Below are 53,812 nucleotides of genomic sequence, written 5' to 3' on the forward strand. Positions count from 1 at the left end.
GAACAGCGCCAGGACCGGCAGGATCACGACCATGGAGAGTTGCTCGGCAACGCGCGGGTCGTTGACGCGCGATGAGACCGTGATGCTGGCGTTCACCGCCCCGGGAGAAAAAGTTGCCATGGTCCCATTCAGCACCGGCGGCTTTCCGCTCGGGGTGCAAAAGTTCCACCGCCACAGGGTGCCCCTCTCCGTGAGCGAGCAGAGCTACGAGATCGACCTTGACCACGCCAGAAAAACCATCGCGGCGGAAAGCGTGCGGCTAACAATCCTCGGCGCCTCCTACATCCTCTTTCCCCACCCGGTCCGGGAGCTGCGCCAGTTCCTCAGCAGCGAGAACATCCCCTGCCTTCTGGGCTACGACGGCTCCCACATCTTGGGCCTGATTGCCTGCGGGGAATTTCAGGACCCGCTCCGGGAGGGCGCCGATGTCCTCTTCGGCAGCACCCACAAATCTCTCTACGGCCCCCAGGGTGGACTGATCCTGACCAGCTCCAGCGAGCACGAGCAGAGGCTCAGGAACTTCCTCGACATCGACCTGGAGACGGGCATCGGGCTGGTCGACAACCCCCACGTGAACAGGATCGCCGCCCTCGGGATCGCCCTCGAGGAGCTGCTGCGAGACAGGGGTTACGGCGGACGCGTAGTCAGGAACGCCAAGGCGCTGGGCCGAGCCCTCGACGAATCGGGAGTCCCGGTCCGGTTCCAGCAGCGGGACTACACCGAGAGCCACCAGATCCTGCTGGACCTCGACCCCGGGGCCGCGGAGGGGCTCTGCCGGAAACTGGAGGAGGTCAACGTCTTCATCGATGTCGCCGGGAGGCTGGGGGTCGCCGAGGTGACCCACCGCGGGATGGGCCCCTCCGAGATGTCCCACATAGCTGAGATAATTGCCGCAGTTCACCGGAAGGGGCCGTCACCGGCGCTGAAAAGGCGGGTGCGTCGGCTGGCAAAATGCTGAACCTTCTCCGTTTATTAACCCCTCCGAAGATAACAGTTGAGATAAAAGGTGACGCCGATGAGGGGCCGCTGGTTACCGCTGTCCGTGATGACGTTCGCCCACTTCTTCAACGACTTCTTCCAGTTCATCCTGCCGCTGTTCCTGCCCCTATTCATCCCCGAGTTCGGGCTGAGCTACTTCGAGAGTGGTGTGCTGCTGGGCGTCTACCTCGGCTCTGCGGTGGTCCTGAACGGGCTGCTGGGACACCTAGCCGACAAACATCACAAGCGGAAACCGCTGATGTGCTTCGGGCTGGCCCTCTACGGGATTTCAGTCTCGGCGCTGCAGTTTGCCCAGGATTACACCTCGCTGCTTATCCTCGCCGTAATCATGGGGATCGGCTTCAGCTCCTACCACCCTCAGGCCACCAAGATCATCACCTCGCTTTACCCGGACCACAAGGGCAGATTCATGGGAATCCACGGCGCCGGCGGGGCCATCGGCTTCTTCGCCTCACCGCTGCTGCTGACCCCCCTAGCCTACTCCATCGGCTGGAGGCCCACTGTCTCCCTCCTCTTCCTGCCCGCCTGCTTCGCCGCCCTACTGCTCTGGATGGTGGTGAAGGAGCCTGAGCCCGGGTCTAAGAGCAGCGGTGGTAAAATTCTCTGGTGGCCGATAATCCTGCTGGGCCTAGTCTACGGACTGAGCCTGTTCGTCTTCCGAGGGTTCACCAACTTCATGCCCGTGTACTTCTATTCAGTCCAAGGCAACACCGCGATCGAGATGGGTCTGCTGAGCAGCTTGGTCTGGGGCATGGGCGTGATCGCTGAACCTCTGGGCGGCACAATATCGGACTACATCGGTCGCAGAAACACCTTCACCATCTCGCTACTCCTACTGGCCTTTTCCCTGCTGTGCTTCATAAACACCTCTGGGCCGCTGGCCATCGTCTTCCTCATTCTCTTCGGCTTCTTCGGCCAGTCGACGCGCTGCGTGGGGCTGCTCTATTCCTCGGAGCTAGCACCTCCGGAGAGCACCGGGATGTTCGTGGGGCTGGTCTTCGGGATGTCACAGGGTCTGAGCCTGATCTCCACGGTGGCGGTGGGCTACGCGGCCGATCTCTTCGGTTTCCACTGGGCCTTCACGGGGCTGGTCGCCGTCGCCTTGGTAGCCACTGCGCTGTCGCTGCGGATGAGGGACTTTAAAACTAAGCAAAATCACTGAGGAGCTTTCTGATGGCTCCGGGTATCTGGAGATAGTCCTTAACCCGGTAGACCCTGCCCCGGCCCAGCTCGGCCAGCAAGGAGCAGGTGCCGGCGTCGGAATGCGGCGACTCAACCATGATCACGCAGAGCTTGGGAAAGCCTAGCGCGACCTTCTCAGGATGGAATCCCTCCGAACACTTGCCGTCGGTGATGATTATTCCCAGTCTCTCACCGGATGTGGCCCTCTCCAGCTGGCTCAACCCTGCCCTCAGGCCCTCCTCCATGTCGGTGTAGCCGAAGGCGTTGGTCTCCAGAAGGTCGGAGATGACCTGACGGACGTCCTTTCTCTGCCCCATCGCCTTGACGACCCGCGCCTGGGAGTTGAAGGTGACCACGGCGTAGCTGTCCTCCCTCAGCTCGATGGCCAGCATCGAGGCCCCGACGGCGGCCACGGCCAGCTTCTCCCCAGCCATGGAGAGGCTGGTGTCAACCATCAGCGCGCAGGCCAACTTCTTCTGCTCCCTCGTCTCCACCACGATGTCCTCGGCCCGGTAGTCCGGCTTCCCGATGATCCGCTCGCAGGTGGCCTCGAGGTCGATCTCGTCGGCGCCGAAGCGGTAGCTGTCCCGCCTCAGCTTGGCGGACCGCTTCGTCGGACCAAGGCTCCTCAGCGCCCGGCGCAGGATCGCCCTGACGGCTATTTTCCTGAGCTCCTCGCGCTGCCTCTCATCTAGTCTGTTTTTGACATCGGGATAGCTCCGCGCAATCAGCCAACCAACATCCCCGTCCTCCGCCCGATTCCCCGATTTCTCGGAAAAAATCACGGTGTAAACGGGGGGCTCAATCAAGTCTTTTTTTTTACTTCAGGCTGTACGTTGGCCTTCTCGAAGCCGGGAGTTCTTTTCATAACTGAATCGACTATCGCGTCGATGACCTCAGCGGGCTGCCTCTGGGCCTCCTCCCTCAGCTCAATCCTCGTGGGCAGGGCCAAGCGGCAGGCTTTCCTGACCGCCTCAGCGTTGCCACCCAGCTGGACGGCAAGCCGGGCCACGCTGATCGCGGCCCGGATCGAGGCCCCCCGCCTGATCTCGGGATGCTCGCGGGTCGCCCTGACTATCCGGACGACCAGCCGGGAGAAATCAACGTCGTCAATTCCTGTGTGTAGCCTTAGAATCTCGATCTCCTCGGGCTCAGGCTGGTAGCCTAGCGTCACCAGCTCAAAGCGGTCGCGCAGCGCCTCGGAGATGGGGCTGGTGGCGATGAACTCCCTAGGGTTCTGGGTGGCGATGATGACAAAGCCATCGGCGGCGGTGATGCTGCCGATCTTCGGTATCTCAATCTTGTACTCGTCCATCGCAGGCAGCAGCACATTCTGGACTGACTCCGGCATCCGGTTCAGCTCGTTGATGAAGAGCGCGCCACCGTTCTGCATCGCGAGAACCAGTGGCCCGGGGATGAAGGCCTCCTTAACGTAGCCTAGCTTCAGGACGATGGGCGGGTCGAACCACCCGGTGAGCTTCTGCTCGGTATACCTTTCGTCACCATCGACGCGGAAGACTTGCTTGTGCAGGTAGTTGGAAACGGCCAACGCGATGACGGTCTTGCCCACGCCGACCGGCCCCTCGATCAGGAGGTGCCGCCCTGCCCGGACCACCGCCAGGGCCTGCTCCAGCTCCCGCTCCCGGCCGATGATGCCGAACCTCCTCTGGATTTCCCTGACCTCCTCGAGCATCGCTACCCTGATAACCTAGCCGCGGAGGAATAAACGTTTTCCTAGATTTAGGGTGAAAATAGTTGCAATAGCAACCTTTATATCGACCGACCGTGCTCTTTGATGGAGGCTCGGCAATGGATGAACTCAAGTCAATCGGGCGGCTGATCTCCTACCTTCACCGGCTCAAAGGCAGTTACCTTCACGAAAGGCTGGGAAAATACGGCATCGGCAGCGGTCAGGTTCCCCTCCTGATGCGGCTCTACCGCGGCGATGGCATCAATCAGGACCACTTGGCCCACGAGGTCAACATTGACAAGGCCACCTGCACGCGGGCGATAGAGAAGCTGGAGCGGGTGGGTCTGGTGAGACGGCGGACGGACGAGGCCGACCGGAGGGCCTATCGGGTCTGCCTGACCAAAAAGGCGAAACGGCTCCGTCCCACTGTGGAAAGGACGCTCAAGGACTGGACCAAGCTGCTCCTGACCGGGTTCTCCGCGGAGGAAAGGGAGAAACTATTCGAGTTTCTGGAGAGGTTGATAGCCAACGCCTCGGCCAAGAAAAACAGTGGTGGGGAGGATGTCTGAAGAGCTGCCGGTCCCGGAGGAAGCCTACACCGAGGGGGTCAAGACCCTGCTCGGGGATCCCAAGAGGGCCATCGTCAAGCTCTCCCTGCCCATGATCATGGCGATGCTGATCCAGGCCACCTACAACCTCGCCGACGCCATCTGGGTGGCGGGCATCGGCGCCGACGCCCTGGCCGCCGTGGGCTTCGTGTTCCCCTTCTACTTCATCATGATGGCGATATCCACCGGGATTGGAATCGGGAGCAGCTCGGCCATCGCGCGCAGAATCGGGGCCCGGGATAAGGCCGGTGCCGACAGCGCTGCCACTAATTCGATCGTCCTCGTGGTAATCTCCGCGGTGATATTCACCGTGCCGCTGGTCATCTTCACCGAGCCCATCTTCGGGGCGATCGGAGCCGGTGGCACGCTCCGGATGACTGTGGACTACGCCCGGATAATCTCCGCCGGGGCCGTCTTCCTCTTTTTCAACAACGTCGGCAACGCCATCCTGAGGGGTGAGGGGGACGCCAAGCGGGCGATGTACGCCCTCGGGCTCGGCGCCGGTCTGAACATCATCTTGGACCCGATGTTCATCTACGTGCTCGGTTTCGGTGTTGCCGGGGCCGCGCTGGCCACCGTGCTCTCGATGTCCGTTTCCTCGGCCCTGCTGCTCTACTGGCTGGCGATCAAGAACGACACCTACGTCTCCATCCGCTTCCGGGGCTTCCGGTTCCACGGGGAAATCGTGAAGGACATCCTCCGGGTCGGCATCCCCTCGTCGATAGTCCAAGTCTCGATGTCACTCTCGATGCTGCTGATCAACTTCCTCATCGTCCTCATCTCGCAGGGAGGCACCGATGGCGTCGCCGTCTACTCCGCGGGCTGGAGGGTGGCCACCGTGGGCACCCTGCCGCTGAACGGGATCGCCACCGCGGTGGTCGCCGTCTGCGGCGCGGCCTTCGGCGAGAGGGCCTACGATAAGATCAGCGTCTCACACCTGCACGCGATCAAGATCGGCCTGCTCATCGAGGCGGTCGTGACCGGGATAACGTTCGTCTTTGCCCCGCAGATCGCCGCCGTGTTCACCTACTCCGAGGGCGCGGCCCGCATCGCCGGCGACCTGACGCTGTTCCTCCGGATCATCTGCCTCTTCTGGCCCTTCGTCTCCTTCGGGATGCAATCGTCGGCGCTGTTCCAGGCTGTGGGGCGTGGGGTCAGCTCCCTGATGGCGACGGTCTTCCGCGCGCTGGTGCTGACGCTGCTCTTCATCTTCATCCTGGCCTTCGTCCTCAACTACGGGCTGCTCGGTGTCTGGTGGGGCATCGTGCTGGCCAACATCATCGGCTCGCTGGTCGTCTTCAGCTGGGCCAGGCTCTTCGTGCGCGGGCTGATGCGAAGAGATGCGAAACGGCTTCTCAGATAATCCGGAAAACTCTTGCTGGGATGAGGGCCGGCTGCGCCCAACTATTCTCGCTTCTCGACGATGATGGTGCATTTGGTGACAAAGGCCGCGACGGCACCGAGGGCCGCCAGCCACGGCGCCAGCAACGCGCCGATGATGCCGGCCGTGACCGGGATTTCAATCAGGGTGCTGCCCTTTTCATCCTTGACGATGATCCGGGTTATATTGCCCTCGTGCACGAGCTCCTTGATTTTCTTCACCAGATCCTCCGCGGAAACGGAGAACTCCTCGGAAACTCCTGCCACCGGTTTTCCGCAGCGGAAGCAGTAACGGGCGTCCTCGGGCAGGTCGGCCCCGCAGCTTTTACATTTCGCCATTCGCTTCCCATTCCTTTTCTGACTCTATCATTTAAACAGTTGCTTAGCCATCATCTGTGTTTTACCCATTCAAACGGCATTACAGCTTGGGCCCCGGGTCTCGTATCAGCGGTGCCGTGGCACAGTGCGGCCCCCCGCCCGCCTTGATGAACTCGCTCATTTCCACCGCGATAACGTCCACCCCTTCCTTCTCCAGCCTCCGCCGGGTGAACTGAAAACCCGCCAGCATCACAATCTTGCCGGGCGCGAGGGCCAAAGTGTTACAGGCATAGTCCTTCGCCTCCTCGGGCGGGACCTCGATCAGGTTGATCTCCTTCTCCCTGAGATACTCCAAGAAATCGTAGGGGACCGCGGGCGGGTAAATCAGCGCCAGGCCATCACCAACGTATCCAAAAACACAGTCCAGGTGGGCGAAACCACCCGCAGGCCAGTCGGTGTTCTCCAACCATCCCGGAATGGGAACCACCTTAACCTCCTCAACCCCCACTGACTCCAGCACCCTCGAGACCTGATCTATCCCCTCTTGGTTCGTCCGGATGCTCCTCCCGATGCAGACGTGGGCCGGATCGAGCCAGACCACGTTCCCGCCCTCGAAGGTCCCCGACCCCCGAACGGTGTACAGGATGGGGCAACCCAGCTCCATAACCCGCTTCGCCCACCAGACCTCGCCACCCCTATCCCAGGGTAGCGACATGCGGTGGACGATGGCGCCTCCGTTGACCACGAAGCCAAAGTCCCTCGTCCCCCAGAGGCCCTGCAGCACCGCATACGGTCCCCGCGCCATCGGCGGGGCGTTCATCCCGTGGACCTTCACCCCCTCCTCTTTCATGATCTCAACGAAGCGGTCGTGCTGCTCCGCGGCCTTATCCGGATCCGGCGCAGCCTTCATGCCGAACCACGTCCAATCTCCCCTCGGCGGCGCAACCTCGGGACCGGGCCGCTGCACCAGCACCTCCCGGAGCTTTCCGATCTCGCTCTGGGCGCCCCACTTCTTGCCCCAGATATACTTCAGCTCGTCGTCATAGTTCAGTGGTATCGGTGTCGCGGGCTTGCTCTTATCAATCCTCTTAACGGCTTCCTCGACCTTATCCACCTCAACCCTCCCCAGTTAAACTCGGAGCTGCTTCTTAAATTGTTTCTTGTGTCTGAGGCCCAAACAACCTTTATTAATTCAAACGGGCAATTTAATTCGAAAAATCAAGGTGGGGGGTGGAGAAATGGCCAAGAAAAAGAAGGCGGTGAAGAAGAAGGAGAAACCTGCCGAAGAAAAACCCGCGGCAAGTTCGTGCTGCAGTGGTTAACCGCGCGCGCTGTTTTAAACTAACCTATAACTTGCATCATTTGCGATTTTGTTTGCTTCAGTTCGGCACCGTTTAAGCTACTTGTTTTTGTATTATCAACTTCGAGGATCGAGCACGCGCCCCAGGAAGAGAACCGCCCCCGTGCTGGTGTCATGAATCAGGAAGATAAAGGGGTGGTCTAGCGAGACGTTAATCGGCGGAGGCAAAGTGGCCGTAAGTTCCATGATCACCGCGGTCGCTGCCGCCGCCTCGGTGCCCCTCTCGTCGACGGAAACGAAGGACTTGTGCAGCACCTTGCTAATGAACAGCCTGTCGTCAGCCATGCCGGTGAAATCGGCCCGATCGGTGAACGCGGTGGGCATGCCCATCCCGGCGAGCGCGTTCGTCAGGTCGAGCGGAAACTCAAAGCGGAACTTCGGCATCCTCACTACCACATTCTGCCTCTCCAAACCGCCCACGATCTCGCGCAGACTTTCGACCGTCAGACCGGCCTCAAACTCCTCAAAACTTTCCGGCAGGATGACCAGCATCGCCACCGAGGTATCCCTGTAGGGCAGCTCGACGGCCTGGTAGCCCTCCCCCTTCGAGTAGCGGATGGATTCACTCTTGGGCCAGGACATCATCGGCACGGTGACCTGAGAGCCGTCGCGGAGGGTGAAGACGCCATCGGCAGTGAGGTTCTCGGAGAACGGATGTTGCCACATCGCGTTGAAGTAGATCGCGTTGGTCAGCACCAGCCGGGTGTAGGTGTCGATGGCACCTAGTGGAATCAGGTCCTTTATCTTCTCATTTGTCTGCTCGCCTACCCAGTCATTGATCCTGACCCGGGCTGCCTCGGGGTCCCCCTGGAAATCCAAGCCGCGTAATCCGGCCCCGTAGTTCACAGCCAGGACATCCAAGAACTCCCGCTTGAACTCAAAGCCGATCTGCCCCCAGATCGAGTTGGCGATGTTGAGCCGGAAGTTCTCGCTGTTCTGGGCCATGAGCGCTAAATCCAGTGCGTCGAAGGCCGGGTGCAGCCTTTCCTGCGGCAGGGTGAAGCGGAGCACCTCGGCCATCTCCTGGGCGGTGGGGCCGCGGGCGCCCGCGTAGGTCATCGCCAGCGCCAGGGAAATGCTGTAGGGGGAGAAGAACAGGTTGCCCTCAGAGGCCCTGACCCGCTGGTAGAGATCCAGGGCAAAACCGGTGTTGCCTGCTACCAGCTCCGCGAAATCCTCCCGGGTCACGTTGGGGCTGGTATCGCGGGAGAGTCCGGAATGATAGAATTCCACGCCCGGAGTTCCATAATTTCCCAGTAGGACCACACCCAATATGGTCAGAACAACGACGCCAGCGATCACCGCCGCCAGAATGCGGAGCGCAGAGTTACCGAGCTTCACGTTAAAACCGCTTACATCTTTAGCTTATCGCCTTATTAATTAAGTTTCATCAAAGCAACATTATCCTCCGGACGATTTACCGGCCAGGCTACTACTGACTCTCCTGCTCCGGCTTCTCCTTCTCCTCAGCGCCTTCAGCCTTCTCCTTCCCAAGCAGCAGCCCCAGCAGCTCCCTCTGGTCCACCTCGGCCATCGCCCGCCAGCCGAGGTAAAGCAAACCCTGTTCATCCTCGGAGAGGTAGCCCCGCCTGATGAAGCGGTCAATCGTCGCCTCCACCCGCCAGCGGGGGAACTTCTCCTGGAGGATGCGCTCGACCTCCTTCAGCGGTGCCTTGCCCCCGCGAGAGAGGATGTGGGCCAGCGCCACGGTGAGCATCGCCATGTCGTCCACCCGCCAGCCGAAGGTCCTAGCGTCGGAAAGCCTGGGATGCCCACGCAGGGTGATGAAGTAGCGGTCAGACTCCGAGCTCTCTCCCGCCTCGCTGACCCGCTTCACCGCCAGCCCCAGCTTCTCCAGCTCGGCATCCAGCAGCTTCAAGATCTGCTCGTAGTCGCGACCCAGCGCCCGCCTCAGCTCCCAGGCCTTGGCCCCGGGCTGCATGTGGTGCCTGAAGAAGAGCAGCTGGGCCGCCCGCGCCAGCTTCTCCCTGAGCTCAACCACGTCCGGGGCCTCAGGCACGCTTCTTCCTCCTCTTCAGCCACTCCTCGCGGCTGATGGCGATGGGCACGGAAAATGTCGCCACGTTCTCCAGCACCTGCGGCTTCGGCAGCGGCTTCAGGTTGATCTCCTCCTCGAGCGGGTCGATGTCCAGCGTGGCATAGCCGTAGCTCACCAGGAAGCTCACCAGCCAGGCCCGAAACACCGTCTCCTCGAAGGTCTTTCCCTGGATGAACCTCCAGTAGGAGATGAACTCCTTCTCCCCAACCGCCTCCTTCAGCTCCCTCCAGGTCCGGTCGAGCAGGGCGGTGAGGTCCTCGTCGCTGAGTATCCCCATCCTAGCCAGCTCCCGGCGCGCTATCTCCCCGGTCATGACCTCGGTGACCTCAAGCTCCTTGAACCTCTCGTCCAGCCCGGGAAGGTTGCGCCAGTAGTCGAGCCCCTCCCGGAGCGCGGGCAGGGAAAGGCTCTCGAGGTCGATGATCGGATGCCAGGCGCGGACGAGCACCTCGGCCAGATCCTGCGGCTGGAGCGCGTAGAGCTTGAGCGTGATCAGCAGCGGGTCCAAGTAGAGCAGGGAGGACTTGTGCTTGATCCATTCGCCCTGCTGGAAGATGACGTCGGCCAGCCCGAGCACCGCCTGAACGTCGAGGTAGAGCTCCTCGTTGGTCTTCAGCTTGGGCAGCAGCTCCCGGAGCCGGTCGAAGAACTCCCGGACCTCGACATCGAAGGGGTCCAGCCCGCTCTTCCTCACCGAGTCGCAGAGCTCCACGATGCGCTGCAGCAGCTCCTGTCGCTCCGTCATCTAGGCCGCCACCTTGACGCTGGACAGTCCAGCTATGTTCTGGACCGTGATCACATTCGGGACCCCTTCCACGTTCACCAGCCTGCCGGGGGTGATGATGATGTACTGCGCCTCCTCGTCCTTCATCGAGTTGAGGATTTCGGTCATCATCTGCTCGCGGTTTCTCGGGTCCATGTGCATCTCGAACTCGTCGATCGCCCGGATCGGTGACTTGATCCGCTGCTGCAGCGCCAGCAGGAAGCACATGATCGCCGTGGTGCGCTCGCCGCCGCTCTGCGTGTGCGGGTCCAGCACCTGGGGCTCGGCCCCCCTGAAGCCGACGAGCAGCTGCAGCCCCGCCTCGTCGATGTCGTCGGGATTTTCCAGCCTGACGTCGCCCGTGGCGTTGACCCGCTTCAGGATCTCCTGATACCTCACCCTGACCTCGCGGAGCAGCTTGTTGATTTCACCCTTCCACTTCTGCCGGCGCAGGTCCAGCTCCTCCAGCGCCCGCCTGCGGTTGGCCGCAGCGACCTCGGCCTTCGCCTGCAGCTCCTTCAGCGTGTTCTGGTAGCTGAGGTACATCCGCTCGACATCGGGGGAGACGTCGGCGAGGCTGGCCAGCTGGATGGTGGTCGCCTTCAGCTCGTCCGTGACCTCCTGTGGCTTCCTCTTGGTCTCGACCCTTGGCCCGATCTTGCTGGCCTCGGCTTCGGCCTCTTCGAGCTCCCGCCTCGCCTTTCTCAGCTCCGACCTAACCTCGGAGATCTCCTTCTCCAGCAGCTCGCGCTTGAGTTCGAGCACCGCCCCCCTGACCCGAGCGTTGATGTAGGATTCCTTCGCCCGCTCGCTCTCCTTCTTGACCGCGACCAGCCTAGACCGGGTCTCCTTCGTCCGCTCCAGGGCCTCCATCGCCGCCCGGTGGGCCCGCGTTAAATCCGACTCAAAACCGGCTAGGATTTCCCGGAACTCATCCCTGACCTTCTGAAAGCTCTTGCCCAGGCTCTCGAGAATCTTGCCGCGCGCCTCGGCCTCGGCATGCGCCCGCTCCTGCTCGATGAGCCGCTGGTAGGTGGCATCTATCTCGAAATCAAGCTCCTGCAGCCTCTTCTCCCAGTTCTGCTCCTCCCGATGGCTCCGAAGCCGGTCATCGGCAACCTCCTTCAGCTCACCCTCCAGCTCGTTCAGCCTCTGCTCCAGGCTGCTCACCGACTCCATCTGTCGGAAGAACTTCGACCAGGCCAGCTCGATCTCAAGCTCGCGCTTCCTTGACCCCAGCTCCTGCTTTTTCCGGAAGCGCTGGTATTCGCCCTCCCAGTAGCGCAGCGTCTCCTGGGCCTTCTCCAGCAGGCTCTTTATCGCCTCCTCCTCGCTGAGGCTGTGGGAAAGTTTCTCCCGCGCCTCCAAGATCATGTCCCGGTACTCCTTCAGCCCGACGACCTCCTCCACCACCTTCAGCCTCTCCTTGGCGTCGATGGCCCCGAAGACATCGATCATGCTCTGGTGCATGATGATGAGCATGTTGTCCGGGTTTATTGACAGCCGGCGCAGCAGGTGCATGACCTCGCCCTTGGTCGAGGCCCGGGAGTTAATCTCATGCCAGTAGTTCCCGTCCCGGCTCAGATATCGGGAGAGGACGATGGTGTCGGAGTTTATGCTCGCAATCGGCCTTTTCCCGTCCCGCGGCGAGTTGTCAAAAACAACGCTGACGCGGCCCAGATCCTTGCCCCTCCGGATAAGATCGCTGAGGCGGCGCGAGCGCTCGGTGTAGGTCTGCCCCAGCGCCACCGCCAGCCCGAGAAGTATCGAGGACTTCCCCGCGCCGTTGGGCCCGACGATGATGTTGAGCCCCGACTTGAGCGGGACCCTCGAGTACTCGTGGGACATGAAGTTCTCAAGTATGATCTCCCGGATCAGGGCCGCCATGGAAATCAGTTAAAACTTGGCAGTTCCTATATAAGACAACGTCTGCGTTTAAATCTTGGGGGGCAACGGCCATGGTCCTGGTGGCAAAGATCTTCGAGCTGAAGGAGCCGGTTGAGCTGGCCCTCGTCGCGCGCAAGCTCAGGTCCTTCCGTGAGGAGGAGCCCTACGGTTCGGGCAAGGAGACCAAGAAGCTGACCACCGAGATCCTCGAGCCCAAGCTTGAGGGCGACTCCTTCTCCGCGATCTTCAGCAAGGACTTCGTCATCAGCCGCTACTACAAGCGGGGCCTGGTCGAAACGGTGGTGACCGAGGAGGTCCCCTTCTGGATCAAGAGGTACAAGGGGCGTCTCTTCCTGATCGTGCTCGCGCCCTCGAAGGCCCGGGGGGTGAAGAAGCTGCTGACGAACTACGTGGCCAACCGACTGAGCGACATCATCTTCATTAAAACGGGTGCCATCGTCGAGACCAAGATCACCCACGAGACGCTGAAGGAGCTCCACGAATCCAACCCGCATGCGACGAAGCTGATCTGGTTCGACAACGTGGACATCCCGGGCGTGGGCAAGCTGGCCTTGGCGGGATCGGGTCTGGCGGACACCAATCTCTACCGCGAATATCTGGAGCACGGAAAGCTGTGGTATGTGGTCTGGGAGGTGGCCAAGCGGGGCCTGGTCGTGGGAGTCACCAGAAACGTTGTGGTCACCCTCTTCAGCAGGTCCACGGTCCAGGAGTTCATCGACTTCATCATGGCCGAGATACTCCCCATCATCGAGTGAAAACTATCGGCTCTTCGGCCGCGTGAAGCTGCGACAGTATTTTCCCAGAGGGCAGCTGACGCATTTCCTCCGCTTGCAGTATTCCAGATGGATCCTGATCAAGGCCGATTCAAACCGCTGGACCTGGTAACGGGTAAGCGCCAGGCTCTCGCCCAGCCGCAGGGCCACCGGAGATGGGCTGGGCTTCGCCTTGGGCCAGATTCCACGCAGCTCCCGCAGGAAGATGTTGCAGGCAACCGGGCCCACCCCCTTCAGCTCCTGAAGCCTCCGCTCCAGATCTCGCGCATTCTCGGCAGTCTGGTGCAGGCGTTCGAGGCCGCCCCGAGATTGGATTCTGCCCACGGTGTCGAGAATCGTCGAGGCCGTGGAAAAGTCGTAACGCACATAACCCGCCGCGTCCAGCACCTCAACCAGCCTGTCCCAGCCCGCGGCCAGAATCGCCTCCGGAGTCACCAGACCCTCGGCCTCAAACATTTGATAGGTCTTCTTGGCCACGTTTGCGGAAATCCTTTTGGCGAAGAGCAGCGAGGCCAGAAACCACTTGAAACGGTCCTCCGGTTTCCTGAGGTCCAGACCCAGCTCGCGCGAATAGCTCGGAATCTTGGACAACACCTGAAGGCCGCCGGACATCATTAATTTATTATCTGAGGGGATTATTAACCGATCTCTCGCGCGGCCCAGACCTTCTCGAAATCAGTCCCGTTGGGATGTTTTTCGTTGCTTCCTCAGATAGTCGTATATCTTTGATTCGGCCTCGCACAACCGGTAAACGCACTTTTCAATGCGTTCATAATCGTGGTCAAGTTCGTTGATGTGATCGTCTAGCCTCTTGATGATACGGTTTACCGCCTCGGTATTTCTCTCCAGCCTGTGGAAATGGACCAGGACCAACGCGATCACCAAAATTTCCACCGCCAAGACCACGACTTCAACGATAAACGTGAGGTCCATCGTGTCCCACAAAAAAATCAATTTTTTAACTTATATGTCTTCAGCGGTTTCCAAATGTGGTTTCAAACTCCAAGACGCCGCTCCTCCAACAGCTGACCCCGGGAAAACTGCTGTGGCCAAAAATGGGAAAAATGAGATGCTATCTGACGAATAGGTCGAAAATTTCTAACCGTCCAAGTTATAAACGTGCCGAAGAACATTGATTGGGATTGAAACGAAAGACTCATCCGCGCTATCAAAAATAAAAATCTACCCTGAAGCTCCTGCGTTACCCTTCGATGTCATCGGGCCCGTCCAAGCTAGGGTCCACGCCGCCACAGCCCTCTCACCGGAACCAACGCTGGACGAAGTGAACCAGAAGCTGAGGGAGAAGGCCCTGAAGATGGGGGCGAACGCCGTAATCAATGTGGAATACAAGCGACAGAAGCTCACGCTGACGGCCTGGAAGGTCCTCACCGCCAAGGGTCAAGCGGTAATCATCAAGGAGGGTGAAAAGAAGCCCGAGGCGGCGCTGATCCTCGCCATTTGTCCCGAGTGCCACGAAAGGATTCCGCTGGACTCTAAATTCTGCCCGGAATGCGGGACCCGCCTGAAGCCCAAGAAATAGCCGAGGGGAAACCCGCCTTGCCAAAATTTTATACCGCCGCAGGTGCCTTATAAAAAAGGAGATTTTAATGAAAAAAGTACTGGTCACCTTAATCTGTTTAACGCTCATCGCCGTGCTGGTGGGATCGACGGCGCCTCCCGTGGCGGCCGCCGAAGAGGGCCTGTCGCTCACCGCTGAGTACACGCTGCGGTACCAAATCCAGCTGCCTTACCAAGGAACCTACTATCCGGGCAGGACTTCCATCCGCGTGGAAATATACGACATCCCGATATCCTCCGACCGTCAGAAGGTCCAGGCGACGCTGGATCAGGGCAGCATCCAGACCATCAACGGCAGGGACGTCTGGGTCATCGAGACGACAACCATTTATACCAACAACATCTTCACCGGCACCTTCGTGGTCACCGTGGATCTGACAAACACCGCCGCCGTGCCGCACCAGCCCCTGCCGACCGCGGTGGACGAGGAGGTGGCGCAATACCTCCAGCCCGACGAATACGTCACCGTTTCCGCCGAGGTGGCCAACCAAGCGCTGCAGCTGGTGGGCGAGGCCGGCAACGATGTCCCGAAAATCATCGCCAAGTTCGTCGATTGGATCAAGAAAAATGTCACCTACGACGAGGCCAAGTGGGCGGCGAGGCTTTCCGGAGCCAAGATCTCCGACCTGACCGACAATGAAATGCTGATGGTTCGCTCCGGCGTCTGCACCGACTACGCCAACCTGTTCCTAGGCTTCTGCCGGGCTGTGGGCCTTCCGGCACGGAGTGTTTTGGGATATGGCTTGAGGAGTGAGGAAAAGGACCTCTACCAAGAGATCCAGAGCGCGACGAGCCACGCCTGGGTCGAGGTCTGGATTCCGAACTACGGATGGCTAACGGTGGACCCCACCTGGGGAGACATCGGCGACGTGCGCAAGATCATCACTGCCAAGACCCGTGAAGAGGGCTGGCACTACTGGTACCAGGATGTTCCACCTGGCTCCGGGATAACGGCCTCGGGCGTCAAGTACAGCATCGTCCTCACCGGCTGGGAAGTCGTCAACAAGGTCACCCCGGTAGCGCTGGCGCTGGGTGAAGCGGGCAACGAGCTGAACTTCAACCTCACCAACATCTCGCCCATACCCTTCTTGGACAACGTCCTCATCAGAAGTTGCCTCTGGCAGGACGGGACTTGGTCGGAATGGTCTGATGTCTCCAGTGAGATAATATTTCTCAACCCCCAGGAAACCTACACCTACCGCGCTGCCAAGGAGAGCGGCGTAGGCTACCACGTCTGGTCCAGGATGGCCGAGAACGGGCTGGTGAACTGGCAGTATCCCCAAACCACTACCACCTACACCACCACGCCGCAGGAAACCACCCCAACCGGACCCTCGATTCCCACGGAGCTGACGGAGATGCTGCCCTTCGTCGTGGTGATAGTAATCATGGCGATCTTGGGCGCGATAGCGTCGACCCGAAGAAGGAGAGCGCTACCTCGCCAGAAACCGACTGCAACTCCGGAGCCCGAACCAGAAGCTGCCACCGCGCCGGAGCCGACACGGGCGCTGGCAATCTGCCCCAAATGCAACGCGCGGGTTCCCGCAGAGGCAAAGTTCTGCACCGAATGCGGCGCCGACCTGAAGCCGAGAAAGCGCAGGACCTGAGACGATCCCGGCCGCCTATGGATTCCCCTGGCTTATCAGAGAAAACGACAAAGAGGTTCCGCTTACGTAGGATTGCTCGCAACCGATCGTGTTTCCGCCCAAGGTCGCCGTAAAGTTCCATGTGGACGTGCTACCGGTCTCTTCCACGTAGTATGAATAGGTGCCCTTGAGCGTGTTCCCATAAATTCTCCCGGAAACTGTCCCAGAACAGGAGGTGTAACCCGCAACTTCACCTGATGAATCCCAGCGCAGCTGAACGCCAGTTATGCTCACGGTTCCGGAGAAATAGCCGTCGCTGACGGACTTGATATCCCAAGTTAGCTCTCCGCCGTCATTGTAGCTCCACGGCGTGCGAGGATTTTTTCCGACCGAGGTGTAGGTCCCCGACCATGTCCCGGAGATATCGGGTGTCGGTGCATCCCTTGGGAAGAGCTCGTTGGCCTTGGCCAGCGCAGCCGCCAGCGTGGGCTTGGTCCGATAGGTGCCGATAACCGGGGCCGCCTCGAGGATGGCTTTCTTGATTTCCCAGCTTGACAGGTCCGGACGCTCCCCGGCCAACGCCGTGGCCAGGCAGGTGAACTGCGGAGCGGCGAAAGAGGTGCCGTTCAGGCCTGCGGGCATCTGGGCATAGATTATATCGTCCGGGTTCTCGCTGGTGTTAAAGGCCCGGATGCGCTCGTTATTGCCGTCCAAGCCACCAGCGATAATCACGTGGTCCCAAGCGTTGGGGTATTTTTCCCTCAAATCGGCCAGCTGCCCCGTGAGGTCGACGCCCATGTTCCCGGCCGCGATGGATATTAGAATGTGATCGAGGTAGGGCTGGCCCATGACCTCCATCCCGTGGAGGATTCCCGCGAGGAACTGGTACTCCCCCGTTTGGATCTTCGTGACGTCAGCGCTCTCGACGCCGTGCCGGTCGCTGCCATCAGCGAGGCCGTCCCTGTAACCCAAAGAAAGGTTAATCGCTGTCACCCGGTCGGCGTCCTTGGCGTTGATCATGGTCAAGGCGATTGCGGGAACGATGGAACCTCCATTGATGTACCCCTTTTCCGTGCCGTTGGGCTGGTAATAAACGTCGACCTCGGACTTGGCCGTGGCCGATGACGTGCAGCCGCTGGCGATATCGGAAACGTTGGTGCCGTGGTGGGTGGAACCGTCGTTGGACCAAGCATCGATGATTACTTGGTTGCTGTCGAGGGCACCCGAATCGTAGGCATCCCAAAACCAGCCACTGGTCTGCTCGGCATCCACATAAGTTATTCCTTTCTGGGCCAAGTCGATCGGTGTGCAGGGGAAAGCATCATCCACCCAAGATTCATCCCACAGGTTGCTGATGAAGCCGGCTTCTTCCCCCGTGGTAACGCGTGCCCAATAGTAGCCGCAGACGGGCACTCCGAGGACCAGCTCCCCGCCGAGGTATTCTACCCCGGCCACCACCGTCGCATTCTTGGTGCCCTTTTTCGTCAAAATGACGACCAGGCCGGAGTAGGCCTCCACGCCGGTGATGGTAGTCCCGTCCTTGGCGACATAGGAGATCTCGGTGACCACCGGATAACCGCCGCCATAGGGGATTACTCCGTCAACCCTGTCGTCGAACGGGCGCGTCGATATGGCGGTTGTGGTAGTTGGGCTCGTCGTTTGCGCGGTCGTTGTCGTGTTTGTGCTGCTCGTCGTCGGTGGTGGAATTTGCCCCTCCATCGAAGCCAATGCTGCCGTGGCCACCATGGCCACAATCAATATCAAAAGAATCGTGTACGGCAAAGGTCTACTTTTCGCCTTTGGTCTCCCGGTCGACGTCTGGCGTGCCACCGGGGCCTCCGATCGGCTTTCGAACTTCGGACCCGTCAAACCTGAAGGTGGTGTTCTAAACGACGGTCCGACGAAAATCTTGGCACCGCACTCCGGGCAGAACTTTGCTCCGCTGTCAACTCTAGCGCCACACTCACGACAATACGACAAACAAAAAACCTCTGGATATAAATAGGCTGGCCACAGGTATAAGGACGACCCACCGTAAACAAAGAGGAAAGGTGTTTCAAGTTTTATGAAATTATCCCAAGCCAGGCTGAGTCCAGGTTAGTACTCAAACCGCCATAAACTTTTTGGCGAAATTTCCGGATGCCAATTTTAGCAACACTTCAAACTCAAATCTATTGATGTATGGTGCGGCCGGCGGGATTCGAACCCGCGTAGCAGGCTCGGGAAGCCTGAGTCTTAACCAAGCTGGACCACGGCCGCCCAAGAAAACTATTGAATCCCCAACTAAAGCCTTTCGCGCGCCAGCTCGGTGAGTTCGGTCTTGGTCAGCAGTCCGACCAGTTCACCGTCGAGGTTCAGAACCGGCAGGGCGGAAAACCGCTTCTCCAGCATGAGCTTCGCCGCCTCGGGGAGCCTGGTGTCGGTCCTGACCGTCGTCGGCGGCTGCGTCATGATGTCCCCCACCAGAAGGTTCCTGATGCGCTCGCTCTTGTACTTGTCCGGGACCACCTCCTGAAACGCCGCCAGCTTCATGGCCACGTCCCTCGTCGTCACAATCCCGACCAAGGCCCGGTTCTCCACCACAGGCAGGGCCAGTATCTCCTCCTCGAGAAGAAGCTTCCGCGCGTGGATCACCCTGTCGGCGGGCGAAACGGTGAGGGGGCTGGCCCGCATGACCTGCCCCACATAGACATCGTCGTACTCCATGCAGACCTTGGCGAAATCCATCTTGGTCACGATGCCCACCAGCTTTCCCCCCTCGAGCACGGGCAGCCCGCTGATGTCATGGTCCAGCATCAGCTCGGCGGCCCTCTTCGCCGTGACATCCGGGGCCACGCTGATGGGATCGGGGGTCATGACGCTAGAGATGTGCAGCCGGCTGGGGGGCAGCCGGTAGGCGTGCAGCGATCCCAGTTCCCGGGCGATGTCCTTCTCGGTCAGCATCCCCACCACGCGGTCGCCCTCGACGGCAACGATCCTGGAGATCTGCGCCCGCCTCATGCAATCGATGGCATCGGCCAGTGACCGGTCCTTGTCCAGGGCAATCACGGGTGAACTCATTATCTGGCTGGCCCTCATTCAAACCCCGCCCTGCGGATTCCTCTGAGCAGGTCGGTCTTGGTCACGATGCCGACCAGCTCCTCACCCTCCACCACCGGTATGCCGCTCATCCCGCTCTCCATCATCAGCGCCGCGGCCTCAGCGGCGTCGGCGTCCGGGTAAACCGTCACTGGGTCCCTGCGCATAATATCATCTGCAGTAAGCAGCGCCACATATTTAACATATCGGCCCCGCGGTCTGCCGCCCCGCTCCACCTTTCTCGTGTACCTGACCTCCCTCTCCCTCACCCCCTTCTCCGGATGCTCGAGCTGGGCGAAGGCTAGGTCCCTGTCCATTATCACCCCCACGGGCTTCTTCCCCTCGGTCACCACCACGCTCCGGACGTTGCACTCCTCCATCATCTCAACGATGCGCGCCACCGATTGTCGGCGGTTGACCGTGACCACGTCCCTGCTCATCAGCTCCCTCACCTTAAACCTCTTCCCCAGCAGCCCTGAAAAATGTCTCACCACATCGGTCTTGGTCAGAATCCCGACCAACCGCTCGCCATCCAGCACCACCAGGCTGCTGACATCCCTATCGAGCATCATGACCACGGCCTTGTTGACATCGGTGCCCGGAGAAACCGCGTGGACCTCCCTGCTCATGACGCGGGAGACCAGCCCGTTATCCCAGGTGCGCAGGCGCCAGGACGGTGAACCCGCCCTGAGCCGGGAAACGATGTCGCGGACGGTCAGCAGCCCAACGACCCTGCCCCGCTCCATCACCACCAGCCGTTTCACCTTTCCCCTCAGCATCAACCGTTTCGCGTGGGCCAGCGTGTCGGTCGGCTTCACCACCAGCACCGGCGCGCTCATCAGCTCCCGGACCTTCAAAGCAACAACCTCATCAGGTCGTGCTCGGTAATTATCCCCAACAGTTCCTCACCGGAGACGACGGGCAATCCGCCGCAGCCCCGCTGGTGCATGATTCCGGCGGCCTCACCCACGTCCATCTCCGGGGCGGCTTTAACGACCTCGCGCGTCATGATTTCCCCGACGCTGATGGACATCGCGTCCTCAAACCTTTCCGAGCTCAGGTGGTCAAAGATTCTGTTGGAGCTGAGGTAACGCAGGATGTCCATGCTCGTCACGATGCCCACCAGCCTGCCGCCGCTCAGGACGGGAAGCCGGCGAAAACCGCGGGACACTATGGTGCGCGCGGCGTCCAGGATCCTGAAGGAAGATTCAGCGGTAACGACGTGGCGGGACATGTAGTAGCTCACCTTGGCCCCGGTCTCCTCCGGGACGAACCGGAGAAAATCGTGCTCCGAGACGATTCCGACTATTTTCCCGTCATCGTCCAGTATCGGGACCCCGCCGACACCTTTGTCGAGGATGAGCCGGGCAACCTCGGTTATCGACATGCGGCTGGTCCCGTAGGTCAGGTCCCTCTCCATGACCACCCTCACCGGCTCATTGATCGCCGCCAGAAAGTTACCGCCGAACTTTACCTTGATGATGTTGAACTTCTCCCCGCCGCCAAGAAATTCTAGGATGTCCCTGGTCCTGACCACGCCCACCAGCCTCTTGCTCCCGGGTTCGGTCACCGGCAGCCTTCTTATCCCCTCCTTCACCATCAGGTCGACCGCATTTTTTATTCTCATCGTCTGGGTCACCGAGACCACCGGCTTCTTGGCTATGGTCATTATGTCGCCCTCCTTGCGGTGTACGCGAGACTTGAAGTCGACGGGGCCTCGGTCCAGAGATTTATAGTGGGGCATCCTCCGCATGCTTTCACCCGCAGGCAAACCTGACGATATCCGAACGGCTCAAAATGCCCACCAGATCTCCCTCCGAAACCACCGCCAGCCGGCCAATTTTTTTCTCCAGCATCAGATCGATGGCTGCGGGAAGAGGGGTTTGAGGGGAGACCACGATGGCCGGCGTTCTCATCACCGATTTCACGCGCGGCGGCGACTTGAAACGGCCTTTGTCCGACTCCTCCGAGAGGCGGACAGTCCCCGACCTGATTATGTCGGAGCGGGTGATCATCCCCAGCACCTGTCTTGACCTCCGCCGCTTATCATACCTGACCACGGGCAGGCCGGAGCAGTTTGTTTTCTCCATCAGGTCCCAGATCTTGGAGATCTCATCCTCGGGCTCGCAGGTAACCACATCCGTAACCATTACTTCTCCCACCCGTCTTTCCGGGGAAATTCTCCCGGAAATCTGGGCCAAGACATCGTCGAGTCTTACCAGGCCGACCACCGTCATGTCGTTCGGTCCCTTCACCACGGGAACGTCGGAGACCTCATGCCCGACCATCTGCCTCGCCAGATTAACGAGCGACATCTCTGGGGTGGCCACCAGCCTGTAGGGGGACATAATCCCGGAAACGGCAATGTTGGAGCGGGTCGAGGTCACCTGCAGGACCTCCTTGATCGTCACAATCCCGGAAAGTCTCCCAGCATCGATGACCGGCAGGCTCTTAAGTCCGGTTGAACGCATCACCGCCCGTGCCTTGGTGACCAGATCGTTGGGGGCCACAAATATGCTGCAGGGCTTCATCACATCTTCAACTTTCACGCCGCTGAGCACTTCACGGCATGCCATTAAACCATCTACTCGCCCATCGAATCACGACAATTTTCACACACCCACATGCCATTAACTTCATAGAGATCGGTGGTGACCTCGCCGCAGTTCTCGCAGACGCTCTGATCCACGCGTTCCTCCGGAATTCTTTCCGGATGGGCCATCAGCTCGGAGAGCGCCGGAGATATCGCGGTGATATCCGACGAGGTAACGATGCCGACCAGCTTTCCGTTTTTAACCACAGGAAGCCGGCGGATCTTGTTGCTGGCCATGATCTTGGCGGCTTCAACGATGTCGGCGTCGGGGCCGATTGTGATCAGGGGGGCCGACATTATCTTCCCCACCCGAATCTTGCTCGGCTTGAGGTCCTCGCTAACGACCTTCATCAAAAGGTCCTTCTCGGTCAGAATACCAACGGGCTTCTTTCCATCAACCACCACGATGCTGCCGACGTCCTTGCTCGCCATCAGCTTGGCGGCCCGAGCCACATTGGTTCCCCGGGGCACCGTCAAAACTTCAGTCCTCATGGCCTCGCTGACCGGAATCACCCGCTTCATCGTGCCACCGATTTCATATTGTCATTTTCTACTTAAATCTTTAAGGCACCGAAAAACAGTTAATTCTGATTTGCGTGGACACCGAGAGCTGGAAAGCGGCGGCGGCGCGAGAAGCGGCCAAGCTTGTCCGAGACGGCATGGTGGTGGGCCTAGGCTCCGGAACCACCGTGGCCAAGTTAATCGAGGCGCTCTCGGAACTGCGACCCGACGCAACCTACATCGCCGCCTCGTCGTCGTCCGAGAGGCTGGCCAGGGATTTGGGGTTAAAGCTGACCGGATTCGAGAACCACCAGCAGCTCGACCTGACCATCGATGGCGCCGACGAGGTGGACCCTAACTTCGACCTGATCAAGGGACACGGCGGGGCGCATACCCGGGAGAAAATCATCGCCGAGGCCGCGAGAAGGGTGGCCATCATCGTTGACAAAAGCAAACTGGTCAGAAGGCTGGGACAGCGTTTTCCCGTCCCGGTCGAGGTCCTGCCCTTCGCCAAGGACTACACGATAAAAAAGCTGGCCGCGCTCGGCAGCCCACTTCTCAAGACCAAAGACGGCGCCCCCTTCGTGACCGACAACGGCAATTATCTCGTCGAGGTCTGGTTCAAGAGAATCAGCAACGCGGCAAAACTGGAAAAGAAGATCAACAGCCTCCCTGGAGTAATTGACAATGGGATTTTCACCGGTCTCGCCGATGTGATTTTCGCCGGCCATGAGGACGGGTGTACGGTTTTGCGGGACAGGAGGGGCTTCCTGAAGTTCTTGAAACAGGCTGAATCCAAAGGGTAAAATCGGGACCAAAAAAGGCTTAAGGATTTGACAGGAAAAATCTCTATGAGCCGGGGTAGCTCAGCTGGTCAGAGCGCGAGACTCATAGCTTCAACCGCAGCTGTGAGTGCTGAACTACGGGATGATGTAGGAAATCTCGAGGCCGCGGGTTCAATTCCCGCCCCCGGCACCTTTTAAAACCATAAACATCACCTGAGCATACTATTTAACCCCGGTCCCGCGTCTTTAGTTTTGGTAACTATGGAAAAAATATCCCGGGTTGAAAGGAAACACGTGGGCGCAATCTTACCCCAACGCAGGGCCGATGCCCACAAGGGAGATTTCGGCAGGTTGCTCGTGATCGGCGGCAGTTCCCGCTACGTGGGCGCCCCAGCTCTAGTCGGGCTGGCCGCGCTGCGTTGCGGCGTTGACCTCGCCATAATCGCGGCTCCGGAGAGAACCGCTTGGACCATCAACTCGCTCTCGCCGGACCTGATCACAATCAAGCTCCAGTGCCGTGATCTGGAGCCTTCCACGTTGCCTGAGATTTCCCGAGAACTGGAAAGCGCCACGGCGGTCGTCGTCGGTCCCGGTCTGGGGGCACTGCCGGAAACTCTCGAAGCCGTGGTCAGGCTGGCGCGACTGTTGCGGGAAACCCACCCCGGACTCCCGGCGCTGTTCGACGCCGACGCCTTCAAGGCCTTGGCCAGAGAAACCAGCCTGCTCAACAAAATGCCCTGGGTGATGACGCCCCACGCCGGAGAGTTCAAAACGCTCACCGGCCAAACTTTGCCCGCCGATCTAGATGGCCGCATCCAGATGGTCAAGAGGGCCGCGCGGAAACTGGGATGCGTCATCCTGCTTAAGGGGCACGTGGACATCATCGCCTCGGCGAAGGGGGAGCTGAAGCTCAACCACACCGGAAATCCCGGCATGACCGTCGGCGGCACCGGAGATGTCCTCTCCGGAATCGTCGGCGCCTTCCTGTCCCAAGGCGTCGATCCTTTCCAGGCAGCCACCGCCGGAGCTTGGGTCTGCGGGAGGGCCGGCGATCTGTGCCTGAAGGATAAGGGCTATGAGTTCCTCGCCTCAGACGTAATCAATAAAATACCTGAAGTGTTCAAGGAGGTAAGGAAAAAGGGGTGAAAACATGGCAAGGTTTGAAGTCGCGGAGAGGCGCCTGTTCAACACCAAAATCTGCATGAGGTGCAACGCCCATAACCCAATCAAGGCTACCAAGTGCCGCAAGTGTGGCTACTCCGGTCTCAGGCCCAAGAGCAAGGAGCCACGAGGATGAAGGTAGAGGAGAGACTGCGGCGTATCATCTCACTTCATGGCGCCGCTCATCTCACGCTCATCGACCCCGAAAAACAGCCCCCGGAAAAAGCGGGAATAATGGCCGCGGATGCTGCCGCCGCCGGAACCGACGGAATCATGGTCGGCGGTTCAACGCACGCCGGCGGCGGGCTGCTCGACGACACCGTGCTCGCGATAAAGAAGACCACCGACCTTCCGGTCATTCTCTTCCCGGCCAACGAGGCTGGCATCAGCGCCCACGCCGATGCCATCTTCTTCATGAGCATGCTCAACTCGCGCGACGTCTATTACCTCGCCGGCGCCCAGCGGCTGGGGGCACCCATCGTCAAAAAGCTGGGGCTGGAGCCGATTCCCATGGCCTACCTAGTCGTGGAGCCGGGAGGCGCTGTTGGCCGCGTGGGCAAGGCCGAGCTGATCCCGCGAGAGGACAAAGAACTCGCGGCCGCCTACGCGCTGGCGGCCCAGTATCTGGGGATGAGGCTGGTGTATCTGGAGGCGGGCTCGGGGGCCGACAGACCGGTTCCGGTTGAAATGGTCCGAGCGGTGCGAGAAGCGACTGATGTCATTTTAATCGTCGGCGGGGGAATCAGAACACCCAAGGCGGCGGCGGAGCGCGTCCGGGCCGGAGCCGACATCATCGTGACCGGAACGCTGGTGGAACAGTCCAAAGACCGGCGTGCCAGAATAGGGGAAATTGTGAGAAAAATCAAGATGGTACGCTAAAAATAGGAACGGCGGGAAAATCGGCTGGTCAAGATCGACGAAAATTAAATCAACTTGCGGTGCTTGGCGCAGGAAATACAGGCATATTCCTTCATGTGCGGCAGAAACACGCGCCTTCGATCGAGCCCGGGGATGTTCCGCAGGTCACCGATACCGTAATGCCGCCTGACCGGGACTGCCTTGATTCGCGGCGTCATCCGGCCGCAGTAGACGCAGGGCACGGGCTGGCTCCTGCCACCCGGCTTGTAATGGCCCCATTTCTTACCCATGATCTCGACCAAGACTTCATTAAAATTCAAGGCTATAACTGTTTGGGTTTCACCACGATGAATCACCAAATAACCTCTGCAGGACCTAGTGGTTCCCAAATCGTGGCCGCAGAAACGATTTTACTTAACCGATCGAATCATCGTCAGGAGCATCTTGAACCGCTCGCAAGCAAATAGAGCATGCGGCTCGTTGGCCGGCATCAGTATGGCCTCACCAGAACTCAGGTGATATTTCTTCTTGGAGATGGTGATTTCGGCCTCGCCATCGATAATCTGCACCAAGGCATCATAGGGCGCGGTGTGCTCGCTAAGGCCCTGTCCCTTATCAAAGGAAAACAGCGTGACCGTCCCGGCTTTCTTCCTCATAATCTCCCGGCTGACCACGGAGCCCTCCTGATAGGCCACCAAATCTGCCAGCTTCATGACCTGTTTAGCCAAATCATTACTCTCCTGTTTTTTCAGGCTATCACCAGCAATACCTCGAGTCCGAATTATATAACTGTTAATTTTTTCAAATCTTAATCAACCAGAGTATCTCTCTTCCTTCCAGGGGTCACCGCGGTTGTGATAGCCGTGGCTCTCCCAGAAGCCGGGCCTGTCCTCGGCAATGAACTCCACCCCAACCACCCACTTCGCGCTCTTCCAGAAGTACAGCCGGGGCACAACGAGCCTGACCGGATAGCCGTGCTCCGGGGTCAGCGGTTTGCCATCATGTTTGACCGCGAAAAAAACGTCGGGCTCAAAAAAATCGCTGAGCTGAAGATTGGTGGTGAACCCTCCCGCCCCGTGAACTATGACGAACCTCGCCTCGGGAAGAATCCTGACCAGCTTTTTCAAGTGGCTCGTGCTCACGCCCTCCCAAAGGTTGTCCAGCCTCGTCCACCCTGTGACGCAGTGGATATCGGAGAGGACCCTCACGCGAGGCAAGGACATAAACTCCTGATAGTTCAATCTCAGCTCCCTCTCCACCAGTCCGAAAACTGAGAGGCTCCAGTTTGAGGGGTCTATCCGCTGCACCTTCCCATAGTGGAGAACCGGCCATTCATCGGCCAGCCGCTGCCCCGGTGGAATTCTGTTCTTTCTTTCCACGTCGGGGCTTCTGATTATCCCCAAGTCAGGCACCTCTTCACCCCGTTCCAGTTCTACCCATCACCACAAAAGCATGAAGCTTAGCATAATAACTGTTTTCAAAATTTTTCCTCAGGAGATTTACCAAACAACTTGTCAAACCGTGCGTATTTACTCGAGGTGGTGGCGAAAACGTCAATGATGATGCCCGTGTCCCGCCGACCCCTCCCCTCCGATGGCAGAGAGGTACTTCTCAGGATCCTGCCGGAACTTCTCCTCGCAGGCCCGGGAGCAGAAATAAACGATCCCCCCTTGGTGCTCCAGCTTGCTGAAGGCTTCTTCAGGACGCAGTTCCATCCCGCAGACGGGGTCTTTGACCATCAGGCTTTCGGCCTCCAGCTTCGGAACCTTCGGGCCGTGCCTCCTCAGCGTCTGAGCGTTGAGCGCCACAATGATCGTGCTCAGCGACATCACTATGGCACCAACGGCGGGATTCAGAACTACCCCCAGACCAGAAAGAACCCCGGAGGCTAGGGGGATGGTGAGGACATTGTAACCCGCCGCCCACCAGAGATTTTGCACCATCTTGGAGTAAGTCCGGCGGGAAATTTCTACGACCTTGATCACGTCCCTAGGGTCATTTCTCACCAGAATTATGTCCGCGCTCTCGATCGCCACGTCGGTGCCGGCACCGATGGCTATACCGACGTCGGCCGTGACCAGAGCCGGTGCGTCGTTGATCCCGTCGCCCACCATTGCCACCCGCTGTCCTGCCTCCCTCAAGGCCTTCACCCTCTCCGCTTTTTCTTCGGGCAGCACCTGGGCGAAGTACTCATCAATTTTGAGTTCCTCGGCGACCCAGCGGGCGACCTCGTCGGAGTCTCCGGTGATCATGTAGACCTTCAGGCCCATCTCCTTCAGCCGCCTGACCGCCTCAAAGGACTCGGCCCTAATCCTGTCGGCGAGGGCAAAAGCCCCGGCCAGCTCCCCGTCCACCAGGGTGAAGACGATGGTTTTTCCCCCTTTCTGAAGTTCCTCTATCCTAGAATCAGAGGGCTCCTTCCTCAGCTCCTTCAGCAGGTTGGGGCCGCCCACGTAAACTTCCCTACCCTGAACCCTGCCCCTAGCGCCCCGGCCCGGTATCGCCCTGAAATCCTCGGCGGGCGGGATGGCAACATTGCCCTCCCGCGCGCGCTCGACGATGGCCTTAGCTATCATGTGTTCGGAGTTGAGCTCGATGCTGGCGGTGAGCTTGAGAAGTTCCTCCTCAGGAATGAAGGAGATAACATCGGTGACGCCGAGCTTCCCCTCGGTCAGTGTCCCCGTCTTGTCAAAAACAACCGCATCCACATTTCTAACCGCCTCAAAGGCCCTCCTATCCCTGATGAGAATCCCGTTCCTAGCGGTGATGGAGGTGGAGATGGCCACGACGAGTGGTATGGCCAGACCAAGAGCGTGGGGGCAGGCAATCACCATAACAGTAACGGAGCGTTCTATCGCAAAGCCCGGGTCTGAAACCAGCGACCAAGCGACGTAGGTCAAAATCCCGACGCCGAGGGCCACGTAGAAAAGCAGCGCGGCGGCCCGGTTAGCCAGATCTTGGGTCCTAGATCGGCTCTCCTGCGCCTGTTTCACCAGCTTGATGACCTGCGCCAGATAGGTTGCCTCACCCGTCTTTTCCACCCTCACCTTTAAGGCCCCCTCCTCATTGATGCTGCCGCCGATGACCCTCGCCCCGGCACCCTTGGGCACGGGGACTGACTCCCCGGTTAAAAAGGACTCGTTTACCGAAGAGGCGCCCTGAATCACAATTCCATCGGAAGGTATCCTCTCCCCGGGACGAACCAGCACCACCTGTCCGGCCCGGAGCTCCGAGGCCGGGACGTCCCTCAACCCACCGTCCTCAACCAAATGTGCGGTTGTGGGCATTATTCTGACCAGCTCCTCCAGCGCCATCGAAGCCCCTAGTAGGCTCTTCGCCTCGATCCAATGACCGAGTAACATCACATCGATCAGCGTGGCGAGTTCCCAGAAAAAGTCCATTCCGAAAGCTCCAAGCACCGTGGCCGCCGAGTAGAAAAAGGCCACGGAAATCGCCATGCCGATGAGGGTCATCATCCCGGGCTGACGCGACCTTATTTCATCAACCAGTCCGGACAGAAAAGGCCAGCCACCGTAAATGTAGATAGGAACTGAGATGAGAAGCAGCACCAAACCCTGATAGGGTATCGAGAGGGTGAAGCCAAACCACATCTGGATCATTTCTGAAAGCAGCAGGACTGGCACGGTTAGAACTAGGGAGACCAGAAATCTTCGCTTAAAGTCCGACAAGTGGTGGGCATGACCGTGGCCCATGTGCTCGGGAGAGCCGTGAAAGTGGTGTTGCATTTATTGTTCATCGCTGTATTGATTAAAGAAATTAACGCCGGCGTGCTGGCCGTAACCCGTCTTCTGTTTTCAGGCGACATTCAGCTAAGCGGGCTACCACCCGCCTCCGGCAGGCGTTCATCGGCGGCAATTTGCCCTTGCATCCCGCGTGATGGCCGTTTCATCCCCAGCGACACGACCTCAGCGTTGCCGCATCATGGCGCGAGTCGTGGGGTGTCGTTTCTGTGCCATCTTCCCGACCTCTCGGCCGTACCCTTGCGGGGCCGCGGACCTGCCCGATGGACGGAATTTCCTCAGGCTTGCGCCCGACGGTCGCCCACCAGCTCGCCGGCAATTAAATTCCCATCTTTCAGCCTTTAGATTTTCCGCCTGGACCTATTAACCGAAGGCCACATCGAGGATCATCATTACCACAAATCCCAGCATGGCGCCTATCGTGGCCAAATCATGGTTGCCCCCCGTCTGCGATTCAGGAATCAGCTCCTCGATGACGACGAAGATCATCGCCCCGGCGGCAAAGGCTAGGGCATAAGGCATGATGGAACGGGCCGAGATGACCGTCGCCGCCCCGATTACGGCCGCGACCGGCTCAACGACCGCGGACAGCTGCCCGTACCAGAAGCTCCTCAACCGGGACATGCCCTCGCGCCTGAGCGGCAGGGAAACCGCCAGCCCCTCCGGGAAGTTCTGGATCCCGATGCCGACAGCCAGCGCGGTCGCCCCGGCGAGGGTGGCGAAAGGCAACCCCACAGTAACCGCCCCGAACGCGACCCCCACGGCGAGCCCCTCGGGGATGTTGTGGAGGGTTATGGCCAAAACGAGCAAAGTGGTTCTCTGCAGGCTCGTCTTGGGTCCCTCCGCCTCGCGCATGGGAAGGCCGAGATGCAGATGGGGCAGGGCTCTGTCCAAAATCTGCAGTAAAGCCCCGCCGGCGATAAAGCCGACCGCGGCTGGCAACCAGGCCGGAAAACTTCCCTCCGCAGACATTTCTATCGCCGGGATGAGCAGAGACCAAACGCTGGCCGCGATCATGATGCCAGCCGCAAATCCGAGCATGCCGTCCATCACCCTCCGGTTGAAAGCCCTGAAAAAGAAAACTCCAGAAGCTCCCAGCGCCGTTAAGCCCCAGGTAAACACGGTGGCCAGAAACGCCTGCATCACGGGATGAAGATCATAAAAGAAACCAAGCATGCCATCAGCCAGTTTATTCAAGCATAAAATTTAACCATCGACAAGAATTCCCACCACCGGAAACGTCGCCAGAAGTTCATCACCATGCGGAGCCTTCCCCATTGCCTCGGTCAGGTCTTCGCCGGCCCTGTGCCGGGCCTGGTGCCTGCCACCTTTCCAGAGAAAGCTGGAGGAGACATCATAAACCTTGCCCCGATAGGCGACATAAGCCGGTCTGCCCTCCCTGCCATCATAAACGGCCAGTTCCTCTCGACTGAACTTTCTCATGTAACCATCAATAGATAACTTCTAAAAAATAAAAAGGGGAGAGATAACCCCCACCTACTTCAGAAACTTCGACACAAACGGTGACGTCTCTCCCCGCCTTAGGTAGTGTCCGGAAGGCCCTTCGCCGAGGAACTCCGAGAACCAAGATTCATGTTCGATCTCCTCGTTCAGGATTGACAGGGAAAGGTCATAGGTGCGATGATCTTTGCCCGCAGTTAAATTGCAGATGTGTGTGTAGCCTCTTACCGCACATCTCTCCGCCTCGACCAGCACCTTCAACATCGCCCTGATGTCGGTTGGATCCCGGGGCAAGCTCGCCGGAGGACAGGCCGAGCAGTCGTGGAAGTCCTTCATGTTCTCCGGAAGTTTTCCGCCCAGCTCATATATCCGCGGCACCAAGGCCTCGAAGTGGTTACGGTCCTCAATTCTCGCCGTTTCGGCAATCTCCTTGATTCCCTCCCCCTCCAGACCGATCAAGTTCACCCGCAGAATTGTGTAGTAGTAATAAGTCGTCAGCTCTGCCGCTGCGTTCTTCACCAGCAACTCGACCAGCTCGTCGACATTGACGCCTGATCTCTCCACCATCTCCCGCGCCACTTTAGCCATTTTCTCACCTCCTGAAATTTTTCAAACTCTTTTTAACCCAAATCTGCTGCCCGTCTTCCGGAATCGGTCAGGAGGTATTTTCCCTGCTCCTCGCGGACCAGGCCGGCTTCCACGAGTTCCCTTAGGCCGGCCCTAACCCGAAACAGCGGGAGATTTGTCTCCTTGGCGACCTCCTCCGGGGTGCGAGATTCGGCTAGGGCCAAGAGTATTTTTCTGCCTGACTCGGTGGGCTTGCCATCCGGCGATATGCAGGCCAAGCCTTCACCTCGCCAGCTTCTTTTTGCAGAAGTACCAGTCCTTGCAGTCGTAGCCCTGTTTCAGCCTTTCCTCGGCCGCCTCCTGGGTGGCCGGAGGAGGAACGATGACGTCCTCACCGGGCCTCCAGTTGGCTGGCGTGGCGACATGGTACTCATCAGTGGTCTGCAGGGCGTCGATCAGCCTGAGGATCTCGTCGGTGTTCCTCCCCGTCGTCAGCGGGTAGTAGATCATCGCCCGGACGATCCCGTTGGGGTCGATCACAAAGACGCATCGGGTAGTCTCGGTCTTGCTTTCTCCCGGCATGATCATACCGTAGAGCTGCGAAACTTTCTTGTCCAAGTCGGCGATCACGGGAAACGGTATCTTGACACCGAACTTCTCCTCGATGTTTCTTATCCAAGCGATGTGGGAAGTCACGCTGTCAACGCTCAATCCCAAGAGCTGAACGTTCCTCTTTTGAAGCTCGGGGTAAATCTTTGCGAAGGCGATGAACTCGGTGGTACAGACGGGCGTGAAATCGGCGGGATGGGAGAACATGATGAGCCAGCTGCCCCTGAAATCCGAAAGCTTCAGTTTTCCCTGCGTGGTCACGGCCTCGAACTCGGGCGCCTTCTCACCCAGTCGCGGCAGCGTTTTTACCTCCAAACTTTCCTCCATTTTTTACACCTCCCCATTTTTCTGTCAAAAAAATTCAGTATTTTCATCCCCATTTGCCCTTGCCCACGTGGGTCTGAACCTCGGTTCTGGACCTCTGCCTTATCATCCATGCCATTTCCTTGGCTTGGGTGAATATTTCCAAGCACCTCGGGTCAAGGTTATCCCTGATTCCGTTCTCCGCAACCGCCAAGACCTCGCTCAGCAGCTTCTGCAGCGAAACATGCAGATCGTTGGTGTATCTGGACCTCTCGATCAGCTGCGCCTTATCATCCGGCAGCTTCTCAAATTTTTCCCTGGGTGCGCCACAGTTGGGGCACTTCTCCGGCGGATTCTCGCCGTCGTAAATGTAGCCGCAAACCAAACACTTCCACTTCATCATCTCCACACCTCCATCAATTATCTCCGTCTCAGAACCCCTTAAACTCTGTCTCCGGGGCTCCGCATATGGGACATCTCTTCGGCGCCTCACCCTCAACGGTGTAGCCGCATTTTTTGCAGATGTAGATGGTCCCGATTTCAATGTCCGAGCCGCTCAGCACGCTCTGCCTAGCCTGCTGGTACATCCCGGCATGCACCTTCTCCGCCTGCAGCGCATAGTTAATGCTCCGCTGCGCTCCCAGCTCGTTCTGGAGATCGGCGACGGCTTTAAACGCCGGGTACATCTCCTCAACCTCATATGTCTCACCGTCAATCGCCGCCTGCAAATTTTCCGCTGAACTTCCGACCTGCCCGAGCGTTCGCAGATGGTTCGCTGCATGCACCAGTTCCGCGTAGGAAATGGCCCGGAAAAGTCTGGCCACGTTTTTAAGCCCCTCTTCCTCGGCCCTCTCGGCAAATATGGCGTACTTCATGTGGGCCTGGCTTTCTCCCGCAAAAGCTTCTTTCAAATTTTTCTCGGTCATTTTCTTCATCCAATCCCCAAGAGTTAATTTATCTACGGATTTATTAAACTTTTGTCCGAAAAAAGGATTTATATGTCCCAAATTATTATTAAACAGGATGAAAACATGGTGGACGAGCTCGATCTGAAGATTCTGCAAATGCTGGAGAACGACGGCAGCCTATCCTTCACGGAAATTGCCAGGAGGCTGAGGCTGAACGAGTCAACGGTCCGGAAAAGAGTTCTTGCCCTGAAGGAGAAAGGAGTGATAAAAAAATTCACCATCGTCGTCGATCATGAAAAGATCGGCTTCTCCACCTTGGCAGTGGTCGGCATCGACGCCACACCGGATAAACTGCTGGAAATCGCGCAAAAATTGGCGGAACTGCCTGAGACTAAATACGTGGCCACCTCAACGGGAGACCATATGATAATGACCGAAATCTGGGCCAGGGACGGCAGGGAGCTCTCCAGAATCCTCTCCGAAAAAATCGGTGCCATTGAAGGGGTGAAAAAAATCTGTCCGGCTATCATCCTCGAAAAAATCAAGTGAATTAATCCCGTCTGGTTTTATAGGCTATTGAAAAAATCCCACCAATCTTGAAATACTGCGGCTGGATTTTGCTGGATTGTGTAAAGAAATCAGGCCGAAAAATGCTTCTTGTATAGCTCGTCCCGGATAACATCGATGACTTTTGTTCCGACATGAACTTTGGCGACCTTCAACTTTTCCTCCTTAAGAAGCGATAGCGCCCCAAGCCCAATCTCGGCGGCCACGACCACGTCCACACCGAACTCTTTCAGCTTCTGAACAACCACCCGGCCCCTGCCCCGGGAAAGTCCCGCCGCCGGATTTTTCATTATCTCCAAGTGAACCTTTTTCCCCTCGACTGTGGCTATGGTGAATGTCTCCGCCTTGGCAAAGTGGTCTGCAACTTCGTCTCCTAGCCCTTTCTGTCCCTTGGTAGCAATGGCCACCTTAACCTTGGCCATATGTGTCACGGGATTTTGATTCTTCCAGCTGTTTAATCCGTTCCTGAACGAGCTCCAGCTCTTGCTTCAATCTCTCCATATGGTTTTTGAGATAGTCGATTTCTTCTTCCGGAGTCAATGCCATCGCGGGTGGACGCGGAGCGTAGAGCCACCAGCAGGCTCCCGGACCGTAGAGCCAACCGGGCCGCTGCCAGGGTGGCAAGTAGCTGAACGGACCATGTCCCGGCCAATCACCGAACCGCCGATATCCCTTCCGACCGAACATTTCCATCACCGAAATATGTTCTATAGCACAAAATATAAAAAGCTTTGGTTCTGACCAATTCAGCGGCCATAGGAAATACTAAACGCGTCCGTTCGAAAGTTGGAATATCTGCCGCTGTACCGATTTCTCGAAATCTCAAATCTCTATTCCTAGAAATATTCTAACCCCAACACCGATTAGAAACGTCAGCGCGGCAACCCCGAGGCTGATTGCCGCCATTTCGGCAAATCTCCGCAGAAAAGGAAATCCCCTAGCAACTGACACGTAGTAGGTGAAGACAAATATAATGAAAACGGCGAACAGTATTGTCAACCCCAGTGAGAGGAGTGTTTCCTGAAACAGGAGAAACGGAGCTATCAAAAGCATGACTGTGGCCAGATAAGCTACTCCTGTGTAAAGCGCGGCCTTACCCGGACGTTTTGATGAGTCCTCCGCCTTGGTCGACAGATACTCGGAAGTTGCCATAGAAACGGAGGCAGCGATGCCCGTGATCAACCCCGCAACGGCAACATAGCGGCTGTTCTCGAAGGCAAAGCTGAACCCGGCCAGTGCCCCAGTTAGCTCCACCAGAGCGTCGTTCAGTCCCAGCACCATGGAGCTAACATACTCAAGCCTTTCCTCGTGAATTGAATCGATAAGTTGTTTCTCGTGATCCTCCTCATCCCTTAGGATTTCCTCAGCCTCCGGTATAATTTTTGACAGCTTTTCATAGTTTTCCTGCGCTCGCTCCTCGCTTTTTTCCATCAATTTCAGGCCAAAGGTTATTCCGAAAATTCTGGACACAAAAAGATAAAACCAGACCAACGGCCCGTTTGGCTTCACCTCGAGACCCGTGTGGTCCTTCCAGAAATTATAGTGTCTGAGCTCATCATCCGCCATCCGGCTCAATATCTCCTTAGTCCTCTGGTCCCTCGCCGAAGACGACAGCCTTTTGTAAATGTGAAGGCCGTTGATCTCCTCCTTCTGCGCAGCAACGAGGCTGTTTTTAATCTCGGTGCTCAAAGGATGAGAATTCATGAAGGTCAATTTATTCTGGACTCCTAACAATTTAGATTTTGTCTTCCGGCAGTGCTACTTAATTCTACCAGAACAATCAGCAGGGTCATTGTCCGTGAGAACAAGTTTATTTATTCTTTCGCTCTCTTAAGCCATCTCAACTTGCCTCTACCAATCTTCACTTCCACGCGAGGTTTGGTGGCAAGGTAAACCGAGCGAACGTTCATCCCGACAAAGTCATCCTGAACTCGCGTCAGTTCCTGCAGCGTCAGCGGTCTCACCCGACTGGGTCTCAATGGAGTATTTAACTGGACCTCATCGGGATTTATCTCCTTGGCGATTTTGGCAATTTCACGTGAAAATTTCATGTTCTCCGGGACTAACATGACCTCCAGCTGAAACCTGCCCCTGAACTCAGCGCGAAATTTCTTTAAACCCTCAACTATCTCGTGGAAATAAATGCCCGAGTGCGGCCGATTTACCGCCTGAAGTAACTGCTCGTCGGAAACATCCAGCTTGCCTTTCACGATATCTGCCTTGGCCAAATCTTCCCTTACCTCCCTCCGGATTTTGAGCGAAGAATTGGTCAGAACCGCCACCGGAAGTCCCGAGATTTCTCGGGCTATATCTATAAGCTGCCCCAAGTTCCGAGCCAGCGTTGGTTCACCCGTGCCAGAGAAGGTCACCACATCGGCCCTAACCTTATTAACTGCCCGCTTGAGGGCGCGCGCGACCTGGTCTTCGGTGACAAAAACCCTCCGTTCGACCGACTTCTCGGTTGTGGGTCCGAGAGAGCAGTAGATGCAGTCGAAGGAGCAAATTTTTCCTTTCTGACAAATCGGATCCACGCCCAGTGATCTCCCCAGTCGCCAAGAGGAAACCGGACCGTAAACAATTGCCATAAATCGACCAGCCACATTCTCCTTTAGCCCATTTTTGAACTCGCGACAAATAAATGCCTCGGTTGCGCCTTAGAAAAGTAACTGCCGATACCAATTGGATTTACCAAGAAATCACAACATCTTGAGCGCCCACATCAGAGCAATTCCGATTATAAACGCGAAGAAGGCCACCAAGGTTCTGGTGGTGCTCGCCTCTTTGTGCAGCTCGGGAACCAGATCCGAGGCCGCGATGTAGAGAAATCCGCCCGCGGCGAAGGGCAGCAAAAACATCATCGCGATTTCATGGTGGGGGAACAAATAATAGCCCAGAATTCCTCCTGCCACCGCCGTCAAAGCAGTCACAAAATTCAAAAACAGCGCCTTTCGAGAGCTGAGACCGCCGTAGACCAAGACGCCGAAATCTCCCAGCTCCTGCGGAATTTCGTGTGCAGCGATGGCGATGGTGGCGGTCAATCCGAGAGGTACGCTCACGACGAAACTGGCCGCCATGATCAAGCCATCGATAAAATTGTGCACGCCATCACCAATGAGGTTTAGATAAGCGAAGGTATGTATCGGGCACGCTCTCTCATGACAGTGCCGCCAGAGCAGTTTCTCCAGGATAAAAAAAATCACGAAACCTACGATCACCATCAAGAAGACATCTTCCAAACTGGCGGTTCCGCTAGCTATCGCTTCCGGCAACAGGTGGAGAAAACCGCCGCCGATCATAGCCCCAGCAGCAAACCCGATTTGTGCCAGCAATATTTTCTTTAACATATTTTCTGATAACACCAGTGTGGCCGCCCCGATGAATGAAATCAGGCTAACGATAAATGTAGCCAAAAGAATCCAGAGAACCTCGATCATTTCAACCCTCCCGTTTACATCTTACGTCGGTGAAGATGGTTTTCTTGCAGGGACATGATGTGGGGTGTCCATAGGTGCGACAGATGGTATTAATCAGTTCCATCGAGGCATGATAATCCAGTTTAGAAGCCTCTTTACAAGCGCTCTTGGGGTCGTACTTTAACAAATCCGCAAAGAGCACCTCCAAGATGCGGTGTTTTCTTAGCAACTTTCGGGCCTCTCGTTTGCCTTCCTCAGTCAACTCGACGCCTCGATAGGGCCGGTGGACAAGTAACCGTTTCTTGGAAAGATTTCGCAACACTTCAGTTACCGTGGCGGGTCGAACTTTGAAAATTTTTGCGATACTTGTGGTACTGACATCCGATGAGCCCTCAACCTGCTTTCTGTAGATCAACATTAGATACTTGGTCTCTGTCTCTGTCAAAGCTGCTTCCGCCTTCATCATTATCAGAAAATTTAGGATTTACCTAAATTTAACATTTTTGGTTGATAAGACGCAAAAACTTACGTGGCGACGATTTAAAATCCAGACGAAACATCAAAAAATGAGTGTATGTCAGAAGTTGCTTTAGATGAACTTTGCCAAAATATTTGTTTTTAACCCGCGGTGCCGGACATGATCGGGAAAACTAAATCATTTGAATATGCACTGGAAAGGGCCGGGATGGCAAGGTTTAACTTGGTCTCAGTCTCAAGCACTATCCCGCCCGGGTGTAAAATGATTAGCCGCGGAAAAGTTTGAAAATGCTCTCATACGGGCAAATTGTCTTTGGAGTTTTCGCCAGATGTTGCGGCAACGAAAGGGGGCGCCTGATATCAGCGAGTATCGGCTGTGCGATACCTGCGAACAAGAACACCTATGAGTACATCAGCGGACATGATGCCTGCGGGCAAACCGCGAATGAAGCGGGCGACTATGCTGAAGATCTGGCCGCATCAACGCCCGCTGGCTTCCTAGGCCTAACTTTCGATCCTGAGAAAATTTGGAATGAGAGAAAGCAGATTTGGAAAATTTCGGGGAAAATAGTAAGAACCACCAACATCACCCAGACTACCCTATGAAGAAAGGAATGTGGTCAACGGTCTTTGCCGCGACTGTATTTGTTCTGTAATATTCTTTGGTCCACCAAAAGTAACCGAATCGCCTGTCCTAATCCTTCGACAATTTTTCCCAAACAGGCTAACAAACTTCGCGACGGCCCTGCTGCCCGTGCAGTGGCACGGCATCAGCGATTCCACGCTGAACTCCTTAAATTTCCCGGCGGTCCAAGTTATCCTTCCCGTGTCTGATTTATACAGATGAAAGCCACCCAAGACCGCGTGCAAGCAGCTGGAACCGGTCATCCTCTGAGCGCTTTCAATCGTGTTAACTATTCCAGCATGAGCACAGCCGGTGATGACCAACAACCCCGCGCCCTTGACCCTCACAAAAAGTGCCTGATCGTCAGGGAGGTTGTCCTTAACAAGCCTTCCCTCCCTCTTTGTCCTGAAACCCTTAACCTGCTCCAGCCGGTTGGTTCTTTTAATTTCACCGCTGACCCAGACACCTGGGACCAATTGGTAAGGTTTTTTATTTCGGATCAAAATACCGCCGGCGCTTTCGAGCTCCGCAGCCGTGCACGGCATGCCGATCTTCTTGGGCTTCTTCTTTTTTAACACAAATTTTGGTTCAAGCGCCTCTGGATGGAGAATTATGGGCAATTTTTTATTGATAAACTTCAAAACACCAAGAAGCCCGCCAGTATGATCGCTATGTCCATGGCTGAGGGCGATGTAATCCACTTTCTTCAGGTCAACACCAAGCCTTCTGGCATTATCCAAAACCGCCTCCGCCTCAGGCCCGGCATCGAAAAGCAAATGGAGGCTGCCTCGGGCCGATTCAACTTCGATAAAAAAGGATAGCCCATGCTTCGCAACAAGGTCGGGCCTCCTTTTGGTGTCCTCAATCAGAACCGTAAGTTTCAGGCCATCTATCCCGCGCAAGTTCTCCCTCCTCCGGTTCCTGCGGTGGCCTATCGGCGATTATCAGAGGCCTGCGCTCGACCATCATCTGAACGACCTTTTTTCTGGCGCTCTCCAGACAGCGCCACACGGTGCCGCGGGAGATCTTCATCCTCTGGGCGACCTCATCCTGATTCAGGCCCTCGATGTAGGTCAGGCGGAGGGACTCGTACTCATCGTAGGAGAGATAGATCGGCCCTGAGGTGGAAATCGGCCCCTCTCCGGGAGACCAAGGAACGAACATAGTCGGGGCCGGTATGGAGCTGAGAAATCTCGGCTTCATCGGCCTGCCCGGACCGTGCCTTCGCCAGCACCATCTTCGCGGCATGGTATCATTACTTTTGTGTTCATTCGCACATAATAACATTTACCTCAGATTCCCAGAGGGTTGAGGTGATTGAAGATCCCGCCCACCAGCAGAGCGAGGACAAAGGTACCGATTGTTATCAGTATCGCGTCCTTCCATCCCAGCTCCTGCTTGAGGGCCGCCACGGTCGCCGCGCAGGGGACGTAGATTGAGACGACGAGGGCGAAGACAAAAAGCTGCAGCGGCGTCATGAACTCCAGCAGATTTGAGGTACCGGCCAACGCGACCAGCAGAACCAGTGCCCCCTCCTTCCTGATAAAACCGTAAAGCAGCGAGATGATGGTTACCGCGGGCAGTCCGAGCCAGCCCGAGGTAAGCGGGGAAAGCGGGCTTACTATCACGGACAGCAAGCCGGAAACGTCCAGGGCACCTATTGCCAAGCTGCCGAGGATGAGGATCGGGGTGGCAAAGTAAACGAAGTGCTTCATCCTCATCCAGGTCTTACTCAACAGGGGCCTGAGCATGGGGACGCGCAGCGGCGGCACCTCCATTATCATCCCGGAAACCTTACCGCGCAGAAAGCGGTTGAGGAGCAAACCGACGATGAAGATCAGGACCAAGATGATGCCGTAGATTAGAAGCGCGTACTGGACCCCCAAAAAATATCCCACCGTGCCCAAGATGACGGCAGTCCGGGCGGAGCAGGGTACCATGGTGATGAGGAAGTTGGCGATCAACCTCTCCCGCCTCGTCGTCAGCACCCGGGTGGACATAATCGCGGGCACGTTGCAGCCGAATCCGCCCAGCATCGGGACGACTGCACGGCCGTGAAGTCCTATCCGGTGCATCGCTGAATCCATCACGAAGGCCATGCGCGGAAGATAGCCCACATCCTCAAGCAGGGCAAGGATGAGAAAAAAGACCAGAATGTATGGGATCACGACCGCCAAGATCCCGGAAATACCCTGGTTAATTCCGATGTCAAGGACCCGTCCCAGATTGCCAAGAGAAGTAAAAAAGCCGCTGAGAACGGGAGAAACATAGGCATCCCAAGCTCCAACCACCAACCCCTCCAAAAATCCACCCACGTAGATCAATAGGAGGATAAGGGCGGCAAACACGGCCAACATTATCGGTACGCCCGTTCGCATGTTTGAGGTGATGTCGTCCAGACGGTAGGTCCACTTCGGCTTGACCGGAACTATGTCAGTCACCTCCTTCGAAATCATGGCCGCGATCCCATGGCGCTCGCGGGCAATCCTGTAAGCGGACGGCTCCCCGTACTCAACCGCCATTTCCCGCGCCAGCTTTCTCGCCTTCATCAAAAAGCTCTCGCTGCCGGGGAGATCAGCCACGGCCCGGATGAGGTGTTCATCGCCCTCTAAGAGCTTTAGGGCCAGAGTGCGGGCGGAGAGATTGAAAGGGGCCTTGCCCCGGAACTTTGCGATCTCGACCGCGAGTTCCCTTATCGCCTTCTCCGTGTCCCGGCTCAGTGGCAAAACCCGCTTGGGTCTTTTTCCCTCGAGGGCAATCTTTATGGCCTCATCAAAGGCCCTGGCCACGTTTTCCCCGTGGGTGGCCACGGTGGTTATCACCGGCAAACCGAGCTTCTTCGCGAGCTTTTCCGTGCTCGGGTGAAGCCCCTTCGCCAGCGCCACATCATACATATTCAAAACCAGCAGCATCGGACGACCCAGCTCCATCAGCTGCAGGGTCAAGAAAAGACTACGCTCCAAGTTAGAGGCGTCGGCTATGTTCATAATCACGTCGGGCTCCTGTTCCAAGATAGCACGCCGGGCAACCAGCTCATCTTGGGAAACCGCACCAAGCGAATAAACTCCAGGCAGATCGATTACCCTGATGTCGTGCTCGCCGCGCTTCACCCGGCCCTCCATCAGCTCCACCGTTGTTCCGGGATAATTGGAAATTATAACATCAGCCCCGGTGATCTGATGAAAGATCGCGCTCTTGCCCACGTTGGGAGTTCCCGCAAGCGCCACCACTATCTCGGGTTTTTTTGTTTCCGGCACCGAAATCACCAAAGATTTAATGCCAGCCCCGACCGGCACGGCGCCGAACCCTTCTCATCGCTGCCCGCTTCACCAAAATTTTTGAAGCTATGTCGCGGCTGAGCGCGACCTGTATTTTACCGCACTGGAGCATGATGGCCCCGCGAGGGAGCTTTTCTGTCACCATCACCTTAGAACCGGGGAGGATGTTCAACGCCAGCAGACGTTCCACCGCCTCCTTCTCCTCCGGAATCGTCGCCACCGTTCCCCATTCGCCGCACCCCAGGTCTGAAAGAGGTTCCAAGCTTGGCTGTTCCGAATTGCCTCTGGATCGAGGTATGATCCCCCCGTGAGGACAGGTAACCGGCCTTTTGAGGAGTTCGTCAATTTTTTCCGTCAGCTCATCGTCGAAAACATGCTCGAACTCGCAGGCGTGTTCATGGATCCCTGGCAGCTCATGACCAAAGACATCACAAAGCAAACGCTCCGCCAACTTGTGGCGTCGCACGACCCTGATAGCCTCGTCCATGCCGCGGTCGGTAAGCGCGGCCCCGGAACGATCTCGAGTAACCAACCCCTTATCGCTCAGCCGGGAAAGCATCTCGACCACGCTGGGGTCCTTTACCTTAAGTTTCTGGGCTAGCTCGCTCACCTTGACCCGTTGCTTTGCCTTGGACTGCTCCCTGTAGATGGCCTCCAGATACTCCTCCTCCGAGGCCGAGAGCTTGGATCCCTTCCTGCACGCGTGCGGGACCATAGTAATCATTAATTAGGTAAACCTAAATTAATTTAAATCTTTAGGCGAACCTAAAAATCACCGCACGCTAAAAACACGTCAAAGGAAAAACCCAACACAAGGCTTTTAGAAAACATGATCAATTTAATGACGTTATGATACCATGCAGGACGTCTCCATACTCATAGGCGGCCAAGCCGGAGACGGAATGATGAGGGCTGCCGAACTGATTGGCAGAATCTTCAACCGACTGGGCCTTTACGCCTTTGTGATAAACGACTACGGATCGCTCATCCGGGGAGGCCATAACTTTTGCAAGATAAGGGCGGCGGATAGGCAGATTTGGCATCACCGGGATTCTGTGGACCTTATCGCCGCCGTTAACCAAGACACCATAGCCAAGCACCAAAACGAGCTGACAAGCGGTGGCCGCGTTCTCTATGACAGCGACACGGCTAAGTACGAAGGACCCCACGAACCGTTGCCGATACCGCTTACAACAATGGTCAAAGGTGTGGGCGGTGTTCCCATCATGAGAAACTCGGCAATGATCGGCGCCATCGCTGGTCTTTGCGGAGTTCCGTTAAACATTATCGAAGACATCCTCAACCGAGCCTACGGTGAAAAAGCGGCCAAAAACATTGAGCTTGTAAAAATGGGATATGAATTCGCCGGGAAAAATTTCAAGCCAATTCTAAAAATCGAGATAATAAAACGTGATCCAACTCCATTTATCTCGGGAGCAGAGAGCTTGGCCCTCGGAGCGGTCAAGGCAGGGATGAAGCTTTACATCACTTACCCCATGACCCCTTCAACCGCCATCCTGAACTACCTCGGTCCGGCCCAAGACGAGCTCGGCATCGTTTTGGTGCATCCGGAAAATGAGATCGGGGTAGCCAACATGGCGCTGGGCGCGGCCTATGCGGGGGTGAGAACGATGGTCGGCACGGCTGGCGGCGGCTTTGCCCTGATGCAGGAAGCATTCAGCATGGCCGGCCAAGCTGAAATCCCTGTTGTGTTCGTTGTGGGGCAACGGGTTGCCCCGGCCGTGGGAGCACCCACCTACACCGCACAGGCGGACCTAAAGTTCTTGCTCAACGCCGGACACGGAGAGTTTCCACGCATAGTTGTGGCCCCGGGAGATCCGGAGGAGGCGTTCGTGAAAACTGGTGAGGTTATGAACCTAGCTTGGAAGTACCAATCGCCAGCCATTGTCATCGTAGACAAGCACCTCCTGGAGAGTTACATGAGCATCGCGATCGACGAGAATGGGGTTCGGTTGGAACCGGCTGAGTTCGCCGCGGAACAGGTAGAGTATCGGAGATATCGGTTCACCGATAGTGGAATATCACCAATTACATTCCCTGGCAAGAAAGGTGCTGTCGTCAAGGTCACCAGCTATGAACACGATGAGTATGGATACGCTGAAGAAACCGCAGAGGGCATACAAAAAATGCAGGAGAAAAGGTTGCGAAAGCTCTCATCGATGATCCGAGATCTTAAGGAAAGGGAGACGGTGAAAATCCACGGTGATTCAAAGGCTGAAAACCTGGTGTTGGCATGGGGTTCCACCAAAGGGGCAATCCTGGAAGCGATGAACCTCATCGACAGACCGATACGGTTCCTGCAGATCATTTATCTGAGCCCGTTCCCAGAGTGGGAGGTTTCCCGGCATCTCAGAACAGCGAATAATGTTCTATTGGTCGAGGGCAACCTAACCGGTCAACTCGGATCACTGATAGCAGAAAAAACTGGATTCCGCATTAAAAACGCCGTTCTCAAAAATGATGGAAGGCCATTTGACCCTGTTCTCTTGGCAAACAAGATACGGGAGGCGTTCGGATGGAAATGAGGGAATTCGACACTCCGACGAAAAACACTTGGTGTCCAGGCTGCAACAATTTCGGCATCCTAACCGCCGTCAAGCAGGCGCTGGCGGAACTGGTGAATTCCGGAGAAATGAAACCGGAGGAGATTGTAATCCTATCTGGAGTGGGGTGCCACGGCAAGATATCCGATTACATCAAGGTCAACAGCTTTTACTGCCTGCATGGAAGAACGATACCGCCGGCAATGGGGATAAGGGTTGCCAACCAGAAGTTGAAAGTCATTGCTTTTTCCGGCGACGGTGACGCCTACGCCGAAGGAATCAGCCACGTCATCCACGCGGCGCGGAGAAATCTAGACATAACATTGGTCGTGCACGACAACGAAGTTTTTGCCCTGACGACATCGCAGGTGACGCCCACCACCAAGAAAGGATTCAAGACAAAGTCCGCTCCAAAGGGAAGTTTTGAAACCCCACTAAATCCGCTGCATCTCATGCTATCGTGCGGGGCCACCTTTGTGGCTCGCGGATTTTCGGGTGATATAAAGCATCTTAAGTCAATACTAATCGAAGCCGTCAGACACCGTGGCTTTAGCTTCATTGACGTTATTCAGGAATGTGTGACCTTTAACCCAATCAAGGAAAAATACCTGCCCAAAATTTATGATCTCAACAAAGAAGGCCACAAGGTGACAGACTTCTCCGCCGCCTGGAAAAGGGCGAGCGAGATCGAAAGGATACCGATAGGGATCTTCTATCGGGAGGAGAGAGAAACGTACGAAAAACAGCTGCTGAACGAAAGAATCCTCGTGGAAGAAGGACCAGTACCATCGATAAAAAAGGTACTTCAGGAATTCACTTGAATTATTTTGAAAAGCTTAAATCCCGGCGGGAAAAAACTACTTGCATGCCAATTGACCGGGATTTTACGGCGAAGAGAAAAAAGTCGGGGCGCACTTAGGACATGATGTGTTGGGACCGGTCAATTCGCCGAAAGAACTTGGAATCAACGGCACTTCAGTGACAGTTGACTGGGATGTATGCAATGGGTGTGCAACTTGTTCCGAGGTTTTCTCCTGTCAACATATTCGACACGGTTGAGGTGCAAAACATCCCACCCCAAATAGAAAATCTGATCCGGCAAGAGAACCCGACTGCATAAAGTGCCTCGCCTGCAAAAGCAGCTGCCCGACCAAGGCCATCCGGATTGAAAAATAATCCACCGCCAACGCCAATCTTCCAGTACCCAATCACGCCTCAACTCACAAGAACCTCTGAAACCTGTCCTTTTTCGCCCGGCAGATGGGACAAACCTCAGGAGGCTCTTCCCGCGCGCACAAATATCCACAAACAACACAGCGCCACACGGGAAGTGAAATTCCGGAGATTCCAGTGGAAACCGATGCCAACTTTGCCCTTTCCCGCTCCCCAGGCGGCGGGCGTCTTTCCGGTATCGAGCCAATTGTCTTTTTTCCGTCCAGCACTTCTTGGGAGACATAAAGGCCGCAATAGCAGGCACCGTAATCGTTTAGATCTGCGTCCCGGTAATCACAGGGGCAGATGATATCCAAGTCCTCTTCTTTCTTGCCGGAGGCCAATCTGCAGGGGCAGGACCAGTATCCGTATCTTTGTTCGTTTACCAGCAAGCCTTTCACGAGGCTTTTGGCAAACTCGACATCGTTATTGAGGTGGTAGCCTGCTGCCTCCGCCTCCTTTTTCAGCCTGTTGTAAAGATTATCGACGCTTTCCGGAGTTATCAAAACTTCACCGCTCACAGTCCCAGCGCCTTTTTTATCTCCTCCTCCTTAAATCCGACTACAACTCTGTTGTTAATCACGATTGTGGGAAAAGATCTTCTCGGATTCCAACGATCCATTTCCCGCAAGGCCTCCTTTCTGCTTTCGCCGTCTAGAAGGTCTACATCCACATAAAAATAATCAACACCAAGGCTGTCCAAAAGCCTCTTAGTTTTGCTACACCAGACGCATGTGCTCAGCGCGTACAAAACCACATCGCCCCTTTTTCTACCCTCAACATGGTTCATTTTCATGGATCTCCTCTTTCAATCATGATTTCTGTTAGAATATCGAAAAGAATCTCTTGGTTTCTACGGAAGTATGGTCATTGGGCCGGGGCATGAAAAAATTGCCCCAGCGAAGCTTCTGGGCTGGACCCAAACAATCGCTGCCCATTATATTTCTTCCATCAGTGTGGTAAAGGTGTCGTGGTGCTCTTCTTCGTCCTCAAGGATGTGTCTGAAAATCAGATTGGCTACTTCGTCGCCCTCCTTTCTCGCCAACTCTATTATCTTGGTGTACATGCTGATGGCGTTTTCCTCATCCTTTATGTCCTGGGCAATCATCTCTTTGAGGGTCTTGCCTACGACGATAGGCGAAGGCTTGGTCGTGGGCGTGCCTCCAAGGTAGTAAAGCCTTTCGGCTATCTTTTCCGCGTGCTTCATCTCAACTATGGCTATTTTTTTAAGCTCGTCCTTTACGGCAAAGCCCTTTACTCCGCCCCACATGACGTGCTGCCACATATACTGTATCGAGACTTGAAGTTCCCTAGCAATCGCGTCGTTTAACAGGTCCAGCAATTCCTTTGAAACCTTTTTCATTTTTTCACCATCTTATTCTATCCCTCTCAACATTTTAATCTATTTGGAAGCTGTTTTTTATGGGAAGTAGATACCTCAAATGGGTCAAAACACTCCGACTCGGTGAATAAAAAAACAAAAACAACCTGCCACACGGGGCCGTCATAAACTACTTCTTCTTCGCCTTTTTAGCCGGCGCGGTGACTTTTTTCATCGGCACGTCGCAGCAAATCAAATCACAAACTGCACACCCGCAATCCTCTTCAACCGCAACAACGACCCCGCATTTTTCGCACTGATATCTTTCTCCCTTCTTGGCCAACCAAAATCCCCAACAGATCATACAGCTGGCCCATATTTATCAATTTCGGAAAATCTTCGCCCTAACCTGCGAAACCAAGTCCAATATCGACCGCTACGCCGCAACCTTTATCTAGGTGCCTCCACCGGGCTGAAATTACTCGACCCCTTAGGAACCAACAGGCGAAGCAGGAATCTCCTATATTTATCGCTAAATCGGCTGCTGCAGGTAAAAAAAGACCAAGCTTCCTCTTCCGGTGGGAACTAAAACAGGGGACAATTTTCCGTTCAACTCACCGATCAAAATTTATAAGGGAACGCTAACTTTTGTTAAAAGGAAAAAGGGGATTTTCACGATAGAGATAAGATTCCACGGCAGGGGCGGTCAAGGGGCCGTTACCGCGGCGCGCCTTTTGGCAGAGGCCGCCTTCCTCGAGGGCAACTACTGCCAGGCCTTTCCCTTTTTCGGTGCAGAAAGGCGCGGTGCTCCCGTGGTGGCCTTCACCCGCATCAACAAACAGCCCATCCGCACCCGCGAACAGGTCTACAGTCCAGACTATGTGGTGGTGCTCGACCCGACTCTGGTTGAAGCCGTCGATGTGGCCGCGGGGCTGAAACCCGAAGGGATTGTGATTCTTAATTCCAAAAAAGTTCCCGAAAATCTGGAAGGAAAAAAGATCGCGGTTGTGGACGCGACCAAAATCGCCATCGAAAACTTGGGAATTCCGATAACGAACACCACAATGCTCGGAGCACTGGCACGTGCCACCGGCGTGGTCTCACTGGAATCAATCTCAAAGGTGATTGAGAAGAGGTTCGGAAAGCTGGCCGAGAAAAACATTAGTGCGGCCAAGCGAGCCTATGAAGAGACGGTGATCTCATGAAGCTCAAGCCCGGAGCCGTAATAACCGAGCCCGGAAACTCGGAAAAATACGAAACCGGAGGCTGGAGGACCTTCTCTCCCGTAGTCGACCCGGCCAAATGCACCGGCTGCGGAATCTGCTGGCTCTTCTGCCCCGAGGCGGCGATATCTAAAGGCAAGCCGCCCAAAATCGACCTCAGATACTGCAAGGGGTGCGGCATCTGCGCCAACGAATGTCCCGTCAAGGCGATAGCCATGAAGGAGGGCGGTAACCGATGAAACAGATAATCGACGGCAATGAGGCGGCCGCTCTTGCCGCCAAGCTGGCCCGGGTGAAGGTGATCTCGGCTTACCCTATAACCCCGCAGACGACCGTCGTTGAAAAACTAGCGGAATACATCTCCAACGGGGAACTGGATGCGGAGTTCATCAAGGTCGAGTCGGAGCACAGCGCCATGAGTGCCTGCATCGGCGCGGCGGCCACAGGCGTGCGCGCTTTCACGGCGACCTCATCACAAGGACTCCTTCTCATGAACGAGATGCTATACGTGGCCTCCGGGCTCAGACTACCGATCGTCATGACCAACGCCAACCGCTCGGTGTCCGCCCCGCTCAGCATCTGGTGCGACCAGCAGGACTCAATGACGGTGCGGGACTCGGGCTGGATCCAGCTCTACTGTGAGAACAATCAGGAGATCCTCGACACCACCATCCAGGCCTTTCGTATCGCCGAGGAAGTCCTGCTCCCCGTCATGGTCTGCTACGATGGTTACATCCTCTCCCACACGCTGGAACCCGTCGACTGTCCCAGCCAAGAGGAAGTCGACGCCTTTCTGCCTCCCTACCGCTACCCCTACGCGCTCGACCCCGAGAAGCCGGTGACGATGGGGCCCGTCGGCGTCCCCGAATACTACATGGAATTCAGATACCTGCTACAGAAAGCGGTTCAGGAGGCAAAGCCCAAAATCGAGGAAATCGACGCTGAATTCAGAAATCGCTTTGGCCGCGGCTATGGAATTATGGAGAAATACCAAAGCGACGACGCGGAAGTGATAATACTCACCATGGGCTCGCTTAGCAGCAGCTCCAAGGATGTGGTGGATCGGCTAAGAAAACATGGAGAAAAGGTGGGGCTGGTGAAGCTGAAATCATTTCGCCCCTTCCCGGTCGAGGAAATGGTCGAAGCCTTAGGGCGGGCCAAGGCCATCGCGGTGATAGAGAAGGACATCTCCCTCGGCCACGCGGGAGGCCTCTTCATCGACACGGCGGCGGCCTTCGTCAACCGAGGTCGGGCCCCGCTGCTGCTCAACTTTATCTGCGGACTGGCCGGAAGGGACGTCACCTCGGCCCATATCGAGCAGGCCGTCAGAGAGGCACAAATGGCGGCTGAGACCGGTGAGGTCAAGGAAAAGATCAGGTGGTTGGGTCTTCAGGAAAACTTGGTGAGTGATGATTGATGAAGGAGATTTCAGATCTGGAACTGCTGGCCCCGGGCCACCGCGCCTGCGCCGGCTGCCCCTGCGCCCTATCGCTGCGCCACGCGCTGAAGGCGCTGGGCAAGAACGTCATCATCAGCCAGGCCACGGGATGCATGGAAGTAACCACGACGCCGTATCCGGAAACCGCCTGGAGGGTGCCATGGATACACGTTGCCTTCGAAAATGCCGCCGCCGTTGCCTCCGGGGTTTCCCGGGCGCTAAAGGTGCTGGGCAAAACACACGTCAAATCGGTCGCCATCGCCGGTGACGGTGGCACAGCCGATATCGGGATCCAAGCGCTCTCCGGTGCCGTGGAGAGAGGCGAGGACATCCTTTACCTCTGCTATGACAACGAGGCCTACATGAACACCGGAATCCAGCGAAGCGGGGCCACCCCCTTCGGCGCCTGGACCACCACGACGCCCGTGGGTAAGGTTAAGAGGGGCGAGGATCTGCCGAAGAAGGACATGCCGGCAATAATGATTGCCCACGGAGCCCCCTATGTGGCCACGGCCTCGGTCGCCTATCCCCTCGACTTTCAGAAGAAGGTGAAAAAAGCGGCGTCAATTAAAGGCCCCACTTACGTGCACGTGCACGCCCCGTGCGTCCCGGGATGGAGAATCGACAGCAGCAAGTCGATAGAGGTGGCCCGCCTGGCCGTGCTCACGGGTGCCTGGATCCTGTACGAGTTTGAAGCGGGCAAGATAAACGTCACCTTCAAGCCCGCAAAAAGAAGGCCGGTCGCCGAGTATCTGAAGGCGCAGGGCAGGTTCAGGCATTTGACTGAAGAGGAGATGGCGCGGATACAGCAAATGGTCGACGAGCAGTGCCAAAAGTTCGGGATCCCTTAAATTGAGCATCAAAGAGGATTGTCCTCCGAATCTCCGGAAAACAGGGGGCTTAAGTTCCGCATAGTCCCATTCAATTTCTTTATTATCCGAAACATTGGAGTTAAAGGGAGAAAGATGGAAAGAGCGGAAATTCAGGTCAGCGGCATCGTGCAGGGTGTGGGCTTCAGGCCGTTCGTATACCGGCTGGCAACCAAACACCAACTTGTGGGATTTGTCCGCAATATGGGTGACGCCGGAGTCCAGATAGTGGTCGAGGGGAGAAGGGAAAAAATCATGGAATTCATCCAAGCGCTCCGGTCGGAAAAACCACCGCGCTCGAGCATCGAATCCATAGCCGTTTTCTGGCAACCGCCCTCCCGAGAATTCAAGGACTTTCAGGTCCACTCCAGCGACAGGAAGCAGCTGGGCCTTCCCTCGGTGATCCCACCCGACCTCGCCCTTTGCGATGAGTGCCTCGGCGAGATGCTCGACAAAAATGACCGAAGGTACCACTACCCGTTCATAACCTGCGTCAACTGCGGTCCTAGATTCACCATCATCGAAGAGCTCCCCTACGACCGCGTCAGAACCTCCATGAAACATTTCCCGCTCTGTTCTGACTGCCTCTGCGAGTACCTAGATCCGGCTGACAGAAGATATCACGCCGAGCCCACGGCCTGCCCCGTCTGCGGACCCCGCATGGAGCTGTACCATTCCAGCGGCGAGATCGTCAGAACGGGGGACCCGGTCACTGAGGCAGCACGACTGCTTGATGAAGGATGCTTGGTCGCCGTGAAGGGAATCGGAGGCATCCACATCGCTGCGAGGACCACCGACGACGGGGTGCTGGAGAGGTTGAGGAAGGAGTTCGATCACCCCCAGCAGCCCTTTGCGGTGATGTCCAAGGACCTAGATACTGTGAGAACCTTCGCTGAGGTATCACTGGAAGAAGCGGAGCTGCTCACCTCCTACCGTAGACCAATCGTCATTCTGAAAAAATCACCGAATTATCATCTCTCCGAGCTGGTGGCCCCGGGACTTGACACCATCGGGGTGATGCTCCCCTACTCCGGAATCCATCATCTCCTCCTGCACGCAGGAAGGGAGCCGGCTTATGTGATGACCAGCGCCAACGTGACCGGGCTTCCCATGATCGTGGACAACAACGAGGCCTTGGCGAGGCTGAAAAACGTCGTCGATTACCTGCTGCTGCACAACCGCATCATCGTCAACAGGTGCGACGACTCGGTGGTCAAGATGATCGAGGGCAAGCCCGCCTTCCTGAGGCGCTCCCGCGGCTTTGTCCCCGAGCCGATTCAGCTCGCCTTCAACAGTGACCGCAGCGTGCTGGCTCTGGGCGGGGACCTCAACGTCACCGCGTCGATTTTAACCGGCAATCGCTGCTTTCTCAGCCAGCACATAGGGGATACCTCCAAGCTCGAAACTCTGGAGTATCTGCAGGAGGCGATTGCCAGGCTGAGGCACCTGCTGAACCTGCAAAAAGTTGATTTCGTGGCTCATGACCTGCACCCAGAATATTCCACTTCCCGGATTGCTCCCCAAATGGCGGAGAAGTTCCAAGCCCGGACCGTTGCCGTCCAGCACCACCACGCCCACCTGTGCGCCCTCATGGCCGAACATGGGCTCGACGAACTAGTGGGAGTGGCCGCAGATGGTGTCGGCTACGGGCCCGACGGGACGGCCTGGGGCGGGGAGATCATGGTGGCCAGATTGGACTCTTATGAACATCGCGGCGGTCTGGTGAAACAGCCGATGCCGGGCGGAGATCTGGCCGCAATTTATCCGGCCAGGATGGTTGCTGGAATTCTCTGGGGACACCTTGAAACCGCCGAACTCGATCGCGTCCTTCGCGAGTACTGCCCGAACGGTTTTAAATACGGGGAAAGTGAGCGGAAAATCGTCCTCCAACAGCTGGAAAGAAAATTAAATGTGTTCCCGAGCAGCAGCTGCGGCCGGGTTCTGGATGCCGTCTCCTGTCTCCTAGGAATCTGCTTCCAGCGGACCTACGAGGGCGAGCCTGCCATAAAGCTGGAGGCAGCTGCTGAAGGCGGGGAGGCCGATAAAGTCAACATTGAACCGGCTGTGGAAAACCTCGGCGGTAAGCTGATGCTAAACACCTCGAAGTTGCTCCTAGATGTCTTGGCCGCCAGAAAAAGGAATGTTCCGCGCAAGCACATTGCCGCCGCAGCCCAGCTGGCAATTGCCCGCGGACTAAGCCAGATGGCCATTGAAGTGGCCAAATCGGAGGGAATCGAGGTAATCGGCGCGTCCGGCGGCGTCTTCTGTAACTGGGCCATCACCGTTGCCGTGAGAAAGGAGGTGGAAGAGTCCGGACTAAAGTTCGTTCGGCACGAGCTGCTGCCTCCCGGGGATGGTTGCCTCTCGGTGGGACAAGCGGTGGTCGCTTCGCGGATGACCTGAGTTGCCCTGCCAGACATTCGGGGGCTGCCTTCATTTTTTCCTCGCCCAACAGCTGCTCGGCCTCTGAAATCAGCACCATCAACCGCGTTTTGCTCAGCCCAATTCTGGTCAACTGGTTTGGGTCCGTGGTGAGCAACTGTCTGACCAGAACCACGCCGGCGGAACTCAGTCTTTCCAGCGTCCCTTTATCAACCGATCTCAGCACGGTTACCGGGTACAGCCCCCTCCTCTCAATCATCTTCTCTAGTCCACAGCCCCGGGGGTACCTCCAGCAGATTAATTTTACTCCACGGCATTCGGCATACCTCGTGGCATCACCAGAGGCTTTGGTATTGGAAACCAGCCAAACCTCATCAAACCTTTCTCCCCCACCCTGCTCAGCGGCCTCGTTCAAATCCAAAAACCGCGCGTAGGTGTACATGACGTCCTTGAGTCCCACCGCGGTCCCGGGCAGGTTGTGAAACTTGCACTCGACCATGGCCCGAATAAAATCACCGTCGGTCTTCTCCGCGATCACATCAACCTCATGCCGCACGCATCTTCCCTTCACGATGCTCCTTAACCTCGTCTGGTATCCGTAGTACCTAAGCAGCTCGGCGATGTAGTTTTCAAAGGTGAAACCTGCCGGGCCAAGGCGCATTATCGCTTCTTTTAAGCCATAGCGCATCGCCACTGGCGGTTGCTGCTCGGAAATCATGGACTTGACGAGTTTCAGAATCTCCTTGGTGGTTATTCCGTCGTAGACCCTGCACTCAATTTTCTTAACAATCGCCCCGGCCACCTCCCGGCTGGCGCCTGCTCGGCGCAGGGTCCGCAGTATCTTATCCGGGCGGAAATCCTCGACCTGACCATTAGATTTAACGACCCGGATTACCAATAGCGCCCCCTCCATTACTGAGACTCCAAAAGAATTTAAAGTGGTCATGCCGCCACTAGGACAAAAACCCGATCAAAACCAAGATGGTGTTGTAGGAATTATGGGCCAAAACCGCGCCACCGAGCCCAAAGTACAAATAAGCTACGGAAAGCAGCAGGCTGGCCGGCAACATGGAAATGACGATTGCAGGATAGGTGCCGGGATTGGAAAGGTGAAAAGCCGAAAACAAAATGGCCGAGGTCAAGACCGCGAGAACTTTAGACCCGCGCCACCGAATCATCTCATCGATCAACACGCCGCGAAAGATCCATTCCTCGAATACGGGCAGCACATTGACCAACAATAAAGTCAACCAAGGATAGTCCTGCTCCAGCGACACAAAGGGATATTCCTCAGGAGAAACCGTCTCTATCCCTAAGTAAAACAGAACGGAACCAATCGCCATCGATAAGACCAGCGAGAGAAAAGCGACCGAAAGCGCTCCGGTAATTAGGACCAGCCACTGCTTGGCCTTCATCCTTTTGACTAGGCGGAACCACTGCTTGGGACGCAGCCTCTCCAAGTGGTAGGGCCGCTTCACTATTATCCGGCCCATGAAGACGCCGAGAGCCACCCCGGCAACGAGAATCCTGACCAAATCCAGCCAGTACAAAAAAATCACGCGGATAGCCGTGACTCAGCGATGCTCGGGAAACGACCCCAGCTTTATCGTCCACACAGGAGTGTTCCCGCGCAGCCTCCGCTCCACCTTCCCCT

General features: G+C 56.8%; 62 protein-coding genes, 2 tRNA genes, 1 other RNA gene and 5 pseudogenes (1 of these 70 cut by a window edge). 23 read left to right on the top strand and 47 right to left on the bottom strand.

Annotated features, from left to right (window positions below; genetic code table 11):
* Positions 1 to 958, top strand: a pseudogene (locus tag ACP5PX_RS00005) (hypothetical protein); the annotation flags it as partial.
* Positions 959 to 1,015: 57 nt separating this feature from the next.
* Entirely contained in the window at positions 1,016 to 2,161 is a 1,146-nt protein-coding gene (locus ACP5PX_RS00010; RefSeq protein ID WP_428082718.1) for an MFS transporter, read from the top strand.
* On the opposite strand, the gene ACP5PX_RS00015 is transcribed toward ACP5PX_RS00010, so the two are convergent.
* Positions 2,145 to 2,990: a vWA domain-containing protein gene (locus ACP5PX_RS00015; RefSeq protein WP_428082720.1), complete on the bottom strand. Its 846-nt coding sequence runs from the start codon at positions 2,988 to 2,990 to the stop codon at positions 2,145 to 2,147. The two genes, ACP5PX_RS00010 and ACP5PX_RS00015, sit on opposite strands and share 17 nt — an antisense overlap.
* Positions 2,987 to 3,874: an AAA family ATPase gene (locus ACP5PX_RS00020; protein WP_428082722.1), complete on the bottom strand. Its 888-nt coding sequence runs from the start codon at positions 3,872 to 3,874 to the stop codon at positions 2,987 to 2,989. The genes ACP5PX_RS00015 and ACP5PX_RS00020 overlap by 4 nt, the downstream gene beginning before the upstream one ends.
* Before the next feature lie 116 nt (positions 3,875 to 3,990).
* Between ACP5PX_RS00020 and ACP5PX_RS00025 the strand changes: the two genes are divergently transcribed.
* Both ACP5PX_RS00025 and ACP5PX_RS00030 read left to right on the top strand, forming a co-directional pair.
* Entirely contained in the window at positions 3,991 to 4,440 is a 450-nt protein-coding gene (locus ACP5PX_RS00025; RefSeq protein ID WP_428082724.1) for a MarR family winged helix-turn-helix transcriptional regulator, read from the top strand.
* Positions 4,433 to 5,842, top strand: coding sequence for an MATE family efflux transporter (locus ACP5PX_RS00030; protein ID WP_428082726.1), 1,410 nt, complete (start codon positions 4,433 to 4,435; stop codon positions 5,840 to 5,842). Before ACP5PX_RS00025 ends, ACP5PX_RS00030 begins: the two co-directional genes overlap by 8 nt.
* A gap of 41 nt (positions 5,843 to 5,883) precedes the next feature.
* On the opposite strand, the gene ACP5PX_RS00035 is transcribed toward ACP5PX_RS00030, so the two are convergent.
* Both ACP5PX_RS00035 and ACP5PX_RS00040 read right to left on the bottom strand, forming a co-directional pair.
* The gene (locus tag ACP5PX_RS00035; RefSeq protein WP_428082728.1) at positions 5,884 to 6,198 is read right to left on the bottom strand and encodes a DUF4342 domain-containing protein; all 315 of its coding nucleotides are present in this window, start codon (positions 6,196 to 6,198) and stop codon (positions 5,884 to 5,886) included.
* Between the two features lie 79 nt (positions 6,199 to 6,277).
* The gene (locus ACP5PX_RS00040) at positions 6,278 to 7,291 is read right to left on the bottom strand and encodes a dimethylarginine dimethylaminohydrolase family protein (protein ID WP_428082730.1); all 1,014 of its coding nucleotides are present in this window, start codon (positions 7,289 to 7,291) and stop codon (positions 6,278 to 6,280) included.
* A 48-nt stretch (positions 7,292 to 7,339) separates the two neighbouring features.
* On the opposite strand from ACP5PX_RS00040, the gene ACP5PX_RS00045 reads away from it, so the two are divergent.
* A complete protein-coding gene (locus tag ACP5PX_RS00045; protein WP_428082732.1) occupies positions 7,340 to 7,522 on the top strand; it encodes a hypothetical protein in 183 nt (60 codons plus the stop codon).
* A 72-nt stretch (positions 7,523 to 7,594) separates the two neighbouring features.
* On the opposite strand, the gene ACP5PX_RS00050 is transcribed toward ACP5PX_RS00045, so the two are convergent.
* The 4 genes from ACP5PX_RS00050 to ACP5PX_RS00065 form a co-directional block, all read right to left on the bottom strand.
* Positions 7,595 to 8,878 carry a serpin family protein gene (locus ACP5PX_RS00050; protein WP_428082734.1) on the bottom strand — a complete coding sequence of 428 codons (1,284 nt, stop codon included), beginning with the start codon at positions 8,876 to 8,878 and terminating at the stop codon, positions 7,595 to 7,597.
* Between the two features lie 91 nt (positions 8,879 to 8,969).
* Entirely contained in the window at positions 8,970 to 9,557 is a 588-nt protein-coding gene (locus ACP5PX_RS00055) for a hypothetical protein (protein ID WP_428082736.1), read from the bottom strand.
* Positions 9,550 to 10,341, bottom strand: coding sequence for a hypothetical protein (locus ACP5PX_RS00060; RefSeq protein WP_428082738.1), 792 nt, complete (start codon positions 10,339 to 10,341; stop codon positions 9,550 to 9,552). Before ACP5PX_RS00060 ends, ACP5PX_RS00055 begins: the two co-directional genes overlap by 8 nt.
* Positions 10,342 to 12,246 carry an AAA family ATPase gene (locus tag ACP5PX_RS00065; protein ID WP_428082741.1) on the bottom strand — a complete coding sequence of 635 codons (1,905 nt, stop codon included), beginning with the start codon at positions 12,244 to 12,246 and terminating at the stop codon, positions 10,342 to 10,344.
* Positions 12,247 to 12,317: 71 nt separating this feature from the next.
* On the opposite strand from ACP5PX_RS00065, the gene ACP5PX_RS00070 reads away from it, so the two are divergent.
* Positions 12,318 to 13,022 carry a hypothetical protein gene (locus ACP5PX_RS00070; protein WP_428082743.1) on the top strand — a complete coding sequence of 235 codons (705 nt, stop codon included), beginning with the start codon at positions 12,318 to 12,320 and terminating at the stop codon, positions 13,020 to 13,022.
* 3 nt (positions 13,023 to 13,025) lie between these two features.
* Here the strand turns inward: ACP5PX_RS00070 and ACP5PX_RS00075 are convergent, their stop codons facing one another.
* Positions 13,026 to 13,631 carry a hypothetical protein gene (locus ACP5PX_RS00075; protein ID WP_428082744.1) on the bottom strand — a complete coding sequence of 202 codons (606 nt, stop codon included), beginning with the start codon at positions 13,629 to 13,631 and terminating at the stop codon, positions 13,026 to 13,028.
* A gap of 84 nt (positions 13,632 to 13,715) precedes the next feature.
* Positions 13,716 to 13,973, bottom strand: a complete 258-nt coding sequence (locus ACP5PX_RS00080) for a hypothetical protein (RefSeq protein WP_428082746.1) — start codon at positions 13,971 to 13,973, stop codon at positions 13,716 to 13,718.
* A gap of 199 nt (positions 13,974 to 14,172) precedes the next feature.
* Between ACP5PX_RS00080 and ACP5PX_RS00085 the strand changes: the two genes are divergently transcribed.
* Both ACP5PX_RS00085 and ACP5PX_RS00090 read left to right on the top strand, forming a co-directional pair.
* On the top strand, positions 14,173 to 14,580 hold the full coding sequence (locus ACP5PX_RS00085; protein WP_428082747.1) for a zinc-ribbon domain-containing protein: 408 nt from the start codon (positions 14,173 to 14,175) through the stop codon (positions 14,578 to 14,580).
* A gap of 67 nt (positions 14,581 to 14,647) precedes the next feature.
* The gene (locus tag ACP5PX_RS00090; protein WP_428082749.1) at positions 14,648 to 16,225 is read left to right on the top strand and encodes a transglutaminase domain-containing protein; all 1,578 of its coding nucleotides are present in this window, start codon (positions 14,648 to 14,650) and stop codon (positions 16,223 to 16,225) included.
* A gap of 15 nt (positions 16,226 to 16,240) precedes the next feature.
* On the opposite strand, the gene ACP5PX_RS00095 is transcribed toward ACP5PX_RS00090, so the two are convergent.
* The 8 genes and pseudogenes from ACP5PX_RS00095 to ACP5PX_RS00130 form a co-directional block, all read right to left on the bottom strand.
* Positions 16,241 to 17,986, bottom strand: coding sequence for a S8/S53 family peptidase (locus ACP5PX_RS00095; protein WP_428082959.1), 1,746 nt, complete (start codon positions 17,984 to 17,986; stop codon positions 16,241 to 16,243).
* A 132-nt stretch (positions 17,987 to 18,118) separates the two neighbouring features.
* Positions 18,119 to 18,184: pseudogene (locus ACP5PX_RS00100) on the bottom strand (zinc-ribbon domain-containing protein); the annotation flags it as partial.
* Between the two features lie 202 nt (positions 18,185 to 18,386).
* A tRNA-Gly gene (locus tag ACP5PX_RS00105) sits at positions 18,387 to 18,463 on the bottom strand.
* A gap of 24 nt (positions 18,464 to 18,487) precedes the next feature.
* Positions 18,488 to 19,282 carry a CBS domain-containing protein gene (locus tag ACP5PX_RS00110; RefSeq protein ID WP_428082751.1) on the bottom strand — a complete coding sequence of 265 codons (795 nt, stop codon included), beginning with the start codon at positions 19,280 to 19,282 and terminating at the stop codon, positions 18,488 to 18,490.
* Positions 19,279 to 20,139, bottom strand: coding sequence for a CBS domain-containing protein (locus ACP5PX_RS00115; protein WP_428082753.1), 861 nt, complete (start codon positions 20,137 to 20,139; stop codon positions 19,279 to 19,281). Before ACP5PX_RS00115 ends, ACP5PX_RS00110 begins: the two co-directional genes overlap by 4 nt.
* A complete protein-coding gene (locus ACP5PX_RS00120; RefSeq protein WP_428082755.1) occupies positions 20,136 to 21,035 on the bottom strand; it encodes a CBS domain-containing protein in 900 nt (299 codons plus the stop codon). The genes ACP5PX_RS00115 and ACP5PX_RS00120 overlap by 4 nt, the downstream gene beginning before the upstream one ends.
* Before the next feature lie 4 nt (positions 21,036 to 21,039).
* The gene (locus tag ACP5PX_RS00125; protein ID WP_428082757.1) at positions 21,040 to 21,858 is read right to left on the bottom strand and encodes a CBS domain-containing protein; all 819 of its coding nucleotides are present in this window, start codon (positions 21,856 to 21,858) and stop codon (positions 21,040 to 21,042) included.
* Between the two features lie 8 nt (positions 21,859 to 21,866).
* Positions 21,867 to 22,397, bottom strand: coding sequence for a CBS domain-containing protein (locus tag ACP5PX_RS00130; RefSeq protein ID WP_428082759.1), 531 nt, complete (start codon positions 22,395 to 22,397; stop codon positions 21,867 to 21,869).
* A gap of 74 nt (positions 22,398 to 22,471) precedes the next feature.
* Here ACP5PX_RS00130 and rpiA point away from each other — a divergent pair, with 74 nt between their 5' ends.
* The 5 genes from rpiA to ACP5PX_RS00155 all read left to right on the top strand — a co-directional run bounded on the left by rpiA (position 22,472) and on the right by ACP5PX_RS00155 (position 25,201).
* On the top strand, positions 22,472 to 23,182 hold the full coding sequence (rpiA, locus tag ACP5PX_RS00135) for a ribose-5-phosphate isomerase RpiA (RefSeq protein ID WP_428082761.1): 711 nt from the start codon (positions 22,472 to 22,474) through the stop codon (positions 23,180 to 23,182).
* A 49-nt stretch (positions 23,183 to 23,231) separates the two neighbouring features.
* Positions 23,232 to 23,351: transfer RNA gene (locus ACP5PX_RS00140), tRNA-Met, on the top strand.
* Between the two features lie 71 nt (positions 23,352 to 23,422).
* Positions 23,423 to 24,307, top strand: coding sequence for an NAD(P)H-hydrate dehydratase (locus ACP5PX_RS00145; RefSeq protein WP_428082763.1), 885 nt, complete (start codon positions 23,423 to 23,425; stop codon positions 24,305 to 24,307).
* Between the two features lie 4 nt (positions 24,308 to 24,311).
* Entirely contained in the window at positions 24,312 to 24,458 is a 147-nt protein-coding gene (locus ACP5PX_RS00150) for a 50S ribosomal protein L40e (protein ID WP_428082765.1), read from the top strand.
* Entirely contained in the window at positions 24,455 to 25,201 is a 747-nt protein-coding gene (locus tag ACP5PX_RS00155) for a geranylgeranylglyceryl/heptaprenylglyceryl phosphate synthase (RefSeq protein WP_428082767.1), read from the top strand. Before ACP5PX_RS00150 ends, ACP5PX_RS00155 begins: the two co-directional genes overlap by 4 nt.
* Before the next feature lie 44 nt (positions 25,202 to 25,245).
* Here ACP5PX_RS00155 and ACP5PX_RS00160 read toward each other — a convergent pair whose 3' ends face one another.
* The 12 genes from ACP5PX_RS00160 to ACP5PX_RS00215 all read right to left on the bottom strand — a co-directional run bounded on the left by ACP5PX_RS00160 (position 25,246) and on the right by ACP5PX_RS00215 (position 32,816).
* Positions 25,246 to 25,500: a hypothetical protein gene (locus ACP5PX_RS00160; protein WP_428082769.1), complete on the bottom strand. Its 255-nt coding sequence runs from the start codon at positions 25,498 to 25,500 to the stop codon at positions 25,246 to 25,248.
* A gap of 90 nt (positions 25,501 to 25,590) precedes the next feature.
* On the bottom strand, positions 25,591 to 25,893 hold the full coding sequence (locus ACP5PX_RS00165; RefSeq protein ID WP_428082961.1) for a cupin domain-containing protein: 303 nt from the start codon (positions 25,891 to 25,893) through the stop codon (positions 25,591 to 25,593).
* 99 nt (positions 25,894 to 25,992) lie between these two features.
* Positions 25,993 to 26,592, bottom strand: a complete 600-nt coding sequence (locus ACP5PX_RS00170) for a sulfite oxidase-like oxidoreductase (RefSeq protein WP_428082771.1) — start codon at positions 26,590 to 26,592, stop codon at positions 25,993 to 25,995.
* A 141-nt stretch (positions 26,593 to 26,733) separates the two neighbouring features.
* The gene (locus tag ACP5PX_RS00175) at positions 26,734 to 28,926 is read right to left on the bottom strand and encodes a copper-translocating P-type ATPase (protein WP_428082773.1); all 2,193 of its coding nucleotides are present in this window, start codon (positions 28,924 to 28,926) and stop codon (positions 26,734 to 26,736) included.
* Between the two features lie 40 nt (positions 28,927 to 28,966).
* Positions 28,967 to 29,254, bottom strand: an RNA gene (gene rnpB, locus ACP5PX_RS00180) — RNase P RNA component.
* A gap of 50 nt (positions 29,255 to 29,304) precedes the next feature.
* A complete protein-coding gene (locus tag ACP5PX_RS00185) occupies positions 29,305 to 30,117 on the bottom strand; it encodes a ZIP family metal transporter (protein ID WP_428082775.1) in 813 nt (270 codons plus the stop codon).
* 30 nt (positions 30,118 to 30,147) lie between these two features.
* Positions 30,148 to 30,384 carry a cytochrome b5 domain-containing protein gene (locus ACP5PX_RS00190; RefSeq protein WP_428082777.1) on the bottom strand — a complete coding sequence of 79 codons (237 nt, stop codon included), beginning with the start codon at positions 30,382 to 30,384 and terminating at the stop codon, positions 30,148 to 30,150.
* A gap of 54 nt (positions 30,385 to 30,438) precedes the next feature.
* Entirely contained in the window at positions 30,439 to 30,990 is a 552-nt protein-coding gene (gene dps / locus ACP5PX_RS00195) for a DNA protection during starvation protein (protein ID WP_428082779.1), read from the bottom strand.
* 32 nt (positions 30,991 to 31,022) lie between these two features.
* A complete protein-coding gene (locus ACP5PX_RS00200) occupies positions 31,023 to 31,247 on the bottom strand; it encodes a hypothetical protein (protein WP_428082781.1) in 225 nt (74 codons plus the stop codon).
* Between the two features lie 4 nt (positions 31,248 to 31,251).
* A complete protein-coding gene (locus ACP5PX_RS00205; RefSeq protein WP_428082783.1) occupies positions 31,252 to 31,905 on the bottom strand; it encodes a peroxiredoxin in 654 nt (217 codons plus the stop codon).
* A 43-nt stretch (positions 31,906 to 31,948) separates the two neighbouring features.
* Positions 31,949 to 32,284, bottom strand: a complete 336-nt coding sequence (locus tag ACP5PX_RS00210) for a rubredoxin-like domain-containing protein (RefSeq protein WP_428082785.1) — start codon at positions 32,282 to 32,284, stop codon at positions 31,949 to 31,951.
* 28 nt (positions 32,285 to 32,312) lie between these two features.
* Complete coding sequence (locus ACP5PX_RS00215) at positions 32,313 to 32,816, bottom strand: rubrerythrin family protein (protein ID WP_428082787.1); 504 nt, start codon at positions 32,814 to 32,816, stop codon at positions 32,313 to 32,315.
* 99 nt (positions 32,817 to 32,915) lie between these two features.
* On the opposite strand from ACP5PX_RS00215, the gene ACP5PX_RS00220 reads away from it, so the two are divergent.
* Entirely contained in the window at positions 32,916 to 33,338 is a 423-nt protein-coding gene (locus ACP5PX_RS00220) for a winged helix-turn-helix transcriptional regulator (protein ID WP_428082963.1), read from the top strand.
* Between the two features lie 89 nt (positions 33,339 to 33,427).
* Here ACP5PX_RS00220 and ACP5PX_RS00225 read toward each other — a convergent pair whose 3' ends face one another.
* The 6 genes from ACP5PX_RS00225 to ACP5PX_RS00250 all read right to left on the bottom strand — a co-directional run bounded on the left by ACP5PX_RS00225 (position 33,428) and on the right by ACP5PX_RS00250 (position 37,232).
* Entirely contained in the window at positions 33,428 to 33,778 is a 351-nt protein-coding gene (locus ACP5PX_RS00225) for a NifB/NifX family molybdenum-iron cluster-binding protein (protein WP_428082789.1), read from the bottom strand.
* A complete protein-coding gene (locus ACP5PX_RS00230; protein WP_428082791.1) occupies positions 33,765 to 34,049 on the bottom strand; it encodes a hypothetical protein in 285 nt (94 codons plus the stop codon). Before ACP5PX_RS00230 ends, ACP5PX_RS00225 begins: the two co-directional genes overlap by 14 nt.
* A 129-nt stretch (positions 34,050 to 34,178) precedes the next feature.
* Complete coding sequence (locus ACP5PX_RS00235; protein WP_428082793.1) at positions 34,179 to 35,060, bottom strand: VIT1/CCC1 transporter family protein; 882 nt, start codon at positions 35,058 to 35,060, stop codon at positions 34,179 to 34,181.
* A 110-nt stretch (positions 35,061 to 35,170) separates the two neighbouring features.
* Complete coding sequence (locus tag ACP5PX_RS00240; protein ID WP_428082795.1) at positions 35,171 to 35,941, bottom strand: radical SAM protein; 771 nt, start codon at positions 35,939 to 35,941, stop codon at positions 35,171 to 35,173.
* Positions 35,942 to 36,052: 111 nt separating this feature from the next.
* A complete protein-coding gene (locus tag ACP5PX_RS00245; protein ID WP_428082797.1) occupies positions 36,053 to 36,790 on the bottom strand; it encodes a ZIP family metal transporter in 738 nt (245 codons plus the stop codon).
* Position 36,791: 1 nt separating this feature from the next.
* The gene (locus tag ACP5PX_RS00250) at positions 36,792 to 37,232 is read right to left on the bottom strand and encodes a metal-dependent transcriptional regulator (protein ID WP_428082799.1); all 441 of its coding nucleotides are present in this window, start codon (positions 37,230 to 37,232) and stop codon (positions 36,792 to 36,794) included.
* 222 nt (positions 37,233 to 37,454) lie between these two features.
* On the opposite strand from ACP5PX_RS00250, the pseudogene ACP5PX_RS00255 reads away from it, so the two are divergent.
* Positions 37,455 to 37,852 (top strand): annotated as a pseudogene (locus ACP5PX_RS00255) (pyruvoyl-dependent arginine decarboxylase).
* Here the strand turns inward: ACP5PX_RS00255 and ACP5PX_RS00260 are convergent.
* The 4 genes from ACP5PX_RS00260 to ACP5PX_RS00275 are packed head-to-tail and all read right to left on the bottom strand — an operon-like array spanning position 37,847 to position 41,864.
* On the bottom strand, positions 37,847 to 38,773 hold the full coding sequence (locus ACP5PX_RS00260; RefSeq protein WP_428082801.1) for an MBL fold metallo-hydrolase: 927 nt from the start codon (positions 38,771 to 38,773) through the stop codon (positions 37,847 to 37,849). The pseudogene ACP5PX_RS00255 and the gene ACP5PX_RS00260 overlap by 6 nt on opposite strands.
* Positions 38,733 to 39,119 carry a DUF134 domain-containing protein gene (locus tag ACP5PX_RS00265; RefSeq protein WP_428082803.1) on the bottom strand — a complete coding sequence of 129 codons (387 nt, stop codon included), beginning with the start codon at positions 39,117 to 39,119 and terminating at the stop codon, positions 38,733 to 38,735. Before ACP5PX_RS00265 ends, ACP5PX_RS00260 begins: the two co-directional genes overlap by 41 nt.
* A 44-nt stretch (positions 39,120 to 39,163) precedes the next feature.
* Entirely contained in the window at positions 39,164 to 41,128 is a 1,965-nt protein-coding gene (gene feoB / locus ACP5PX_RS00270; RefSeq protein WP_428082804.1) for a ferrous iron transport protein B, read from the bottom strand.
* A 16-nt stretch (positions 41,129 to 41,144) separates the two neighbouring features.
* On the bottom strand, positions 41,145 to 41,864 hold the full coding sequence (locus ACP5PX_RS00275) for a DtxR family transcriptional regulator (RefSeq protein ID WP_428082806.1): 720 nt from the start codon (positions 41,862 to 41,864) through the stop codon (positions 41,145 to 41,147).
* Positions 41,865 to 42,006: 142 nt separating this feature from the next.
* Between ACP5PX_RS00275 and ACP5PX_RS00280 the strand changes: the two genes are divergently transcribed.
* The 3 genes and pseudogenes from ACP5PX_RS00280 to ACP5PX_RS00290 all read left to right on the top strand — a co-directional run.
* Positions 42,007 to 43,695 carry a 2-oxoacid:acceptor oxidoreductase subunit alpha gene (locus tag ACP5PX_RS00280; protein ID WP_428082808.1) on the top strand — a complete coding sequence of 563 codons (1,689 nt, stop codon included), beginning with the start codon at positions 42,007 to 42,009 and terminating at the stop codon, positions 43,693 to 43,695.
* Positions 43,686 to 44,534, top strand: coding sequence for a thiamine pyrophosphate-dependent enzyme (locus tag ACP5PX_RS00285; protein ID WP_428082810.1), 849 nt, complete (start codon positions 43,686 to 43,688; stop codon positions 44,532 to 44,534). Before ACP5PX_RS00280 ends, ACP5PX_RS00285 begins: the two co-directional genes overlap by 10 nt.
* Before the next feature lie 289 nt (positions 44,535 to 44,823).
* A pseudogene (locus tag ACP5PX_RS00290) lies at positions 44,824 to 44,889 on the top strand (4Fe-4S binding protein); the annotation flags it as partial.
* A gap of 44 nt (positions 44,890 to 44,933) precedes the next feature.
* Here ACP5PX_RS00290 and ACP5PX_RS00295 read toward each other — a convergent pair.
* The 4 genes from ACP5PX_RS00295 to ACP5PX_RS00310 form a co-directional block, all read right to left on the bottom strand.
* The gene (locus ACP5PX_RS00295) at positions 44,934 to 45,446 is read right to left on the bottom strand and encodes a ferredoxin-thioredoxin reductase catalytic domain-containing protein (RefSeq protein WP_428082812.1); all 513 of its coding nucleotides are present in this window, start codon (positions 45,444 to 45,446) and stop codon (positions 44,934 to 44,936) included.
* Complete coding sequence (locus ACP5PX_RS00300; RefSeq protein ID WP_428082814.1) at positions 45,443 to 45,721, bottom strand: glutaredoxin family protein; 279 nt, start codon at positions 45,719 to 45,721, stop codon at positions 45,443 to 45,445. The genes ACP5PX_RS00295 and ACP5PX_RS00300 overlap by 4 nt, the downstream gene beginning before the upstream one ends.
* Before the next feature lie 141 nt (positions 45,722 to 45,862).
* Positions 45,863 to 46,288, bottom strand: a complete 426-nt coding sequence (locus ACP5PX_RS00305; RefSeq protein ID WP_428082816.1) for a ferritin-like domain-containing protein — start codon at positions 46,286 to 46,288, stop codon at positions 45,863 to 45,865.
* A 148-nt stretch (positions 46,289 to 46,436) separates the two neighbouring features.
* Positions 46,437 to 46,589, bottom strand: coding sequence for a hypothetical protein (locus ACP5PX_RS00310; RefSeq protein WP_428082818.1), 153 nt, complete (start codon positions 46,587 to 46,589; stop codon positions 46,437 to 46,439).
* Between the two features lie 334 nt (positions 46,590 to 46,923).
* On the opposite strand from ACP5PX_RS00310, the gene ACP5PX_RS00315 reads away from it, so the two are divergent.
* From ACP5PX_RS00315 to hypF, 5 genes are all read left to right on the top strand, one after another.
* Positions 46,924 to 47,451, top strand: a complete 528-nt coding sequence (locus tag ACP5PX_RS00315) for a pyruvate ferredoxin oxidoreductase subunit gamma (RefSeq protein WP_428082965.1) — start codon at positions 46,924 to 46,926, stop codon at positions 47,449 to 47,451.
* The gene (locus tag ACP5PX_RS00320) at positions 47,448 to 47,708 is read left to right on the top strand and encodes a 4Fe-4S binding protein (protein WP_428082820.1); all 261 of its coding nucleotides are present in this window, start codon (positions 47,448 to 47,450) and stop codon (positions 47,706 to 47,708) included. Before ACP5PX_RS00315 ends, ACP5PX_RS00320 begins: the two co-directional genes overlap by 4 nt.
* Positions 47,705 to 48,886, top strand: coding sequence for a pyruvate synthase subunit PorA (gene porA, locus ACP5PX_RS00325; RefSeq protein WP_428082822.1), 1,182 nt, complete (start codon positions 47,705 to 47,707; stop codon positions 48,884 to 48,886). The genes ACP5PX_RS00320 and porA overlap by 4 nt, the downstream gene beginning before the upstream one ends.
* The gene (porB, locus tag ACP5PX_RS00330) at positions 48,886 to 49,758 is read left to right on the top strand and encodes a pyruvate synthase subunit PorB (RefSeq protein ID WP_428082824.1); all 873 of its coding nucleotides are present in this window, start codon (positions 48,886 to 48,888) and stop codon (positions 49,756 to 49,758) included. Before porA ends, porB begins: the two co-directional genes overlap by 1 nt.
* Positions 49,759 to 49,872: 114 nt before the next feature.
* Positions 49,873 to 52,179 (top strand): carbamoyltransferase HypF, encoded by a 2,307-nt coding sequence (gene hypF, locus ACP5PX_RS00335; protein ID WP_428082826.1) that lies wholly within the window; start codon positions 49,873 to 49,875, stop codon positions 52,177 to 52,179.
* Positions 52,180 to 52,237: 58 nt separating this feature from the next.
* Here the strand turns inward: hypF and ACP5PX_RS00340 are convergent.
* The 3 genes and pseudogenes from ACP5PX_RS00340 to ACP5PX_RS00350 form a co-directional block, all read right to left on the bottom strand.
* A pseudogene (locus ACP5PX_RS00340) lies at positions 52,238 to 53,104 on the bottom strand (ATP cone domain-containing protein); the annotation flags it as partial.
* A 7-nt stretch (positions 53,105 to 53,111) separates the two neighbouring features.
* Positions 53,112 to 53,708, bottom strand: coding sequence for a lysostaphin resistance A-like protein (locus ACP5PX_RS00345; protein WP_428082828.1), 597 nt, complete (start codon positions 53,706 to 53,708; stop codon positions 53,112 to 53,114).
* 24 nt (positions 53,709 to 53,732) lie between these two features.
* A protein-coding gene (locus ACP5PX_RS00350) for a FaeA/PapI family transcriptional regulator (RefSeq protein ID WP_428082830.1) crosses the window boundary here: on the bottom strand, positions 53,733 to 53,812 show its 3' portion. Its footprint extends 127 nt past the window's final position; the window shows 80 of its 207 coding nt (coding positions 128-207); its start codon lies off the right edge, out of view — the gene reads right to left on this strand; the stop codon is at positions 53,733 to 53,735.

The organism is Hadarchaeum sp. (SeqCode) (assembly GCF_049969415.1).
Taxonomy (GTDB): Archaea; Hadarchaeota; Hadarchaeia; order Hadarchaeales; family Hadarchaeaceae; genus Hadarchaeum.

Coding starts and splice junctions, on each gene's coding strand:
- ACP5PX_RS00010 (WP_428082718.1), top strand. CDS start 1,016: ATGAGGGGCCGCTGGTTACCGCTGTCCGTGATGACGTTCGCCCACTTC.
- ACP5PX_RS00020 (WP_428082722.1), bottom strand. CDS start 3,874: ATGCTCGAGGAGGTCAGGGAAATCCAGAGGAGGTTCGGCATCATCGGC.
- ACP5PX_RS00025 (WP_428082724.1), top strand. CDS start 3,991: ATGGATGAACTCAAGTCAATCGGGCGGCTGATCTCCTACCTTCACCGG.
- ACP5PX_RS00030 (WP_428082726.1), top strand. CDS start 4,433: ATGTCTGAAGAGCTGCCGGTCCCGGAGGAAGCCTACACCGAGGGGGTC.
- ACP5PX_RS00035 (WP_428082728.1), bottom strand. CDS start 6,198: ATGGCGAAATGTAAAAGCTGCGGGGCCGACCTGCCCGAGGACGCCCGT.
- ACP5PX_RS00060 (WP_428082738.1), bottom strand. CDS start 10,341: ATGACGGAGCGACAGGAGCTGCTGCAGCGCATCGTGGAGCTCTGCGAC.
- ACP5PX_RS00065 (WP_428082741.1), bottom strand. CDS start 12,246: ATGGCGGCCCTGATCCGGGAGATCATACTTGAGAACTTCATGTCCCAC.
- ACP5PX_RS00070 (WP_428082743.1), top strand. CDS start 12,318: ATGGTCCTGGTGGCAAAGATCTTCGAGCTGAAGGAGCCGGTTGAGCTG.
- ACP5PX_RS00080 (WP_428082746.1), bottom strand. CDS start 13,973: ATGGACCTCACGTTTATCGTTGAAGTCGTGGTCTTGGCGGTGGAAATT.
- ACP5PX_RS00090 (WP_428082749.1), top strand. CDS start 14,648: ATGAAAAAAGTACTGGTCACCTTAATCTGTTTAACGCTCATCGCCGTG.
- ACP5PX_RS00110 (WP_428082751.1), bottom strand. CDS start 19,282: ATGAGGGCCAGCCAGATAATGAGTTCACCCGTGATTGCCCTGGACAAG.
- ACP5PX_RS00120 (WP_428082755.1), bottom strand. CDS start 21,035: ATGCGGAGGATGCCCCACTATAAATCTCTGGACCGAGGCCCCGTCGAC.
- ACP5PX_RS00125 (WP_428082757.1), bottom strand. CDS start 21,858: ATGGCATGCCGTGAAGTGCTCAGCGGCGTGAAAGTTGAAGATGTGATG.
- ACP5PX_RS00130 (WP_428082759.1), bottom strand. CDS start 22,397: ATGAAGCGGGTGATTCCGGTCAGCGAGGCCATGAGGACTGAAGTTTTG.
- ACP5PX_RS00145 (WP_428082763.1), top strand. CDS start 23,423: ATGGAAAAAATATCCCGGGTTGAAAGGAAACACGTGGGCGCAATCTTA.
- ACP5PX_RS00150 (WP_428082765.1), top strand. CDS start 24,312: ATGGCAAGGTTTGAAGTCGCGGAGAGGCGCCTGTTCAACACCAAAATC.
- ACP5PX_RS00155 (WP_428082767.1), top strand. CDS start 24,455: ATGAAGGTAGAGGAGAGACTGCGGCGTATCATCTCACTTCATGGCGCC.
- ACP5PX_RS00165 (WP_428082961.1), bottom strand. CDS start 25,893: ATGAAGCTGGCAGATTTGGTGGCCTATCAGGAGGGCTCCGTGGTCAGC.
- ACP5PX_RS00175 (WP_428082773.1), bottom strand. CDS start 28,926: ATGCAACACCACTTTCACGGCTCTCCCGAGCACATGGGCCACGGTCAT.
- ACP5PX_RS00185 (WP_428082775.1), bottom strand. CDS start 30,117: ATGCTTGGTTTCTTTTATGATCTTCATCCCGTGATGCAGGCGTTTCTG.
- ACP5PX_RS00190 (WP_428082777.1), bottom strand. CDS start 30,384: ATGAGAAAGTTCAGTCGAGAGGAACTGGCCGTTTATGATGGCAGGGAG.
- dps (WP_428082779.1), bottom strand. CDS start 30,990: ATGGCTAAAGTGGCGCGGGAGATGGTGGAGAGATCAGGCGTCAATGTC.
- ACP5PX_RS00205 (WP_428082783.1), bottom strand. CDS start 31,905: ATGGAGGAAAGTTTGGAGGTAAAAACGCTGCCGCGACTGGGTGAGAAG.
- ACP5PX_RS00210 (WP_428082785.1), bottom strand. CDS start 32,284: ATGATGAAGTGGAAGTGTTTGGTTTGCGGCTACATTTACGACGGCGAG.
- ACP5PX_RS00215 (WP_428082787.1), bottom strand. CDS start 32,816: ATGAAGAAAATGACCGAGAAAAATTTGAAAGAAGCTTTTGCGGGAGAA.
- ACP5PX_RS00225 (WP_428082789.1), bottom strand. CDS start 33,778: ATGGCCAAGGTTAAGGTGGCCATTGCTACCAAGGGACAGAAAGGGCTA.
- ACP5PX_RS00230 (WP_428082791.1), bottom strand. CDS start 34,049: ATGGAAATGTTCGGTCGGAAGGGATATCGGCGGTTCGGTGATTGGCCG.
- ACP5PX_RS00235 (WP_428082793.1), bottom strand. CDS start 35,060: ATGAATTCTCATCCTTTGAGCACCGAGATTAAAAACAGCCTCGTTGCT.
- ACP5PX_RS00240 (WP_428082795.1), bottom strand. CDS start 35,941: ATGGCAATTGTTTACGGTCCGGTTTCCTCTTGGCGACTGGGGAGATCA.
- ACP5PX_RS00245 (WP_428082797.1), bottom strand. CDS start 36,790: ATGATCGAGGTTCTCTGGATTCTTTTGGCTACATTTATCGTTAGCCTG.
- ACP5PX_RS00250 (WP_428082799.1), bottom strand. CDS start 37,232: ATGAAGGCGGAAGCAGCTTTGACAGAGACAGAGACCAAGTATCTAATG.
- ACP5PX_RS00265 (WP_428082803.1), bottom strand. CDS start 39,119: ATGCCGCGAAGATGGTGCTGGCGAAGGCACGGTCCGGGCAGGCCGATG.
- ACP5PX_RS00275 (WP_428082806.1), bottom strand. CDS start 41,864: ATGGTCCCGCACGCGTGCAGGAAGGGATCCAAGCTCTCGGCCTCGGAG.
- ACP5PX_RS00280 (WP_428082808.1), top strand. CDS start 42,007: ATGCAGGACGTCTCCATACTCATAGGCGGCCAAGCCGGAGACGGAATG.
- ACP5PX_RS00285 (WP_428082810.1), top strand. CDS start 43,686: ATGGAAATGAGGGAATTCGACACTCCGACGAAAAACACTTGGTGTCCA.
- ACP5PX_RS00300 (WP_428082814.1), bottom strand. CDS start 45,721: ATGAAAATGAACCATGTTGAGGGTAGAAAAAGGGGCGATGTGGTTTTG.
- ACP5PX_RS00305 (WP_428082816.1), bottom strand. CDS start 46,288: ATGAAAAAGGTTTCAAAGGAATTGCTGGACCTGTTAAACGACGCGATT.
- ACP5PX_RS00320 (WP_428082820.1), top strand. CDS start 47,448: ATGAAGCTCAAGCCCGGAGCCGTAATAACCGAGCCCGGAAACTCGGAA.
- porA (WP_428082822.1), top strand. CDS start 47,705: ATGAAACAGATAATCGACGGCAATGAGGCGGCCGCTCTTGCCGCCAAG.
- porB (WP_428082824.1), top strand. CDS start 48,886: ATGAAGGAGATTTCAGATCTGGAACTGCTGGCCCCGGGCCACCGCGCC.
- hypF (WP_428082826.1), top strand. CDS start 49,873: ATGGAAAGAGCGGAAATTCAGGTCAGCGGCATCGTGCAGGGTGTGGGC.